Source organism: Streptomyces sp. NPDC047130 (genome assembly GCF_040643475.1).
In the GTDB taxonomy this organism is placed as follows: Bacteria; Actinomycetota; Actinomycetes; order Streptomycetales; family Streptomycetaceae; genus Streptomyces.
The window spans coordinates 1-57671 of sequence record NZ_JBEYUK010000021.1 but is presented as its reverse complement, the minus strand read 5'-3'; the positions used below and the strand labels follow the sequence as shown (position 1 = coordinate 57671).

Annotated in this window: 47 protein-coding genes, 1 rRNA gene and 1 pseudogene (1 of these 49 running past the window's edge); 11 read left to right on the top strand and 38 right to left on the bottom strand. The window is 73.9% G+C overall.

Features of this window, described 5'->3' with window-relative positions:
• Positions 1-625: the 5' portion of a hypothetical protein gene (locus tag ABZ836_RS22955; RefSeq protein WP_356137955.1), read on the bottom strand. The gene continues 290 nt to the left of window position 1, outside the view; the window shows 625 of its 915 coding nt (coding positions 1-625); the start codon lies at positions 623-625; the stop codon falls past the left edge of the window.
• A 493-nt stretch (positions 626-1118) separates the two neighbouring features.
• Between ABZ836_RS22955 and ABZ836_RS22950 the strand changes: the two genes are divergently transcribed.
• Positions 1119-1742: a DUF6230 family protein gene (locus ABZ836_RS22950; protein WP_356137956.1), complete on the top strand. Its 624-nt coding sequence runs from the start codon at positions 1119-1121 to the stop codon at positions 1740-1742.
• A 106-nt stretch (positions 1743-1848) separates the two neighbouring features.
• Positions 1849-2355 carry a DUF6114 domain-containing protein gene (locus ABZ836_RS22945; protein WP_361144909.1) on the top strand — a complete coding sequence of 169 codons (507 nt, stop codon included), beginning with the start codon at positions 1849-1851 and terminating at the stop codon, positions 2353-2355.
• 280 nt (positions 2356-2635) lie between these two features.
• On the opposite strand, the gene dnaE is transcribed toward ABZ836_RS22945, so the two are convergent.
• The 8 genes from dnaE to ABZ836_RS22905 all read right to left on the bottom strand — a co-directional run bounded on the left by dnaE (position 2636) and on the right by ABZ836_RS22905 (position 14575).
• Entirely contained in the window at positions 2636-6142 is a 3507-nt protein-coding gene (gene dnaE, locus ABZ836_RS22940; protein ID WP_361144906.1) for a DNA polymerase III subunit alpha, read from the bottom strand.
• Between the two features lie 241 nt (positions 6143-6383).
• The gene (locus ABZ836_RS22935) at positions 6384-7463 is read right to left on the bottom strand and encodes a S1 family peptidase (protein WP_356137961.1); all 1080 of its coding nucleotides are present in this window, start codon (positions 7461-7463) and stop codon (positions 6384-6386) included.
• A 416-nt stretch (positions 7464-7879) separates the two neighbouring features.
• Positions 7880-8785, bottom strand: coding sequence for a S1 family peptidase (locus ABZ836_RS22930; protein WP_356137963.1), 906 nt, complete (start codon positions 8783-8785; stop codon positions 7880-7882).
• A gap of 466 nt (positions 8786-9251) precedes the next feature.
• Complete coding sequence (locus tag ABZ836_RS22925) at positions 9252-9848, bottom strand: ATP/GTP-binding protein (protein WP_356137965.1); 597 nt, start codon at positions 9846-9848, stop codon at positions 9252-9254.
• Positions 9832-10158, bottom strand: a complete 327-nt coding sequence (locus ABZ836_RS22920; RefSeq protein WP_356137967.1) for a DUF742 domain-containing protein — start codon at positions 10156-10158, stop codon at positions 9832-9834. Before ABZ836_RS22920 ends, ABZ836_RS22925 begins: the two co-directional genes overlap by 17 nt.
• A gap of 14 nt (positions 10159-10172) precedes the next feature.
• Complete coding sequence (locus ABZ836_RS22915) at positions 10173-10619, bottom strand: roadblock/LC7 domain-containing protein (protein WP_356137969.1); 447 nt, start codon at positions 10617-10619, stop codon at positions 10173-10175.
• Entirely contained in the window at positions 10616-13120 is a 2505-nt protein-coding gene (locus tag ABZ836_RS22910) for a nitrate- and nitrite sensing domain-containing protein (RefSeq protein ID WP_361144900.1), read from the bottom strand. Before ABZ836_RS22910 ends, ABZ836_RS22915 begins: the two co-directional genes overlap by 4 nt.
• 210 nt (positions 13121-13330) lie before the next feature.
• Entirely contained in the window at positions 13331-14575 is a 1245-nt protein-coding gene (locus ABZ836_RS22905) for a DUF5685 family protein (protein WP_361144897.1), read from the bottom strand.
• Between the two features lie 329 nt (positions 14576-14904).
• Here ABZ836_RS22905 and sepF point away from each other — a divergent pair, with 329 nt between their 5' ends.
• Complete coding sequence (gene sepF, locus ABZ836_RS22900; RefSeq protein ID WP_356137974.1) at positions 14905-15345, top strand: cell division protein SepF; 441 nt, start codon at positions 14905-14907, stop codon at positions 15343-15345.
• A 132-nt stretch (positions 15346-15477) separates the two neighbouring features.
• Here the strand turns inward: sepF and ABZ836_RS22895 are convergent, their stop codons facing one another.
• On the bottom strand, positions 15478-17190 hold the full coding sequence (locus ABZ836_RS22895; protein WP_356137976.1) for an MFS transporter: 1713 nt from the start codon (positions 17188-17190) through the stop codon (positions 15478-15480).
• A 221-nt stretch (positions 17191-17411) separates the two neighbouring features.
• On the opposite strand from ABZ836_RS22895, the gene ABZ836_RS22890 reads away from it, so the two are divergent.
• Together ABZ836_RS22890 and ABZ836_RS22885 are read left to right on the top strand one after the other, a co-directional pair.
• Positions 17412-18668 carry a hypothetical protein gene (locus ABZ836_RS22890; protein ID WP_356137978.1) on the top strand — a complete coding sequence of 419 codons (1257 nt, stop codon included), beginning with the start codon at positions 17412-17414 and terminating at the stop codon, positions 18666-18668.
• Positions 18669-18903: 235 nt separating this feature from the next.
• Positions 18904-19926, top strand: coding sequence for a phosphatase PAP2 family protein (locus ABZ836_RS22885; RefSeq protein WP_361144893.1), 1023 nt, complete (start codon positions 18904-18906; stop codon positions 19924-19926).
• A 129-nt stretch (positions 19927-20055) separates the two neighbouring features.
• On the opposite strand, the gene ABZ836_RS22880 is transcribed toward ABZ836_RS22885, so the two are convergent.
• Positions 20056-20271: an I78 family peptidase inhibitor gene (locus ABZ836_RS22880; RefSeq protein ID WP_356137982.1), complete on the bottom strand. Its 216-nt coding sequence runs from the start codon at positions 20269-20271 to the stop codon at positions 20056-20058.
• 290 nt (positions 20272-20561) lie between these two features.
• The gene (locus tag ABZ836_RS22875) at positions 20562-21182 is read right to left on the bottom strand and encodes a transglycosylase family protein (protein ID WP_361144890.1); all 621 of its coding nucleotides are present in this window, start codon (positions 21180-21182) and stop codon (positions 20562-20564) included.
• A 259-nt stretch (positions 21183-21441) separates the two neighbouring features.
• On the opposite strand from ABZ836_RS22875, the gene ABZ836_RS22870 reads away from it, so the two are divergent.
• Positions 21442-22251 (top strand): hypothetical protein, encoded by an 810-nt coding sequence (locus tag ABZ836_RS22870; protein WP_356137986.1) that lies wholly within the window; start codon positions 21442-21444, stop codon positions 22249-22251.
• Between the two features lie 286 nt (positions 22252-22537).
• Positions 22538-22903, top strand: coding sequence for a hypothetical protein (locus ABZ836_RS22865; RefSeq protein WP_361144887.1), 366 nt, complete (start codon positions 22538-22540; stop codon positions 22901-22903).
• A 139-nt stretch (positions 22904-23042) separates the two neighbouring features.
• On the opposite strand, the gene der is transcribed toward ABZ836_RS22865, so the two are convergent.
• From der to ABZ836_RS22795, 14 genes and pseudogenes are all read right to left on the bottom strand, one after another.
• Positions 23043-24515 carry a ribosome biogenesis GTPase Der gene (der, locus tag ABZ836_RS22860; protein WP_356137990.1) on the bottom strand — a complete coding sequence of 491 codons (1473 nt, stop codon included), beginning with the start codon at positions 24513-24515 and terminating at the stop codon, positions 23043-23045.
• A gap of 60 nt (positions 24516-24575) precedes the next feature.
• On the bottom strand, positions 24576-25304 hold the full coding sequence (locus ABZ836_RS22855) for a lysophospholipid acyltransferase family protein (RefSeq protein ID WP_361144884.1): 729 nt from the start codon (positions 25302-25304) through the stop codon (positions 24576-24578).
• Positions 25262-25954, bottom strand: coding sequence for a (d)CMP kinase (cmk, locus tag ABZ836_RS22850; RefSeq protein ID WP_356137992.1), 693 nt, complete (start codon positions 25952-25954; stop codon positions 25262-25264). The genes ABZ836_RS22855 and cmk overlap by 43 nt, the downstream gene beginning before the upstream one ends.
• Before the next feature lie 129 nt (positions 25955-26083).
• Positions 26084-27190 (bottom strand): annotated as a pseudogene (locus ABZ836_RS22845) (prephenate dehydrogenase); the annotation flags it as partial.
• Between the two features lie 100 nt (positions 27191-27290).
• Entirely contained in the window at positions 27291-28328 is a 1038-nt protein-coding gene (locus ABZ836_RS22840; protein WP_361144881.1) for an ADP-ribosylglycohydrolase family protein, read from the bottom strand.
• 63 nt (positions 28329-28391) lie between these two features.
• Positions 28392-29453 (bottom strand): pseudouridine synthase, encoded by a 1062-nt coding sequence (locus tag ABZ836_RS22835; protein ID WP_356137996.1) that lies wholly within the window; start codon positions 29451-29453, stop codon positions 28392-28394.
• Positions 29453-30127: an SMC-Scp complex subunit ScpB gene (scpB, locus tag ABZ836_RS22830; RefSeq protein ID WP_356137998.1), complete on the bottom strand. Its 675-nt coding sequence runs from the start codon at positions 30125-30127 to the stop codon at positions 29453-29455. The genes ABZ836_RS22835 and scpB overlap by 1 nt, the downstream gene beginning before the upstream one ends.
• The gene (locus ABZ836_RS22825) at positions 30124-31356 is read right to left on the bottom strand and encodes a ScpA family protein (protein WP_361144877.1); all 1233 of its coding nucleotides are present in this window, start codon (positions 31354-31356) and stop codon (positions 30124-30126) included. The genes scpB and ABZ836_RS22825 overlap by 4 nt, the downstream gene beginning before the upstream one ends.
• 18 nt (positions 31357-31374) lie before the next feature.
• A complete protein-coding gene (locus ABZ836_RS22820; protein ID WP_356138001.1) occupies positions 31375-31935 on the bottom strand; it encodes a hypothetical protein in 561 nt (186 codons plus the stop codon).
• Positions 31920-33095 (bottom strand): ParA family protein, encoded by a 1176-nt coding sequence (locus ABZ836_RS22815; RefSeq protein ID WP_356138003.1) that lies wholly within the window; start codon positions 33093-33095, stop codon positions 31920-31922. Before ABZ836_RS22815 ends, ABZ836_RS22820 begins: the two co-directional genes overlap by 16 nt.
• 388 nt (positions 33096-33483) lie before the next feature.
• A complete protein-coding gene (gene ald, locus ABZ836_RS22810; protein ID WP_356138031.1) occupies positions 33484-34596 on the bottom strand; it encodes an alanine dehydrogenase in 1113 nt (370 codons plus the stop codon).
• A 312-nt stretch (positions 34597-34908) separates the two neighbouring features.
• Positions 34909-36957, bottom strand: a complete 2049-nt coding sequence (locus ABZ836_RS22805) for a tetratricopeptide repeat protein (RefSeq protein ID WP_361144872.1) — start codon at positions 36955-36957, stop codon at positions 34909-34911.
• Positions 36958-37223: 266 nt separating this feature from the next.
• Positions 37224-37859, bottom strand: a complete 636-nt coding sequence (locus ABZ836_RS22800; RefSeq protein ID WP_356138005.1) for an NUDIX hydrolase — start codon at positions 37857-37859, stop codon at positions 37224-37226.
• A 140-nt stretch (positions 37860-37999) separates the two neighbouring features.
• Entirely contained in the window at positions 38000-39679 is a 1680-nt protein-coding gene (locus ABZ836_RS22795; RefSeq protein WP_356138007.1) for a CTP synthase, read from the bottom strand.
• A 486-nt stretch (positions 39680-40165) separates the two neighbouring features.
• Here ABZ836_RS22795 and ABZ836_RS22790 point away from each other — a divergent pair, with 486 nt between their 5' ends.
• Both ABZ836_RS22790 and ABZ836_RS22785 read left to right on the top strand, forming a co-directional pair.
• The gene (locus ABZ836_RS22790; RefSeq protein ID WP_356138009.1) at positions 40166-41992 is read left to right on the top strand and encodes a glycoside hydrolase family 15 protein; all 1827 of its coding nucleotides are present in this window, start codon (positions 40166-40168) and stop codon (positions 41990-41992) included.
• A 267-nt stretch (positions 41993-42259) separates the two neighbouring features.
• The gene (locus ABZ836_RS22785) at positions 42260-43414 is read left to right on the top strand and encodes an MFS transporter (RefSeq protein ID WP_361144997.1); all 1155 of its coding nucleotides are present in this window, start codon (positions 42260-42262) and stop codon (positions 43412-43414) included.
• Positions 43415-43439: 25 nt separating this feature from the next.
• On the opposite strand, the gene ABZ836_RS22780 is transcribed toward ABZ836_RS22785, so the two are convergent.
• From ABZ836_RS22780 to ABZ836_RS22755, 6 genes are all read right to left on the bottom strand, one after another.
• Positions 43440-43976: an SMI1/KNR4 family protein gene (locus tag ABZ836_RS22780; protein WP_361144869.1), complete on the bottom strand. Its 537-nt coding sequence runs from the start codon at positions 43974-43976 to the stop codon at positions 43440-43442.
• 45 nt (positions 43977-44021) lie between these two features.
• The gene (locus ABZ836_RS22775) at positions 44022-45170 is read right to left on the bottom strand and encodes a glycosyltransferase family 4 protein (RefSeq protein ID WP_361144866.1); all 1149 of its coding nucleotides are present in this window, start codon (positions 45168-45170) and stop codon (positions 44022-44024) included.
• Positions 45171-45383: 213 nt separating this feature from the next.
• A complete protein-coding gene (gene recN / locus ABZ836_RS22770) occupies positions 45384-47111 on the bottom strand; it encodes a DNA repair protein RecN (RefSeq protein WP_361144994.1) in 1728 nt (575 codons plus the stop codon).
• 90 nt (positions 47112-47201) lie between these two features.
• Entirely contained in the window at positions 47202-48119 is a 918-nt protein-coding gene (locus ABZ836_RS22765) for an NAD kinase (RefSeq protein WP_356138015.1), read from the bottom strand.
• Positions 48116-48931: a TlyA family RNA methyltransferase gene (locus ABZ836_RS22760; protein WP_361144863.1), complete on the bottom strand. Its 816-nt coding sequence runs from the start codon at positions 48929-48931 to the stop codon at positions 48116-48118. The genes ABZ836_RS22765 and ABZ836_RS22760 overlap by 4 nt, the downstream gene beginning before the upstream one ends.
• 7 nt (positions 48932-48938) lie before the next feature.
• Entirely contained in the window at positions 48939-49190 is a 252-nt protein-coding gene (locus tag ABZ836_RS22755) for a hypothetical protein (protein ID WP_356138019.1), read from the bottom strand.
• Positions 49191-49232: 42 nt separating this feature from the next.
• Here ABZ836_RS22755 and ABZ836_RS22750 point away from each other — a divergent pair, with 42 nt between their 5' ends.
• On the top strand, positions 49233-49580 hold the full coding sequence (locus ABZ836_RS22750; RefSeq protein WP_356138021.1) for a sterol-binding protein: 348 nt from the start codon (positions 49233-49235) through the stop codon (positions 49578-49580).
• 37 nt (positions 49581-49617) lie between these two features.
• On the opposite strand, the gene ABZ836_RS22745 is transcribed toward ABZ836_RS22750, so the two are convergent.
• The 4 genes from ABZ836_RS22745 to ABZ836_RS22730 form a co-directional block, all read right to left on the bottom strand.
• Positions 49618-50418: an ABC transporter ATP-binding protein gene (locus ABZ836_RS22745; protein ID WP_361144860.1), complete on the bottom strand. Its 801-nt coding sequence runs from the start codon at positions 50416-50418 to the stop codon at positions 49618-49620.
• Between the two features lie 74 nt (positions 50419-50492).
• Entirely contained in the window at positions 50493-51545 is a 1053-nt protein-coding gene (locus ABZ836_RS22740) for an iron chelate uptake ABC transporter family permease subunit (RefSeq protein WP_356138025.1), read from the bottom strand.
• Positions 51542-52597: an iron chelate uptake ABC transporter family permease subunit gene (locus tag ABZ836_RS22735; protein WP_361144857.1), complete on the bottom strand. Its 1056-nt coding sequence runs from the start codon at positions 52595-52597 to the stop codon at positions 51542-51544. The genes ABZ836_RS22740 and ABZ836_RS22735 overlap by 4 nt, the downstream gene beginning before the upstream one ends.
• Positions 52598-52742: 145 nt before the next feature.
• Entirely contained in the window at positions 52743-53774 is a 1032-nt protein-coding gene (locus tag ABZ836_RS22730) for an HAD hydrolase-like protein (RefSeq protein ID WP_356138028.1), read from the bottom strand.
• An 81-nt stretch (positions 53775-53855) separates the two neighbouring features.
• On the opposite strand from ABZ836_RS22730, the gene ABZ836_RS22725 reads away from it, so the two are divergent.
• A complete protein-coding gene (locus ABZ836_RS22725) occupies positions 53856-55157 on the top strand; it encodes a DUF1015 domain-containing protein (protein ID WP_356138029.1) in 1302 nt (433 codons plus the stop codon).
• Positions 55158-55242: 85 nt separating this feature from the next.
• Here the strand turns inward: ABZ836_RS22725 and ABZ836_RS22720 are convergent, their stop codons facing one another.
• Both ABZ836_RS22720 and rrf read right to left on the bottom strand, forming a co-directional pair.
• Positions 55243-56157: a hypothetical protein gene (locus tag ABZ836_RS22720; protein ID WP_361144991.1), complete on the bottom strand. Its 915-nt coding sequence runs from the start codon at positions 56155-56157 to the stop codon at positions 55243-55245.
• Positions 56158-57580: 1423 nt separating this feature from the next.
• Positions 57581-57671 (bottom strand): 5S ribosomal RNA (gene rrf / locus ABZ836_RS22715); the annotation flags it as partial.

The window sequence follows — 57671 nt, the reverse complement described above, 5'->3', positions numbered from 1 at the left end:
CCTGCAGGACGATCGGCTTGCTGTCGGTGCCGACGTAGCACTTGGAGCCGAGCAGCGGGTGCTCGATCTTCAGCTTGATCGGCAGTTCGAAGATCGGCAGCTGGCTGCCGACCGCGAGCGGCGTGAAGTTCTTGATGTCGCCGGCCGGTTCGACCTTCACGTTGGCGCTGGTGACCCCGGGCCAGAAGTTCGACAGACCGGGCAGCGGGGCCTCGGTGGACGGGGCCTCCAGGAGGCCGTCGGTGGCCGCGGTGGTGTCGTAGATGTTCGGCTGGCTGGTCCCGGTGTCGCCGCGCGGCCCCTCGGCCGACCAGCGGAAACCGAAGTCGATCTCCATCGGGGCGCCCACCGGGACGGTGTAGTCCCCGATGGAGAAGGAACCCGAGCCGATCGTGGTGTGGACGCAGCCGACCTGGCGGTTGTCCGCCTGGGTGAGCAGCGCGGACCCGACGGGGCAGGTCTCCATGCCCGTGTAGGGCTCGGCCAGGGGGGCCTCGGCCGCTCCGGCGGGAGTGGTCTGCAGGGCCAGCAGGGCGGTGAGACCCGCGGCCGCGGTCCCCAGGCTGCGCAGCGTTCTGCGGCCGGGGCGGCGGGATCTGCCGGAGGTCAGGGCGGTTCCGGTCATGTGCACGAGCTCCTCGACTAGGTGGCGAAGGTGGTGCGACAGAGCGGCGCGAGGGCCGGCCCGCTCACCGGCGCCACGGTGTGCGGGACCGGCCGTCGCCGGGAAACCCAATTGCGGTTGTATACCTGCCAGTTGGGGCGGTCAAGGCGCGGGACCGAATTTTGTTACCCGAGGTAATCGCACGTCGGGGGCGCTTTCCGGCCGCCACCTGGCCGGAAGCGCACACTCCGCCACCCGGCTCCGCCGCCCCTCGCCGACGGGTCGCCCGCCTCGCTCCGGACACCTTTCGCGACAGACGCCACGGGATGAACACCCTTTCTCCGCAAGCTGATTGACCGCGTTCGACACTCGCGGGTAACTTGCGGGGATCCCCCCACATCTCCACACATCGCCAGCCATGACGGGAGACCCGGCGATGTTCGACAGGGGGGAGTCCGCGCCAGGATCTGCCCACCCGGTTCGCACCTTCCGCTTTGATCAAGGAGAGCCGTTCATGACAGAGTCCACAACGCCCGTCAAGGGCAGAGTCCGGCTGCGCCGATGGGCCGTGCTCGGCGTGCCGGGGGTGGTGGCCACGGCCGCGCTGACCGTCCTCACCGCCCAGGGGGCGCTCGCCGTCTCCTTCAACATCTCGTCGATGGCCCACACCATCAACGCCGACAAACTGAGCGGCACGGGCCTCGCCCAGTACGGCGGCCGGGACCGCACCAGCCCGAACAACCCGATCGAGAAGGGCGTCTACAAGAACGTCTTCATCACCACCATCAAGGACGCCGAGATCACCAACCTGTGCCAGGGGGTGCAGATCGGTGCGGCGTTCCTGAAGATCACGGCCGGCGCCAAGGGAACACCCGCCAAGGCCACCAACCTGGCCACCGACTCGGACGTGCTGACCGGCAAGAGCGCCTCCTTCAGCGGTCTCGAGATGGGCCGGGACGCCTCGGAGCTCAACAAGAGCTTCTCCACCGGCCCGGCCGGCTCCTTCGGCCTCCAGGCCGACACCATCGAGGTCAAGAACGTGTACCAGCACAACTGGGCCACCACGGCCGGGGCGATGACCCTGCCGGACCTCCGGATCGAGATCACTCGCGACGGCTGCCCGGGCGAGGGCAGCTGACGGAGCGTCCCGGGGGCCCCGGCCGGGCGGAGCCCCGCCCGGCCGGGGCCCTCACCCGTCCCATCGGCATTTCCCCTCCAGGAACAGGCAGAAGGAGCCACCGGCCGTGGCCAGCGACAGCACTCCCGACAGCACTTCCCCGACCGCGCCGGAGACCGCGACCGGCACGCCCCCGGCCGCCGAGGCCGTTCCCGCCCGACCGCCGCGCCGCGTGTCCCGCTTCGCGGCCTGGCGCTGGCGCCGCCCGTTCTGGGGCGGCCTGCTGCTGACCGTCGCCGGGGCGCTGGTCATGGCGACGATGGTGCAGGGCTCGCTCGAGGTCGCCCTCGCCTCGGGCGCCCGTGGCGTGGCGGGCTACATCCTGCCCGCCTTCATGATCGTCTGCGGCGTGCTGATCCTGTTCAACCCCGCCCAGCGGATCTTCTACTCGGTCATCGGGCTGCTCGCCTCCCTGGGCTCCTGGGCGACCTCCAACATGGGCGCGTTCATGATCGGCACCATCCTCGGCGTCGCCGGTTCCACCATGGCCTTCGGCTGGCTGCCGGAGCAGGGGCACCGCAGGCGGCCGGTGCGGGACGCCCTGGGCGGCCGGCGCGAGAAGACGGCGGGCTGACCCCGGGCGGACGGATCCACGACGGCGGCGGGACCGGACTCCCCGCCGCCGTCGCACCCGCACGCCCCGCACGTGGAGACCATGCTCACCCTCAAGGTCCTGGAGTCCTCGCTCCATGTGGTCCTGAGGCCCGGGGCGATGGGCCTCGCGGCCTGTCTGCTGCCCGCCGTGACGGTCCTGTGCGGCCTGCTGCTGTTCGCCCCGCAGCAGCGGATCTTCCACGGACCACCGCCGCCTGACCCGCGGAGCGCCGGTGGGGCCCCGCCCGGGGCCGGCGGCCTCACCCGGCGCTGCCCGGGCTGCTGTGCCACAGTTTGCGGCCGCCGGGCGGGCCGCCGCCGTCCCCCGCGGGCCGGAGGTCCGCCCACGGGTGCATCTCGTATCCCGTGGGCATGCGGATCGTCCGGCCGTTCTCGTCCCGCCCCCCGTTCTGCCGCAGCGCGCTCTGCTCGGCGAGCGTCTCGGAGAGCCGGGCCGCCACCCGCTCCAGCCCTCCCTCGGCCCGCAGCTCGGCCAGCTCGGCGAGGTTCCAGGCGGCCGTGCCCACCACGCTGAGGCTGCGCGCCCCGCGCCGCTGCACGGTGCCGCGCACCAGCAGCAGCCAGGAGTGGAAGACGGTGTGCGCGCAGGCGTCGTGGGAGTCGTCGAAGAAGGCCAGGTCGACCAGGCCGGTGCCGTCGTCCAGCGTCGTGAAGATCACCCGCTTCCCGGAGCGGATCGGCGGGGTCTGGGTGGCCACCTTGGAACCGGCCACCAGCACCGTCTCCCCGTGCCGCGCGGCGCGCAGCCGCTTGGCCGAGGTGACGCCCAGCTCGGCGAGGAACTCGGCGTGGTCGTCCATCAGGTTGCGCGAGGCGTCCATGGAGAGCACGCCCAGCTCGGCGCTGAGCCGCTCCCCGTCGGTCAGGTCGGGCAGGCCCGCCGAGGCGGTGCGCTCGCCGCCGGTCAGCGGGAGCTGCTCGGCGCCGGCCGCGCGGGCGGCGCCCCGGTGCAGCTCGCTGACGTGCAGCCTGAGGTCGCGCCGGTTGGCGCCGAACGCGTCCAGCGCTCCCACCTGGGCCAGCCGGTCGGCCACCGGGCGGCTGGGGCGGGCCCGCTGCCAGAAGTCCAGCAGCGAGGCGTAGGGCTGCTCCCCGGCGATCCGCGCCGCCTCGGCCTCGCTGATGCCGTGCACGTCGCTCAGGGCGAGGCGCAGCCCCCAGACATCCGACTCGCCCTGCTTTCCGTCAGACACCAGTTCGATACGGTGGGTGACGCCGGACCGGTTCACGTCCAGCGGCAACACCGGGACGCCCCGCCGGCGCGCGTCCGCCAGCAGCAGCCGCTTGGGGTACATCCCGGGATCGTGGGTGAGCAGCCCGGCGTAGAAGGCGGCCGGGTGGTGGGCCTTCAGCCAGGCGGACTGGTAGGTCGGCACCGCGAACGCCACCGCGTGCGCCTTGCAGAAGCCGTACGAGCCGAAGGCCTCGATGATCTCCCAGGCGCGCGCGACGGTCTCCGCGTCGTACCCGCGGGCCGTCGCGTGCTGGGCGAACCAGGTCCGGATCCGCCCCTGCGACTCGGGGTCGGACAGCCCGCGCCGCACCCGGTCGGCCTCGCCCCGGCCGCAGCCGGTCATGACGTTCACGATCTCGATCAGCTGCTCGTGGAAGACCACCACGCCGTAGGTCTCCCGCAGCGCCGGCTCCAGGTCGGGGTGCGGGTAGCGGGCGGGACTGCGCCCGTGCCGGGCCTCGATGAACGGCCGCACCATGTCGGCGGCGACCGGCCCCGGCCGGAACAGCGAGATGTCCACCACCAGGTCGTGGAAGGTCTCCGGCTGGAGCCGTCCCACCAGGTCGCGCTGGCCGGGCGACTCGATCTGGAAGCAGCCCAGCGTCTCGGCCGACTTGATCAGCCGGTACGTCTGCGGGTCGCCCTCCGGCACCGCGTCCAGGTCGACGCGCTCGCCGGAGGCCCGTTCCACCTCGGCCACCGCGTGCGCCATCGCCGACTGCATCCGCACGCCGAGCACGTCCAGCTTGAGCAGGCCGAGGTCCTCGACGTCGTCCTTGTCGAACTGGGCCATCGGGAAGCCCTCGCCGCTGGTGGGCACCACCGGGGTGCGGCCCAGCAGCGTGGCGTCGGACAGCAGGACGCCGCACGGGTGCATGGCGACGCCGCGGGGCAGCCCGTCCAGCGCCTCGACCAGCTCCCACATCCTGCCGTACCTCTCCTTCTCCGCCGCCAGTTCCCGCAGCTCCGGCAGCTCGTCCAGCGCGGCGCGGGCGTCCCGGGCCCGGATGTGCGGGAAGGACTTGGCGATCCGGTCGATCTCCGCCGGATCCATGGCGAGGGCCGCCCCGACGTCACGGATGGCGTGCCGCACCCGGTAGGTCTCGGGCATGGCGACGGTGGCCACCCGCTCGCCGCCGAACCGGTCGAAGATCTTCCGGTAGACCTCGAGCCGGCGGGCGGACTCGACGTCGACGTCGATGTCCGGCAGCACCGCGCGCCGCTTGGACAGGAACCGCTCCATCAGCAGCCCGTGCTCGACCGGGTCGGCGTGCGCGATGCCCAGCAGGTGGTTGACCAGGGATCCCGCGCCGGAGCCCCGCGCGGTGACCCGGATGCCCATCTCGCGCACGTCGTCGACGACCTGGGCGACGGTGAGGAAGTAGGTGGCGAAGCCGTGGTGGGCGATGATGTCCAGCTCGTGGTGCATCCGCTCCCAGTAGTCCCGGCGGCGGTCGTAGCCGCGCAGCACCATCCCGGCCGCCGCGCGGGAGGCCAGCACCCGCTGCGCGGTGCGCCGCTCCGCACCGACCAGGTACGGCTCGGGGAAGTGGACGGTGCCGATGCCCAGGTCCTCCTCCGGGTCGACCCGGCATTCCTCGGCGGTGGCTCGGGTGTGCTCGAGCAGGCGCTCGGCGGAACGCGGACCGAGCCCGGCGGCCTCGGCGATCCGCCCGGCGGCCTCCCGCATGGCCTCGGCGTCCTTGAGCCAGGCCTCGCCGGAGTCCAGCACCTCGGCCGGGTCGACGGGGACCAGGCGCCGGGCGGAGTCCAGCACGTCGGCGACCGGGCCCATGCCGGGGTCGGCGTAGCGGACGGCGTTGGTCAGCACCGGGCGGACCCCCTGCTCGGCGGCGAGCAGCAGGGTGCGGGCGGCCAGCCGGAGCGAGCCGGGGCCGGTGCCCTGGCGGCCGTGCCAGACGGTCTCCAGCCGCAGCGCGTCCCCGTGGCGCTCGCGCCAGGCGGCGAGCAGCCGCACGGCCTGGTCGGGGCGTCCGGCGGCCAGGGCCCGGCCCACGTCGGAGTCCGGGCCCAGCAGCACGGTCACCCCGTCGGCGTCCGGCGCGTCGGCGGGCAGCAGGGGGACACCGCCGCCCGCGTGGGCGGCGGTGATCAGGGCGCAGACGCCCGCCCAGCCGCGGGCGCCGTCGCGGGCCAGGAAGGTCACCCGGGGGGCGGACTCGTCGACGAAGGCACCGCCCCGCACCGGCGTACGGCGCCGCCGCGCGGACCGGTCCCCCGGGCCGTCACCGGCCGCGGGCGACACGGAGGGCGTGGGGGACACGGAGGCCGCGGGGGGCGTCACCGCGAGATCCACGCCGAACAGCGGGCGCACGCCCTCCCGCGCGCAGGCCTTCGCGAACCGCACCGCTCCGGCGACGGTGTCCCGGTCGGTGAGGCCCAGCGCGTCCAGGCCGCGCTGCGCGGCCCGCTCCGCCAGCCGCTCGGGATGCGAGGCGCCGTGGCGCACCGAGAAGCCCGAGACGGTGTGCAGATGCGGGAAACCCGGCATGCACACCTCCCGCACCGTGGACTCGTCGAGCCACCTCGAACATCAGTTCCAAGCTACCCCCTCTCCACCATAGACCACGTTCGAATACATGTGCGACACCTGGCTCACCCGCCTCCACCCGCCCCGACGTGCGCGAACGTCACCCGGGCACCCGCCCCGCCCCGCCCCGCCCCGGACACGGCGAGGGCCCCGCCCTCCGGATCGCTCCGGAGGGCGGGGCCCTCGATCACCGGTGGCGGCGTCAGCCGATCGACGCGCCGTAGGCGGAGAGCGCCTCGGTGACCGGCTGGAAGAAGGTCGTGCCGCCGGAGGCGCAGTCACCGCTGCCGCCGGAGGTCAGACCGAGCGCGGTGCCGCCCGAGAAGAGCGAGCCGCCGCTGTCGCCCGGCTCGGCGCAGACGTTCGTCTGGATCAGACCGGAGACGATGTCGCCCCCGCCGTAGTTCACCGTGGCGTTCAGGCCGGTCACCGAGCCGGAGTGGAGGCCGGTGGTCGAGCCGCTGCGGGTGACCGACTGGCCGACGGTGGCGTCGCCGGCCCGGGTGATCGCCTGGGTGGAGCCGTTGTACAGGTTGACCGTGCTCGGGTGGGCGACGGAGGCGGTGTACTTCACCAGGCCGTAGTCGTTGCCCGGGAAGCTGGAGCCGGCGGTGGAGCCGATCACCGTGCCGCCCGCCGACCAGGCGGCGACGGACTCGGTGCAGTGCCCGGCGGTGAGGAAGTGCGCCACGCCGCCCACGGTCACGTTGAAGCCCAGCGAACAGCGGCCGCCACCGCCGGTGATGGCGTCGCCACCCGTCACGAAGCGGGTGAACTCACCTTCGGTGCGCCGGAGTTCGGCCGTCCCACCGAGGTCCGCGACGATCACGGACAGCGCGTCCCACTCGGCCGCGGAGACCGTGCGGTCCGCGGTCACGACGAGCTTGTTGGTCTTCGGGTCGGCCACCCAGGAGGTGCCGGCGATGTCCGCGTCGCTCTTCAGCGCGGCCGCGGCCCGCTCCAGCTCGGCGACGGAGTTCTCCACGATCCGGGCGCTCGCCCCGGCGGCCCGGGCGGTCCTGGCGGCCGCTTCGTCGACCACGTTGACGACCAGGCGCTTCGCCGTGGCGTCGTAGTACATCCCGGCGTCCTCGGCGCCCAGCTTCCGGTCGAGCGTCGAGGCGAGGTTTCCGGCCGCCGCGACGGTCAGCGTCCGGGGGCCGGGTGCGGCCTCGGTCTCACTGGCGTTCGCAGTCTGGAAGCCGGCGGTCGCCGCGATCAGTGCGGCGATACCCGCACCGGCAACGGCGGGACGGCGCATGGGTGCGCGTCGGTGCTTCAACTGACGTCCTCCTGTGGGGGGTCGGCGCGAAGGGATCGTGAAGATCCCCAAGTGCCGGAAGGCATGCGGAAGTACGGGGTCACCGCCAGAAGCGGCAGCCGTCCTTCCGGTTGAACGGAGTCCAGTGTTCCGATGCCGGAAGGTCGCGCACAAGGTCGACTTCCAGACGCGGACACGTCAATTTCACGGTGTCCCAATTGCCTCGGAGCGCCCCCGGACGCACCCTCCGTTCGCAGTGCGAACGGCGAAGAATCCCAACCAGCCCCTCCTGGGCCGTGCCAGACCGTGGCCGGAAATCACCCCTTGCCCGCGGGCCGGTGAACACCTCCGGCACCTCTCCGGCACACACGGCAGGAGCCCCCGCACGCCAGGCGTGCGGGGGCTCCCGTGAGGAGAGGTGCGAGAGGACCGGCGGATCAGAAGACGCGGACCCCGTAGGCGTTCAGGGCCTCGACGACCGGCTGGAAGAACGTGGTGCCGCCGGTGGTGCAGTTGCCGCTGCCGCCCGAGGTGAGGCCGTAGGCCACACCGCCGGTCGAGTACAGCGGGCCGCCGGAGTCACCGGGCTCGGCGCAGACCGTGGTCTGGATCATGCCGTAGACGACGTCCCCGCCGCCGTAGTTCACCGTGGCGTTCAGCGCCGTGACGCGACCGCTGCGGGTGCCGGTGGTCGAGCCGGACCGCGTGACGGTGGTGCCGACGCTGGGCGTGGCCGCGCTCCGGATGTCCACGCTGCCCGCGGTGCCCGACTTGGTCACCGAGGAGTTCGTGTACCGGACGAGACCGTAGTCGTTGTTCGGGAAGCTGGTGCCCGCGGTGGAGCCCAGGACCGTGGTGCGGCCCGAGTTCGAGTACCAGGTACCGGCGCCCTCGGTGCAGTGACCGGCGGTCAGGAAGAAGTAGTTGCCGGCGCTGTCCTGGACGTTGAAGCCGAGGGAACAGCGGCCCGACGACGAGTAGATGGCGTCGCCGCCGCCGATGTACTTCTGGAACTTGCCCTCGGTCCGCTTGATGGTCAACGCGTCGGCCCGGTCGCCGGCCTCCGCCTTGATCTTCTTGATCTCCGCCTGGGACACCGTGCTGTCGACGGTGACCACCACCCGGTTGGTCTTGGCGTCGACGGCCCAGGCGGTGCCCGCGACGTCCGCCTCCAGAACGGCGTCGCTCGCCGCGGTGAGTTCACCGGAGCTGAAGGTCGTCACTTCGTCGGCGCTGGCGGTGGGCACCGCGATCGCGGCGGCGGCCACCAGGCCGGTGGCCACGGCGAGCAGACGGGTTCGTCTCGTCACGCCGTTGCTGGGGGTGGTGCGCTTGATCCTCACTGGTCGTTCCTCCACTTGGGAAGTCGGGGGCCCGCTTGGGGGATACGGGCCCGTGAGGCGCAGCCGGGGACATGGGCGACCGGGATTGCCGGACACGCCGTGCCCCTGACAAGCGCTGCAGGGAGTATTCGGCGGCGCGACCGAACGGCGCAAGGGTGCCTTTCGGCCGCCCGGTGAGGACCACGTCGCCAAGCGCATTCCCCACCCGCCGGCACCGCAGACACCCAGCTCAGCGAAACCCCGCGTATGCAGCAACAGGTGTTCGCCTGTTCCCCCTCATCACCTGAGGTGTCCCATTCGCCCGTGGCCGGTACCCGACACTCCGCTTTCCGCGTCCTCCCTCCGGAGGCGGCTCGCGGCGGTCTCCCCGAGGCACGGAACGGCCGCCGCCCCGCACCTCGGGGACGGCGGCCGTACCGGTCCGACCGCGGCTCGCACCAGGGCCGCGGAACGCACCGCTCCCGGCTCACACCAGGGCCGCGGAACGCTCCCGTCCGCCGGTGCGCTCCCGGATGACCCGGTCCATCAGCACCACCAGGACGTCCCGCACCGACCGGCGGTCCCGGGCGTCGCAGTCGACCACCGGCACGTCGTCGTCCAGCCCCAACGCCTCGCGCACCTCATCCAGTTCGAACCGGCGGGCGCCCGGGAAGTGGTTCACCGCGAGGACGAACGGGGCACGCTGGGCCTCGAAGTAGTCCAGCGCCGGGAAGCAGTCCTCGATCCGCCGGGTGTCGACCAGCACCACCGTGCCGAGCGCCCCCTCCACCAGGTCGTCCCAGAGGAAGGAGAACCGGTCCTGTCCCGGCGTCCCGAACAGGTAGAGCGAAATGGCCGGGTTGAGCGTGATCCGCCCGAAATCGAGCGCCACGGTGGTGGTGGTCTTGGACTCCACCCCGTCCAGCGAGTCGACCCCCACCGACACCTGGGTGATCGCCGCCTCGGTGTCCAGCGGCTCGATCTCGGAGATGGCCCCGATGAACGTGGTCTTGCCGACGCCGAGTCCTCCGCTCACCACGATCTTGACGGCCAGCGGAACCATCTTCTCAGAGCGCCCGGACATGGTCCCTGATCCTTTCCAGCGTGTGGAGCGACAGCTCCGCGGGTTGGCGGCAGGCGAGGTGCCCGGTGGCGACGAGGTCGGAGATCAGCACCCTGGCGACCCCCAGCGGAACGCCCACCCGGTGGGCCACCTCGGCGACCGTCGTCGGGCTCTCGCACACCGCGGCCACCCTCTTGCGTTCGAACGTCAGCGTCTCGTCCGGCGGACGGACCGCCACCACCAGGGTTTCCAGCCTCAGATCGCTCTGCAGCGGTTCCACCCGGCCGCCGGTGATGATGAACGGCCTGACGAAGCTGTTGTCCTCCTCCATCGTCCGACCACCGCTCACCGGGGCAGCGACTGGCGCAGATCGGCGATCAGGGCCGGCGTGAGCAGGTCGCCCGCGCGTTCCGCGAGCACCGCCATCTCGTAGCCGACCAGGCCGAGTTCACCGCTGCTGTCGGCGAGGACCCCGAGACAGCTGCCGTCCCGGATCGCCGAGACCAGCAGGAAGCCCCGCCCCATCTCGATCATGATCAGCTTGACTCCGTCGAACCCGTACCGGCGTGACGCGCTGCGCGCCAGGCTGGACAGTCCGGACACGATGGCCGCCAGGTGGTCGGCCTCGGTCCGCCCGAGCCCGTCGGAGACCGCGATCAGCAGGCCGTCCGAGGAGACCGCGACCGCGTCCCGCACCCCGTCGGTGTTGCGGACGAAGCCGGCGAGCAGCCAGTTGAAGGTCTGCGAGTCCTTCTCGGCGGGAGCCGCGTTCTGGGTGGGAACCGTGGTCACTTCGCCTCACCCCTGTCCGTCACGGCATCCTGCGGGCCCCGGACGTCGGCACCTGTGCCGCGCTCCATGTCCCTCTCCCTCTCCTTCTCCATCTGCACGCTGATCCCGCCCCGCAGATGTGCGCTGCGCAGGGAGGAGAGCATCCCGGATACCTGCTCCGGGGTGCGCTCCCGCTCCGGCGCCGGGGGCAGCGGCCGGGCTCCGGCGCGGGCGGTCTCGTCGACCGCCGCGCCGATGGCGCTGCGCCGGGGGCGCTTGACCAGACCGTTGCGGGTGCGGGCGGCGTCGGCGCCGCGGGCCGGTTCGGCCCGCCGTTCGCCCTGGCCGCCGGCCGGTGGTGCCGCGATCTGCGGACGCGCGTGCCGGGGCGTGCGGGCCGGGGCGGGGGGCGCCGGCCGGCCGTCGGCGCTCACCGGCACCAGGCCGGGGCCGGGGCCGGGCGGGGCCGCCGCCAGGCCGTGGCCGGGCGGCGCCGTCGCGGCGCGGGGCGCCGGGAGCACCGCCTTCTGGTCGAGCCGGCCGTTGACCAGCACGTCGTCGTCCGGCGTTCCGGCCAGGGTCTTGGGGTCGGCCAGCAGGGTGGCGGGCAGCAGCACCCGGGCCACCACCCCCGCGGTCGGCGCCTCGCCCACCCGCACCTCGATCCCGCACTTGCGGGCCAGCGCGCCGACCACGAAGTGGCCGAGGAAGCGGCCCGGATCGGCCATGAAGCTGGCCCGACCGGAGAGCCGGACGTTGGCCTCGGCGAGCGCCTGGGCGTCCATGCCGAGCCCGTGGTCGACGATGGCGATCAGGTAGCCGGCGCTGGTGCGCCGCCCCTCGATCTCGACCTCCGACTCCGGCGGCGAGAAGTGCAGCGCGTTCTCGACCAGTTCGGCGAGCAGGTGGGCGATCTCGGCCACCATCGAGCCGGACACCCCGACCGGCTCGATCCGGCGCAGCACCACCCGCCGGTACTCCTCGACCTCGGAGAGCGCGGCGCGCAGCACGTCGGTGACGGGCAGCGGCGTGGACCAGGGGCGGGGGCTGGACTCGCCGGCCAGCACCAGCAGGCTCTCCGCGTTGCGGCGCATGCGGGTGGCCAGGTGGTCGAGCTCGAAGAGGTTCGCCAGGGTCGCCGGGTCGGCGTCCTCGTGCTCCAGCTTGTTGATGAAGCTCAGCTGGCGGCGGACCAGGTTCTGGTTGCGGCGGCCCAGGCTGACCAGCGACTCGGTGGCGTTGCGGCGCAGCACGGCCTGCTCGGTGGCGAGGTCGAAGGCGGCGCGCTGGACGCGGTCGAAGGCCTCGGCCATCTCCAGCACCTCGGCGCCGGCCTTCTCCGGCACGCGCAGCGGCTCCGGCGGTTCGGGGGCCTCCCGCAGCGGGCTGTTCTGGATGGCGGCGACCGCCAGCGGCAGTCGCTTCCCGGCCACCTCACGGGCCTGCTGGGCGAGGTCGGCGAGCGGGCCGGAGACCGTGCGGACGCAGTCCAGGGCCAGGGCGCCGAGCGCGGCGACGGTGGCGAGCGCCAGCAGTCCGAAGAGGATCAGGTCCTCGCCGGCGTCGCCCTCCAGTTCGGAGGCCCGGCTCTCCACGTCGTGGCCCAGCGAGATCTGCACCTCGCGCAGTCCGTCGATGGTGGAGGTGGCGCTGCTCCACCAGGCGGCCGGCGGGATCTGCGCGGCGTCGAGCAGTCCGCCTCCCCGGACCGCCTTCCGCTCGTACCACTGGGTGCGCCGGGCGTCGGGGGTGCTCATCGCGGCGTCGAGACGGCGCTCCTGGGCGGAGGTGGCCACCGTGGGGAAGGCGGACAGCGAGGCCAGCCGGCCGGCCCGGGTCTCCAGGAAGCGTCCGTGGTCGTCGCCGCGGAACTGCCCGGCGGTCACCGCCCCGAGCAGCAGCGCCCGTTCCTGGCCGGTGAACTCCTTGGCCTCGCCCAGGAATCCCAGGGCCCGGCCGGCGTCGTAGAGGGTCGGGTCGCGGACCTCGTCGAGGCCGAGGTCGAGCCCGTCGAGGGTGGCGATGGTGGCGGTGAAGTAGTCGAACACCTCCGCCACCTGGACGCTCCGGCGGTCCGCCTTCGCCCGCACGCCGCCGAGCGCGTCCAGGCGGCCCAGCGCCTCGCGGACCGAGGCGGCGCGTCCTTCGTCCGTGTGCCCCCTCAGCGCCCGGTCGAGGACGGCCCGCGCCGTGTCGGTGGCCTCCCGCTGCGCGGGCAGCCGGACCTGGAACTGCCGGACGCCGCCCAGATGCCCGGCGGTGAGGCTGCGTTCCTTCTGCAGTTCGTGGACCAGCCCCTGCAGGGTGATCTCCAGGCGGGCGTTGTCCGCCGTGGCGGAGGCGGTGCGGAAGGTCGCGATCTGCTCGGCCGCGGCGGCGCCGAGCAGGGCCAGCAGGACGGCGAGGGCCAGGGTCAGGACCCGGAGGAGCCTGGTGCGAAGGGAGCGGGGGGCCTTCCGGCCCGTCCCGCCACGGGCGGCGCGCAGGCGCGCGGCGGCCGATGTCGGTGTGACTGCGTCCACTGAGGTGCCTTAAGGGGGAGGCGAGTTGGTCGGAGGAAGAGAAATGGTTCTGCCTCCGACCCAACGAAACCAGTGGCCCTGGGTTACCGGACGGACCGGGTTTTTATCCCATGGTGGACGGCGTTCCCGGGAAACCGCAGGTCGACGTGGAGCCCGCGTCGTCACGGGGATGACGCAGCGTCATCCCGGCGCCACGTGCCGCCGGGACGGTCAGCAGTCGCAGCCGCAGCAGCAGCCGTCCCCGCCGCCGTCTCCCCCGCCGCAGTTGCAGCAGTTGCAGCACTCGCAGCAGCCGCAGTCGCACTGGCTGCACCAGCCCTCGCGCCGCTGCCGCGACCACGGGCCCTCGAACTCGTCGGCGCAGCAGAGCTGACAGGTGCAGAAGAGTCCGAGGGCCGCGGCGCAGCCCGCGAAGAAGCCGCGCCCCTGGCGGCGCGGCGGTTCCCCGCCGGCCGGGCTGCCGGGTCCGTGGGGACCCTGCGGGCCGGGCGGCGCGTACGGACCCTGCGGCGCCCCGGGGGCGCCGGTCGGGTTCGGCCCGTAGGGCCCCTGGGGCGGCCCGTACGCCTCGGCCGGCCCGCCCGTGGCGTGCCCGCAGGAGGCCGAACCGAAGGCGCGGTCGACGGAGCGTCCCAGTTCGTGCGCCAGCAGGCGGTGGACCAGCCGGCCGTCGGTGAACCCGGCGTCCTTCAGGGCCAGCCGCACGCCGTGGACCGCGTCGTCGGCGAGGCGGCGGGCGTCCTCGCGCGAGGTGCCGGTGGCGGTGAGGGGGTTCCAGGCGCCGGAGGCGGCGTCGGCCGCCTGGTCCTCGACGGCGTCCAGCAGGTGGGCCAGGCGGCCGAAGAGCCGGCCGGCCTCGGCCAGCGGAGCCGCGTTGGCGGGGCGGCCGGCCAGCACCGCGGTGTGCGCGAACGCGGCGGCGGTGGCCGTCTCGGTGGGTTCGGTGACGGCGAGGATCGGGGTGCCCGGCCCGGCCAGGCGCTCCAGCCCGGCCTGCCGGTCCACGGCGTCCAGCAGCACGGCGGCGTCGAAGCCCACCGTGGAGGCGGTGCGGGTGCCGGCGGTGCTCCAGCCGGCGGCGACCCGGCGGGCGGCGAGGGCGACCGGGCGGCGGGCCAGCAGCCCGTCGCCGTCGGCCATGTGGTCCCGCATCTTGGCGGAGGCGAGCACCAGCGAGACCGCGGCGGCGAGCCGGGCGCCCTCCCCGCTCGCCACGGACGCCGTGCGCATCCCGCGCAGCGGGCAGGGTCCCGCGGTGCGGCGGCCCTGCGCGGCGCGTGGCGCCTGAGCCTCCGTCAGCACGGATATCAGCAGGCCGTCGTAGTTGGTCACGATCCGGGCGAACTGGCCGTGGTCCCCCCTCAGGGCCAGGCAGAGCCCGCACAGGTGGGCCATCCACTCCGCGGCGAGCCGCTCGCCGAGCCGGTGACGGCAGGGCCTGACCATTCCGAACATCGTGACTCCCCCTCAGACCTCCGCGCCCCGTGGCGCGGTGCTCCCGCCCTCCCCTGTATCTACGGGCGACTTCGGAGATCGTAATGGGGTAGGTGGTTCACCCGGAGGCACCACAACTCACTCGTTCGCCGCGAAGAATATTATTTCACTCCCAATCAGCAATCGTGTAGGACAAGTCCCTTGGGATACACGGAGTCTGTACGTATCCACCGCGCACCGGTACCGTCACAAACCCCCTGCGCGGTGTCCGTCCACTTGGCACGATGTCCGACTCATGGACGACCATAGGGAAGCGGAAGCGAGAGAGACCGCAGCGAGAGGAGGCGTCCATGGGATCGGTGCGCAAGGCGAGTGCCTGGCTTGGCCTCGTCGACGACAGCGATGACGAGCGCTACTACGAAGACGACGACTACGCCGAGGGCCCGGAGTCCGAGGACGCCTGGGTCACCGACCCGCGGGTGAAGATCGCCGCCGAGCCGGCCGTCGACAAGGCCCGCAGAATCGGCACCGTCACCCCCGACAGCTTCCGGGACGCCCGCGCCATCGGCGAGCTCTTCCGGGACGGAGTCCCGGTCGTCATGAACCTCACGGCGATGGACGCCGCCGACGCCAAGCGCGTGGTGGACTTCGCGGCCGGCCTGATCTTCGGCCTCCGCGGCTCCATCGAGCGCGTCGCCAACCGCGTCTTCCTGCTCACCCCGGCCAACACCGAGATCGTCAGCGGCGAGGCCGCCCCCGGCGCCCGCGACGCCTTCTTCAACCAGAGCTGAGGCAGGGTCCGCTCACCGGCGCCGTCGGCCGGTGGGCGCCCTGCCCGCAGCGCCCCGCCTCCGGCGTCCTGCCCGTAACCGGAATGCCCCCGGCGCCCGGCCCTGCCGCCTCACGGCGCCCGCCGCGCGCCCTCAGGCGGAGACCCGCGACCTGCGCGTCGACGACGACTTCTTCTCCCGGGGCGCCGGCACCGAGTCCGCCTTCTCCCCCGGCTCGGACCCCGGCTCGACCTCCGGCCTCTCCCCCGTTCCGCCGGCCCTCCGGCCGTGGGGCTCCTCCTGGCCCAGCGGCTCCTCGCGCATGTCCCGCGGCAGCCGCAGTGCCGCCACCGCGCCCAGCAGCAGCAGCCCGGCGCTGACCACCAGCGTCACGTGCAGTCCGTGCACGAAGGCGTCCCGCGCGGCGAGGCGGAGGGTCTCCCCCACGGCGCCGCCGAGTCCCTCGGCCACCTGGTACGCCTCGCCCAGGGAGTGGCCCGCCGCCGACGTGGCGTGTTCCGGGACACCCGGCACCGAGGCGACGCCCGGCCCGTAGGCCGCGTTCATCACGCTGCCCAGCAGCGCGATCCCGAGGCCCGCGCCGAGCTGGTAGGAGGTCTCGCCGATGGCCGCCGCCCCTCCGGCCTCACGCTCCGGCGCCTCGCTCAGCATCGACTCGTAGGACCCGAAGAGCGTGGTCTCCAGGCCGAGCCCCAGCAGCACGAATCCGCAGAGCAGCAGGGTGGGGTTGTCGTGCGAGCCCATCGGCAGCAGGATCAGCACCGCCGCGGCGGTGAGCGCGAACCCCGAGGCCACCATGACCCGCGGCCCCAGCGCGCGCAGCAGCCGTGCCCCGGCGAGGCCCGCCGCCATGGCGGCCACCGTGAGCGGCAGCATCCGCAGACCGGTCTCCAGCGGGGACAGCCCCAGCACCAGCTGGAGGTACTGCGCCGCGATCAGCTCCAGTCCCACCAGCGCCAGCATGGCCAGCACGATGCAGCCGATGGACGTGCCGAAGGCGGGCCGCGCGAACAGCCGCATGTCGATCAACGGGTGCGCGCGCCGCTTCTGCCGCCGGACGAAGAGCGTCAGCAGCAGCACACCGACGACGAACGGGCCCCAGGTCGGCGGCGACGCAGGGGCGACGCCGCTGCCCAGCTGCTTGAGGCCGTACACGGCACCGAAGAGTCCGGCCGCCGCCGTGAGGGCGCCGACGACGTCCCAGGGCCCCTCGCGCTCGCCGCGCGACTCGGGCAGCAGCATCCGTCCGACCGGCAGCGCGACCAGCATCAGGGGGATGTTGATGAGGAAGACCGCGCCCCACCAGTACCGCTCGAGCAGGAACCCTCCGAGCAGCGGGCCGACCGCCGCGCCCACCGCGGCGACCGCGCTCCAGACGCCGATGGCCAGCGCGCGCTCCCGCCGGTCGGGGAAGACCTGGCGGAGCACCGACAGGGTGGCCGGCATGATCATGGCGCCGCCCACGCCGAGCAGCGCCCGCGCCGCGATCAGCACCTGGGCGCTGTCCGCGCAGGCCGCGACGGCGGAGGCCACGCCGAAGAGGGCGTACCCGAGCAGCAGGACGCGGCGGCGGCCCACCCGGTCGCCCAGGGTGCCGAAGAGGATCAGCAGCGAGGCGCAGACCAGCGGATAGACGTCGACGGTCCACAGCAGTTCGGTGGCGCTCGGCCTCAGGTCCTCGGTGACGGCGGGCACCGCCACGTGGAGCACGGTGGCGTCCACGGCGACCAGCAGCAGGCTGACGCAGAGGACCACGAGGACGACCCAGCGGTTGGCGCCGGCCCCGGTCTCCCGGCGGACGCGGCGCCCCGTGGCGTCCGCGCCGGACGCGGTCGTCCCGGACATGTGCGTACCTCCCAGAATTGCTCGTGTCCGGCGGCCCTGAGGGCCGCTCGACCGGCCCGCTCGACGAAGACGAGTGGTTCGCCAGCGTACGCGAGTTCGTGCCGGTGAAACGTGGTGGAGCTCTCACCTCGGCGCAGGCCCGATGTGGCGTACGCCACTGCCGTGGGCACGACAGGGCGAAGGCTCGGACGGCGTCGCCGCCGCGGCCGATAATCGGGCCCGTGACCCCTCTCGACACGCGCGCCGCGCGTCGGCCGACGGCGCCGGGCCGTGCCGGACCCCTCACCACCGCCCTGCGCCGGGCCTGGCCCGCCCTGGCCGGGTACGCCGCCGTCCGCCTGCTGGGTCTGATCGGACTGGCCGTCTGGGCCGCCGCGCGGGACACCGACCCCCTGGTGCGGCTCACCGCCCGCTGGGACTCGCTCTGGTACGCGCGGATCGCGGAGTCGGGCTACGGGTACACGGTGCGCCTGCCGGACGGGGACGTGCACTCCGATCTCGCCTTCTTCCCGCTGCTGCCGTGGCTCGAGCGGGGCGTGGCCGCCGTGTCCCCGCTGTCCCACGGCGAGGCCGGGTTCCTGGTCGGCCTGGTCGCCTCGGTGGCCGCGGCCTGGGGGATCTTCGCCGTCACGGACCTGGTGCTGGGCCGCCGGGCCGGGGTGTGCGCGGCGGTGCTGTGGGGCGCGCTGCCGGTGGGGATCGTCCAGTCGATGGCGTACAGCGAGTCGCTGTTCACCGCGCTCGCCGCCTGGTCGCTGTACGCGGTGCTGACCGGGCGCTGGCCGCAGGCGGGGGCGCTGGCGCTGTGCGCGGGGCTGACGCGGCCGGTCGGGCTGGCGGTGGCCGCGGCGGTCTGGGCCGGCGCGGTTGCCTCCTTCGTGCGGCAGCGGAGCGCGGCAGCCGCGGACGGCGCACCGGCCGGGCCGCACGACCTTCACGCCGCGCACGCCGGGCTCGCGTCACCCCTCAGGGGCGTGGACGTCTGGCCGCGCGCCGTCGGAATGCTGCTCGCGCCCCTCGGAGCGGCCGGCTACGTCCTCTGGGTCGGCCACCGCACCGGGCAGGGCCTCTTCGGCTACCTGGACGTCCAGGCCGGCTGGCGCAACGGCTTCGACGGCGGGGCCGCCTTCGCGCGCTTCGTGGCCGGGCTGTTCGACTCGTTCCCCGGCGCCCTGGCGGGCACGGCGCTGATCGTGGGGGTGGCGCTGGTCGTCCTGCTGTTCGTCGCCGGCGTGCGCGCCCGGCTGCCGCTGCCGCTGCTGGTGTACGGCGGCCTGGTGGCGCTGCTGGCGCTGTGCGCGTCCAGCTACTTCGGTTCCAAGCCGCGCCTGCTGATGCCGGCCTTCCCGCTGCTGCTCCCGCTCGCCGCGGCCGCCGCGCGGGCCCGTCCGGCGGTCGCCTCCGGCCTCCTGGCGCTCGCGGCGGCCGGCTCGGCGGTCTACGGGGGGTTGTGGCTGACCGGCAGCGGTCCGCCGTGACTCACGGGCGTTCCCGTCCCCCTCGTGCGGCACGGTGGACGCCGGGCGGATTCACCGGGTGAACCCCCTCTCTTTCCCCGGAAATGACGCCCAATTCCCCGGACGATGAGCACGGAACAACCGTCCGGTGAATTCCCGGACAAGAGGTCGTGTGAGAGGAACCCCACATCACATGGTCATCACAAAGCCCTTGATCCGTTCGGGTCGCGCCCTCACTCGCTGTAACGTCGATTAGGTGCGTACCGAACGAAGCCTCACCCGTCTGGACCGGGTGTTCGCGCGGCTGGACCGGGAGCCCGAGCGGCCGGTCCAACTCGGCATGCCCCGAATGAGCCGCCACCGGGCCGCACTCGTCGTCGCCTGCCTGGCCGGCTACGCGGCCATCGTCTGGGCGGTGATCACCACCTCGTGGCTGGTCCGCCTCGACTGGCAGGTCATGTTCTTCCGCCCGTACCAGCAGTGGCCGGAGATCCACGCCTGGCTGGACTACTACGTCGTCCTCGGCCAGCGCGGCCCCACGGCGGTGATGGTGGCGGCCTGGCTGGGCTGGCGCTCCTGGCGCCAGCACACGCTCAGACCGCTGATCACCCTCGCCATCTCCCTGCTGCTGCTGAACCTCAGCGTCGGCGCCGCCAAGATCGGCATGGGCCGGCTGGGCCCGCACTACGCCACCACCATCGGCTCCAACGAGATGTGGCTCGGCGGGGACATATTCCCGAGCGGTCACACCGCCAACGCGGTCGTGACCTGGGGCATACTCGCCTACCTCGCCTCCAGCCCCCGCGCCCGGCGCTGGCTGTCGGCGCTCTCCGCGGTGATGTCCCTCGGCGTCGGCCTGACCACCGTCTACCTGGGCACCCACTGGCTGAGCGACGTGCTGCTGGGCTGGGTGGCCGGTGTGCTGATCCTGCTGGCGCTGCCCTGGTTCGAGCCGCTGGGCGCCCGCGCCGAGCGGTGGCTCCTGGACCTGCGCGACACCGTGCGGACCCGCCTGGCCCGCCGATTCGGCAAGGAGGAGGAGGCGTCCGCCTCCCCGGTGACCGGCCCGTCCGGCAGCCTGACCACCCTGGTCCGCCGCCCCGCCGCGGTCGGCGGAGACCCCGGGCACACCGCCCGCGGACCGGTGCTGCTGCCCTCCGGCCCGCACGGGACCCGCGCGGAACGGGGCCCCGGCACCACACCGTCCGGCAGCCGCCGTCCGTCCCACCCCGACGCCCCGGGCCGCTCCAAGCCCTCCTCCAGCCGCCCGGTGGCCTGAGGGCCCGGCCGGCGAAGCCCCACGTCGGCGGGGTCCCGGGCCCGCGCGCGAGCCCTCGGACGCACACGAGGCCCCCGCTGGACGCACACGAGGCCCCCGCTCCCCGTGGAGCGGGGCCTCGGCCGTCCCTCACCCCTTCCAGCAGCGGACCACCCGCCCCCCGTCGACCTCGAAGTTCAGCCGGCCGACGCGGTACTCCAGCGTGATGATCGCGCCCGGCGCCAGCCGGCGGACCGTGGTCCAGCCGCGCTCGCCGGCCAGCCGTTCGGCCTCGTCGGCGTCCATGCCGACATAGGCGTCGGGGGCGTCCTGGGGCTCCTCGCCCGGAGCGGGAATCGATGACATGAACGCCACGCTAGGCGCTCGCCGCCCCAGGGGAAAGCCCGCCGCGAACATCCCCCGCGCGCCTCTCCTGTCACACTTCTGTCACGGATCCGCCATCGGCCGTCGGCCTCGGCAGGTCACCCGATCGGGGGATCCCGGAGAGTTTCCCGGTCGGCGCCGAATGATATCCGCCGGCCTCCCGCCGGAGATCCTCCCGCACCGCGCTCATTGTTTTCCGGACACCCGGCGGAATTGCCCCGTCGAATTACGCCGACGCTGCCTGAATTCGGCCGGAAAATACCGGGGCCGGTTCACGCCTCTTCCAGCGGGGGCCCGAAGAGCTCACCGGCGTCCTTGCGCGCCGCGCCCGCCGGGAGCTTCAGGAACGTCCCGGCGATCAGCCTTCCGGGCTCGTCGCCGAGCAGCGAGCGGTTGAGCCGGTACAGCGTCCGCCAGCCGCCGGAGACCTGGTACGTGCGGGCCACGGCCGCCAGCGTGTCGCCGCGGGCGACCACGTGCCACCGGCCCTCGAGCCCGTACCGGGCGGAGCAGACCGGCCAGGCGCCCCAGCCCTGCGAGGCGAGCACCTTCTGGGCGACGAGGATCTGCTCGCGCTTGGTCGCCAGGTCGGCGCGGGCCGCGTAGGCGCGGCCGCCGAAGGCCACCCAGGTGGACTGCTTGAACTGGAGACCGCCGTAGAAGCCGTTGCCGGTGTTGATGTGCCACCTGCCGCTGCTCTCGCACTCGGCGACGCACTCCCAGGGCCAGCGGTCCGGCGGGCAGGGCCTCGGGGCCCGGGCCGGCGGGCCGGGAGCCGTCTCGGGGGCGGAGGGCGGCGTACACGAGGCGAGGAGGGCCAGGACGGCCAGACAGGCCGCCGAGGCGGCCGTTCCGGCGGTCCGCGACCGCCTCTTGATCGACACACGGGGCACCGGCCCAGGCTAGGGGGGCTCCCGGCGCCGTCGCCCGCGCCGCGCCCCGACCGCGCGCGCCCCTCACCCGACCGGCGTACCCGCCGCCGCGTCGGCCGTGGTCCGCGCCGCACACGGCCCGGCGGGGCGGCCGGAGCGCCCCGGATTCGGATTCCCGTTCGCCGTCGGCCGTTACCCGCACCCCGCGCGGCCCGTTGTCCAGAGCGGGCCGTCCGGCCCGTTGTCCGTCCACCCATGTCCTTCCCGAGGGAGCCCACCCGTGCCGCGCATGCTCGAAGTCAGCGACGACGTACGCGCCGAGATCGGTGACGATGAGGCCGACCGGCTGCTTGCCGGAGACAACGCCCCCGGCAGTTACGACTGCACCTCCTGCCGTACCCCCGGCGACACGGACCAGGAGCACACCAGCACCGTCCTCTTCGTCGGGGACGAGACGGCGGTCCTCGCCTTCGCCCACGCCGGCTGCCTGCCCTCCCAGGTGGTGCGGGTGACCGACGAGCAGCTCCAGGGCGCCGTCCGCCAGGCCGGCGGCGAGCAGCAGCCCCAGCAGGCCGCGCCCGTCGGGTCCGACGCCGGGGTCCAGCGGTCCGCGCCCGAGCAGGCCGTGCTGGGCGTCACCAGCGGCCTGGTGCTGATCAACGGCGAACTGCACGCGGCCATCGTCGTCGAGCCCACCTCGGCCATCGCCCGCCCCGGGAACACCGGCCCCGGCGACGAGTTCCTGCCGCTCCTGGTCGAGCAGGGCTTCCAGCCGGTGGCCGACCTGAACCAGCCCCCGCCGGTGCTGGCGGGCTGGTCGGTGCTGCTCGCCATGGGCCAGCTCCACGCCGTGCTCCAGCCGGGCGGGGGCGGCGGCGCCCCGGTGGCCTGGTGGCAGGCGCACCGCCCGCTGCAGGCCACCGACGGCTGGCGCACGGCGGCCAACAAGAACCAGCAGGTCCTGATGTTCGCCGCCCCGGTCGGCTCGATCGGCCGTCAGCCCCGTGAGGACCTGCTGCGCGGAGCCCTGGACCGCGCCGCGGCCAACGGCGTCCTGGTCGGCGCGGCGCTGCCTCTCGCCGGCATCTGAGGCCTTCCGCGGCGCTGTCGTACGCCCGGGCGTGGCCCCGCCCGGCGTGCGCGGAGCGCACGGAGCCCCGGTGCGCACGCGCTCACCCCCATTTCACTCCCCCGGGTGACCCGCGAATTCCCGGCGCAGCCCGCATCCGTTGGGCTCCGGGGTCGTTTGTGGTTATGTGCACGCTTACGAGGTATCCCGCCGTCAGCCCTTCCCGTCCATCCCGTCCGCCCGCCCGGCCCATGCCGCGCACAGCCCGTCGTCGACACCGATCTACGACGCCCTGTACGCGGAGTACGTGAGGTCCTTCCGTACCCTTCCGGGCGACCGCAGCGGCGAGGAGCGCCTCGCGTTCGGCGGTCCGTGGCGGTACGGACACGGGACGAGCGGTGGTTTCACCGTCGGCTGGCAGTCCGGCTCCCACGGCGCGCGGCACACCGCGGAACCGTCGGCGCCCTCGCCCTGGCAGCGGGTCGGCAGGCTGGCCCCCGGTGGCGCGCGTCCCGAGCCGCTGCCGTCCGGGGAGGCGGACTCGGCCCGGAACGCGGCGGATCCCGCAGTCCCCTCCACGGACGTGTGGCAGGCCGCCCCGCACGGCGGGCGGACCGGACGCCACGGAGCTCCCCAGGCGGCCCTGCCCCCGGCCCCCCGCGCGGCCGAGTGAGCGCCGGACCGGCCCCCGCGGACACGAGAAGGGCGGCTCCCCCTGGTGGGGAGCCGCCCTTCCGGCGTTCAGGAAGCCGTGCCGGTCACTTCTCCGTGCCGGTCACTTCCCCCGTGCCCATCTACTTCGTCCGTGCCCGTCACTTCTTCGTGCCGCGCTTCTCGCGGACCCGGACGGAGATGTGGATGGGCGTGCCCTCGAAGCCGAACTCCTCGCGCAGCCGGCGCTCGATGAAGCGGCGGTAGCCGGCCTCGATGAAGCCGGAGGCGAAGAGCACGAACCGCGGCGGCTTGGTGCCCGCCTGGGTGCCGAAGAGGATGCGCGGCTGCTTGCCGCCCCGGACCGGGTGCGGGTGGGAGGCGACCAGTTCGCCGAGGAAGGCGTTGAGGCGCCCGGTGGGCACCCGGGTCTCCCAGCCGGCCAGCGCGGTCTCGACGGCGGGGACCAGCTTCTCCATGTGGCGGCCGGTGCGGGCGGAGACGTTGACCCGCGGGGCCCAGGCGACCTGGCCGAGCTCGGTCTCGATCTCGCGCTCGAGGTAGTAGCGGCGCTCCTCGTCGAGGGTGTCCCACTTGTTGAAGGCGAGCACCAGGGCGCGGCCGGCCTCGACCGCCATGGTGACGATGCGCTGGTCCTGCACGGAGATGTTCTCGGAGGCGTCGATCAGGACGACCGCGACCTCGGCCTTCTCGACGGCGGCGGCGGTGCGCAGCGAGGCGTAGTAGTCGGCGCCCTGCTGGAGGTGGACGCGCTTGCGGATGCCCGCCGTGTCGACGAACTTCCAGGTCTTGCCGCCCAGCTCGATGATCTCGTCGACCGGGTCGCGGGTGGTGCCGGCCAGTTCGTTGACGACGACGCGCTCCTCGCCGGCCACCTTGTTGAGCAGGGAGGACTTGCCGACGTTGGGGCGGCCGATGAGGGCGATCCGGCGGGGGCCGCCGACGGCGAGGCCGAAGGACTGCTGGGGCGCCTCGGGGAGGGCCTCGAGGACGGCGTCGAGCATGTCGCCGGTGCCGCGGCCGTGCAGGGCGGAGACCGGGTGGGGCTCGCCCAGGCCGAGGCTCCACAGGTAGGCGGCGTCGGCCTCGGCGCTGGGGCCGTCGACCTTGTTGGCGCACAGCACCACGGGCTTGCCGGCCTTGCGGAGGAGGCGGACCACGGCCTCGTCGGTGTCGGTGGCGCCGACCTTGGCGTCGACCACGAAGACCACCGCGTCGGCGGCCTCGATGGCGTACTCGGCCTGGGCGGCGACGGAGGCGTCGATGCCGAGGACGTCCTGCTCCCAGCCGCCGGTGTCGACGACCTTGAAGCGGCGCCCCGCCCACTCGGCCTCGTAGGTGACGCGGTCGCGGGTGACGCCGGGGCGGTCCTCGACGACGGCTTCGCGGCGGCCGATGATGCGGTTCACCAGGGTGGACTTGCCGACGTTGGGGCGGCCGACGACGGCGAGGACGGGGAGCGGGCCGTGTCCGGCCGCGTCGATCGCGCCCTCGACCTCCTCGGCGTCGAAGCCCTCCTCGGCGGCGAGCTCCATGAACGCCGCGTACTCGGCGTCGCCAAGCGCCCCGTGCTCGTGCTCGGCCGAGCCGTCGGGCTGGATCTGGTCGTTCATGAAGTCGGTACCTCGTTGCTCATCGAATGGTCGGTGGCGCCCCCTCGGGGGCGGGCGCCACTACTCAAGTGTGACCCGGCGTCCGGTCAGACGCCTGGCCTTTTCCAGGTGCGCGGCGAGCCGTTCCTGGATGCGTGCGGTCGCCTCGTCGAGTGCCGTGCGGGTGCGCCGCCCCGTGCCGTCGCCCGCCTGGAACGGGTCGCCGAAGACGACGTCGACGCGGTGGCGCAGCGGGGGCAGCCCGGATATGAGGCGTCCGCGCTTCTCGGCGCTGCCCAGCACGGCGACCGGCACGATCGGGGCGCCGCTGCGGACCGCGAAGTAGGCGAGGCCGGCCCGCAGCGAGGCGAAGTCGCCCTCGCCGCGGGTGCCCTCGGGGAAGATGCCCAGCACGCCGCCGTCGGCCAGGACGCCCAGCGCGTCGGTGACCGCGGCGCGGTCGGTGCCGTGCCGGTCCACGGACAGCTGTCCGATGCCCCGCAGGAAGGGGTCCAGCGGGCCGACGAACGCCTCCTTCTTGATCAGGAAGTGCGTCGGCCGCGGGGAGACGCCCATGACCATGGGGCCGTCGAGCAGGTGGCTGTGGTTGACCGCCAGGATGGCCGGCCCGGTGGGCGGCACCTTGCCGGCGCCCAGCACGCGCGGGCGCCACAGGCCGTACATCAGGCCGACGCCGATGCGGCGGCCGACATCGGCGCCGCGGGCCGAGGGCCCGCCGCTCGGGCCGGCCTTGCCGGCGGCCTGGGTCACTTCGCCGCCCGCTTCTCCTCGACCAGGGTGACCACGCACTCCACGACCTGGGTGAGGGTGAGTTCGGTGGTGTCCACCTCGACCGCGTCGTCGGCCTTGGCCAGCGGGGAGGTCTTGCGGCCGGAGTCGGCGGCGTCCCGCTTGAGCAGGGCCTCGCGGGTGGCGGCGACGTCGGAGCCCTTGATCTCGCCGCTGCGGCGGGCCGCGCGGGCCTCCGGGGAGGCGGTGAGGAAGATCTTCAGGTCGGCGTCCGGCAGCACGGTGGTGCCGATGTCGCGGCCCTCGACGACGATGCCCTGCTCGGCCGAGGCGGCGATGGAGCGCTGCAGCTCGGTGATCCGGGTGCGCACCTCGGGCACGGCGGAGACCGCCGACACCCGGGAGGTGACCTCCTGGGTGCGGATCGGGCCGGCGACGTCGGTGCCGTCGACGTGGATGGTCGGGTTCAGCGGGTCGGTGCCCGAGACGATCTCCGGCTTGGACGCGGCGGCGGCGATCGCGGCCGGGTCGTCGACGTCGATGTCGTTGGTCACCATCCACCAGGTGATCGCCCGGTACTGGGCGCCGGTGTCCAGGTAGCTGAGGCCGAGCTGGGCGGCGACGGCCTTGGACGTGCTCGACTTGCCCGTGCCGGAGGGGCCGTCGATGGCGACGATCACTGCCGGTGCGGTCCGGGCGGCGCTTTCCACGGTGGAGGACACCTTCCTGATGGCTGCGGGGGCGGGGCGCGAACGCGCCCCGGACAAGGTTACTGGCTTATCGGGCTCACCCTTACGGGTGACCAGCCCCGTGGCCCGCCGCGGGTTCCCCGCGGGCGGTCAGGACCGGACGGCCCAGCCGCGCTCGCGGAGCGCCTGGGCGAGCGGGGAGGCGCCCTGGGGCTCGACCATCAGCTGTACGTGGCCCGCCTGCTGGCCGGTGGCGTGCTCGATCCGGACGTCCTCGATGTTGACGCCGGCCCGTTCGGCGTCGGCGAAGATCCGGGCGAGCTGGCCGGGCTGGTCGGTGATGAGGACCACGACGGCCTCGTAGGCGCGCGGTGCGCTGCCGTGCTTGCCGGGGACCCGGACGCGGCCGGCGTTGCCGCGCCGGAGCACGTCCTCGACGCCGCCCGCGCCGTCCTTGCGGGCGGTCTCGTCCTCGGACTGCAGGGCGCGCAGGGCGCGGACGGTGGCGTCGAGGTCCGCGGAGAACTCGGCGAGCAGGTCGGCGACCGGGCCGGGGTTGGCGGAGAGGATGTCGATCCACATCCGCGGGTCCGAGCCGGCGATCCGGGTCACGTCCCGGATGCCGGGCCCGCACAGCCGTACGGCGGCCTCGTCGGCGTGCTCGAGGCGGGCGGCGACCATGCTGGCCACCAGGTGCGGCATGTGGGAGACGAGGGCGACGGCCCGGTCGTGGGCGTCGGCGTCCATCACGATCGGCACGGCACGGCAGAACGACACGAGCTCCAGGGCGAGGTTGAGCGCCTCGGTGTCGGTGTCGCGGGTGGGGGTGAGCACCCAGGGGCGGCCCTCGAAGAGGTCGCCGGTGGCGGCGAGCGGGCCGGACTTCTCCTTGCCGGACATCGGGTGGGTGCCGAGGTAGGCGGCGAGGTCGAGGTCCGTGCCCCGCAGCGACGCCTCCAGTTCGCGGCGGGGTCCGCCCTTGACGCTGGCGACGTCGATGTAGGCGCGGCCGAGGCCGCGGCGCATGGCGTCGGCGAGGGCGCCGGCCACATGGGCGGGCGGCACGGCGACGACGACCAGGTCGACGGGTCCCTCGGGCGGGGCCTCGGTGCCCGCGCCCAGGGAGGCGGCGGTGCGGGCGCGGTCGGGGTCGTGGTCGTCCAGGTGGACGGTGACGCCGCGGGAGGTCAGCGAGAGTGCCGCGGACGTTCCGATCAGGCCTGCGCCGATCACCAGGGCGGTCCTCACGGTGGTGCTCCTCGCTGTGCCGGTTGCTTCCCGACCACCCTATCCAGCCCTCGCGCGTCCCCGCCCCACCGCCCGCTGCGCGAGACGCCCCCGCGCGGGCCCCGGAACGTCACGCGTCCCAGAGGGCGCCGAGGGCGAGGAGTTCGTCGCGGTACTCGATCCGTTCCGCCCACCGCGCGGGCCACGCGTCCGCCCCGAGGTGCGCCCCCGCGAACGCCCCCGCCAGGCAGGCGATGGAGTCGGAGTCCCCCGCCGTGCACGCGGCCCTCCGCAGGGCGGTGACCGGCTCGTCGGGGAAGAGGAGGAAGCACAGCAGCGCCGTGGCGAGCGCCTCCTCCGCGATCCACCCCTCCCCCGTGGCCAGGCAGGGGTCGGCCTCCGGCGACACGGTGCGCACGGCCTCCTGGAGCACCTCCAGGATCGCCAGGCACTCGTCCCAGCCCCGCCGGACGAAGTGCACGGGGTCGGGGTCCTGCGACCGCGTCCACAGGTCTCCGAGCCACCGCTCGTGGTAGACGTCGCGGTTGTCCAGCGCGTAGGACCGCAGCAGTCCCACCAGCGCCGTGGGGTCCGCCCCCTGGGCCAGCAGCCGCACGGCGTGCGCCGTGAGGTCGGAGGCGGCGAGCGCGGTGGGGTGGCCGTGGGTGAGGGCCGACTGGAGCTGGGCGGCGCCGGCCCGCTCCTCGTCCGTCAGGCCGGGGATCAGTCCCAGCGGCGCGACCCGCATGTTGGCTCCGCACCCCTTGGAGCCGACCTGGCTGGCGTCCTGCCAGGCCCGGTCCTCGACCGAGAGCAGGTGGCAGGCGGTGACGCAGGTGCGGCCGGGCGCCCGGTTGTTCTCCGGCGAACGGTTCCACTCCACGAACTCCTCGCGGACCGGCCGCTCCATCCGCCGGGGCCCGAGCCGCCCGCGCTCCATGGCCGTCCGCAGCCCCCGCCCGAGGGCCAGGGTCATCTGGGTGTCGTCGGTGACGATCGCCCGCTCCGGGAGCTCCATCTCCCGCCACGGCCCGTGGTCCTCCAGGATCCGCGGCACGCTGCTGAACTCGGTCGGGAAGCCGAGCGCGTCACCGAGCGCCAGGCCGATCAGCGATCCGGTCGCGGCCCTCTTGGCGGTGGTCGTGAACGTGGTCGCGGTCGTGGTCATGAAACGAACCCCCTCATTGTGTCAAATTGACGATAAGGGGGTTCGTCCCGGAGCACAACCTCTTTAGAGGTCGACCTCCTTCATCAGCATGCCGACCTCGGTGTTGGACAGCCGCCGCAGCCAGCCGGACTTCTGGTCGCCCAGCTTGATCGGGCCGAAGGCGGTCCGCACCAGGCTCTCGACGGGGAAGCCGGCCTCGGCCAGCATCCGCCGCACGATGTGCTTGCGACCCTCGTGCAGGGTGACCTCGACCATGTAGTGCTTGCCGGTCTGCTCGACCACGCGGAAGTGGTCGGCGCGGGCGTAGCCGTCCTCGAGCTGGATGCCGTCCTTGAGCTGCTTGCCCAGGTCGCGCGGGATGGGCCCGATGATGTGCGCGAGGTAGACCTTCTTCACGCCGTACTTCGGGTGGGTCAGCCGGTGGGCGAGCTCGCCGTGGTTGGTGAGCAGGATGACGCCCTCGGTCTCGGTGTCCAGCCGCCCGACGTGGAAGAGCCGGGTGTCGCGGTTGGTCACGTAGTCGCCGAGGCACTGGCGGCCCTCGGGGTCCTCCATGGTGGAGACCACGCCGGCCGGCTTGTTCAGCGAGAAGAACTGGTAGGACTGCGTGGCCACGGTCAGGCCGTCGACCTTGATCTCGTCCTTCTCGGGGTCGACCCGCAGGCCCTGCTCCAGGACGATCTCGCCGTTGACCTCGACCCGCGCCTGCTCGATGAGCTCCTCGCAGGCACGCCGCGAGCCGTAGCCGGCCCGGGCCAGGACCTTCTGCAGGCGCTCGCCCTCCTGCTCGGCGCCGGGGAAGGTCTTGGGGAGCTTGATCTCCTTCTTCCCGGCGTACCGTTCCCGGTTGCGCTCCTCGATCCGGGTCTCGTACTCGCGCGAGCGCGCGGGCGCCGGGCGTCCGCCGCGGCCGGAGCCCCCGCCCGGCTTGGCGCCGCGGGCGCCGGAGGCGCCGCCGCGGCCCGCCTTGGGCCCGTCCTTGGTCGCCCCGGGACCCACGTCGTAGCGGCGCTCCTCGGGGCGGGGCTTGCGGGGGCGGCCCTGCCCCTGCTTCTGGTCCCTGTCGTTGCCGGCGCCGCGGTAGTTCCCGCGCCCGCCGCTCTTGCCGCTGCCGCTGCTTCGCATCAAAGTTCCGTCTGGTCGTCTGCGTCGTCTGCTCCCGGCGCATCGGGTGCGTCCGGGTCGAACGACGGAACCCCTTCCTGGCTCTCCGCCTCGATCGTCTCCGCCTCCGGGACGAAGGGCGCGAGCTCGGGGAGCTCGTCCAGACCGCGCAGGCCCATCCGCTCCAGGAAGTAGTTCGTCGTCCTGTACAGGATCGCACCTGTTTCGGGTTCCGCGCCCGCCTCCTCGACCAGACCGCGTTGGAGGAGGGTGCGCATCACGCCGTCGCAGTTCACTCCGCGCACCGCGGAGACCCGGGAACGGCTGACCGGCTGGCGGTAGGCGACGACGGCGAGGGTCTCCAGGGCGGCCTGGGTGAGCCGGGCGGTGCGGCCCTCCAGGACGAGCGCCTCCACGGCGGCGGAGTACTCGGGCCGGGTGTAGAAGCGCCAGCCCCCGGCGATCTTCCGCAGCTCGAAGCCGCGCCCCTGCACGGCGTACTCGTCGGCCAGCTCGCGCAGGGCGTCGGCGATCGCGCGACGGGGGCGCCGGAGCACCTTGGCGAGGTGCTCCTCGGCCGCCGGCTCGTCGACGACCATCAGCACGGCTTCCAGGGCGGGCTTGAGGTCGAGCGCCGCGAGGGCGTCGTCCTGCGGGCCGGCGGCCGCCTCCTCGGGGGTTCCGACGGTGGTCATGAGCGCTCCTCCTCGGTGGTGTCGCCGGCCGGGCGGTCGAACTCGTCGGTGACGACCGGCCGGTGGCCGTCCTCGTCGCCGGTCCAGCGGACCAGCAGCTCACCCAGGGCGGTCTCCTGCTCCAGGGCGACCGCCTTCTCCCGGTAGAGCTCCAGCAGGGCCAGGAACCGGGCGACGACGGTGAGGGTGTCGTCGGTGTCCTCGACCAGCGTCCGGAAGGTGGCCTCGCCCAGCTCGCGGAGGCGGCCCATCACCACGGCCGCCTGTTCGCGCACGCTGACCAGCGGGGCGTGGATGTGGTCGACGTACACCTGCGGCGGAGGCTTCGGCTGCATGGCCTTCACCGCCAGCCTGGCGAAGCCCTCGGGTCCGATGCTGAGGACCACGTCCGGCAGCAGCTCGGCGTGGTGCGGCTCCAGGCCGACGGTACGGGGGTGGCGGCGGGCCTCGTCCTCCAGGCGGGCGCTGAAGATGTCGGCGACCTGCTTGTACGCGCGGTACTGGAGCAGGCGGGCGAAGAGCAGGTCCCGTGCCTCGAGCAGGGCGAGGTCGGCCTCGTCCTCCACCTCGGCGGCGGGCAGCAGCCGGGCCGCCTTGAGGTCGAGCAGGGTGGCGGCGACGACCAGGAACTCGGTCGTCCGGTCCAGGTCCCAGTCGTCGCCGCGGGCCCGGACGTGCGCCATGAACTCGTCGGTCACCCGCGAGAGGGCGACCTCGGTGACGTCCAGCTTGTGCTTGGAGATCAGCTGGAGCAGCAGGTCGAACGGCCCCTCGAAGTTGGTGAGGTGCACGGTGAACGTGTCCGGGTCCTCGGTCCGTCCCCCTGCGCCGTCCCGTGCCGCCTCCCCCGCGACGGGGGCCTGGGCGGCCTCGGGGGCGGGGGCCTGGGCGGTGGGGAGGAGGAGGGCCACGGGTTCCGCCCGGGGCGTTCCGGCGGCCTTCCCGGCGGGCCTGCGCGGCGCAGCTTCCGCCGGAGCCGGGGCCGGAACCGGGGCCGGGGCTGATGCGGGAGGCGGAACCGGGGCCGGAGCTGATGCCGGGGCCGGAGCCGATGCCGATGCCGCGGCGGACGCGGGTACGGGCCCGGGCCGGGGCGTGGGAACGGGCGGCGCGGGGGCCGGCGGAGGCTCGGGCGCGTCCTCCTGGGCAGGCTCCGGGGCGGCCGGGGCCTGCGGCAGGCCGGGGCCGCGGCCGAGGGGGCGCCTGCGGGAGGGGACGTTCGAGGTCATGGCCGTGGCAGGCTACCTCTACCGCCCGCGCAGCCGCCGCACCAGGATGCTCGCGTCCCCCCGGGACTCCAGATCGGCCAGGACGACCGCGACCGCCTCGCGGACGATGCGTCCGCGGTCCACGGCCAGTCCGTGCTCCCCGCGCAGGACCAGCCGGGCGTGCTCGAGGTCCATGAGTTCCTCGGCCGAGACGTACACGGTGATCTTCTCGTCGTGCCGCTCACGGCCGCTGGGCCGCCGTGCGGGGCGCCCCCGGCGCCGGGGGGTGACGCCCGTGGCCGCGGCGGCGGCGCCCTCCGCGCCGCCGGCCCTGCTGTGGGTCTCGCCCTGGTCCCCGGTCACCGCGTCCGCCACGGCGTGCTCGGCGGCCTGTGCGTCACCGGCCTGGGCGGGGACGGAGGGCGGCAGCCCCTCGACCCCGTCCCGCGCGGCGAGGTCGTCCTCGACGGCCGGCGCGGGGACCCGCGCCTCCGCCCGCTCGGCGGTGGCCTGGCGGCGCGGGGAGGAGGACTGGAGGCCGGAGCCCCCGGTGGTGCGGAACAGCTCGTCGGCTCCGGGCAGACTCACTCGGCGTGACACCGGGCGAGCACCTCCCTGGCGAGCTGGCGGTAGGCGGCGGCGCCGACGGAGTTGGAGGCGTACGTGGTGATCGGCTCGCCGGCCACGGTGGTCTCCGGGAAGCGGACGGTCCGTCCGATGACCGTGTGGTACACGTGGTCGTCGAACGCCTCGACCACCCGGGCCAGCACCTCGCGGCTGTGCACCGTGCGGGAGTCGTACATCGTGGCGAGGATGCCGTCGAGCTCCAGCTCCGGGTTCAGCCGCTCCTGGACCTTCTCGATCGTCTCGGTCAGCAGCGCCACACCGCGCAGCGCGAAGAACTCGCACTCCAGCGGCACGATCACCTTGTGGGCGGCCGTCAGCGCGTTCACCGTCAGCAGGCCCAGCGAGGGCTGACAGTCGATCACGATGTAGTCGTAGTCCGACATCAGCGGCTTGAGCGCGCGCTGCAGGGTCGACTCGCGGGCGACCTCGGAGACCAGCTGCACCTCGGCGGCGGAGAGGTCGATGTTGCTCGGCAGCAGGTCCATGTTGGGGACCGCCGTCTTGAGCAGCACCTCGTCGGCCGCCATGCCCCGCTCCATGAGCAGGTTGTAGACGGTGAGGTCGAGCTCCATCGGGTTGACGCCCAGACCGACCGAGAGCGCGCCCTGCGGGTCGAAGTCGACCAGCAGGACCCGCCGGCCGTACTCGGCCAGCGCGGCGCCCAGGTTGATGGTCGACGTCGTCTTGCCGACGCCGCCCTTCTGGTTGCACATCGCGATGATCTTCGCGGGGCCGTGGTCGGTCAGCGGCCCGGGGATCGGGAAGTAGGGCAGCGGGCGCCCGGTCGGGCCGATGCGCTCGCGCCGCTGACGCGCGGCGTCGGGCGCGAGGGTGGCCGCGTACTCGGGGTCCGGCTCGTATTCGGCGTCGGGGTCGTAGAAGTGACCGTCGGGCAGTTCGTCGTATTCGGCGAAGTGGTGGTGGGGCGCGCCACTTGCGTCGCCGGCCATGGCGTTCACGTGATGGGCATCCATGCTCTGGTGTGCTGTCGGAGCCAGGTGGGGGTGCTGGCTCTGGTGGGCTGCGAAGGTACGGACCGCGACGGAGCCGACAGCCTCGATTCCGGCGGGTCCGGTGTCCCCCGCAGGCGTTCCTGGTTGACCACCCCCGGGAGTAAATGTCGACTCATTCACAAGTCGTCTTACCTCCTTGGTGACCAGGAAACTTCTAGACAGGTCAGCGTGGCACCATGCCGACGATGGGCGACTCTATGGCGTGTCGACCGTTCGCAGCAACACAATCCGCCGGACCCGGCCTGCCGTGTCCCTTCCGGACACGCCCGTTGTCAAGGGCGTACGCGCGTCGCACCGCGCGATTCACCCGGGCGCACAACGACCGAAATCCGACGTCCGGTTGACATGTGGACCGGCTCGACCGCCGCTGGGCAGGGGCGGGATGCGCGAACGGCCGGACCTGGTAGCCCAAGGTCCGGCCGGTTTCGCGGTGTTGACGTCCGGGTTGACGGTCGTGACGGCCGTCTCGTCATGTCGGAATGTCGACTCGGCCGTGTTTACGGCCGGTTCAGCCGAGCACGCTCTCCAGAGCGACGTGCTCCATGCCGTGCGCCTCCGCGACCTCGCGGTACACGACCTGGCCGTCGTGGACGTTGAGGCCCTTGGCGAGCGCCGGGTCGCGGCGCAGCGCCTCGACCCAGCCGCGGTTGGCGAGCTGGACGACGTACGGGAGCGTCGCGTTGGTCAGCGCGTAGGTGGAGGTGTTCGGGACCGCGCCGGGCATGTTGGCGACGCAGTAGAAGACCGACTCGTGGACCTTGAAGGTCGGCTCGGCGTGGGTGGTGGGACGGGAGTCCTCGAAGCAGCCGCCCTGGTCGATCGCGATGTCGACAAGGACACTTCCCGGCTTCATGCGGGAGACCAGCTCGTTGGTGACCAGCTTCGGGGCCTTGGCGCCGGGGATCAGCACCGCGCCGACGACCAGGTCGGCCTCGAGCAGCGCCTTCTCGATCTCGAAGGAGTTGGAGACGACGGTCTGCACCTTGGTGCCGAAGACCTTGTCGGCCTCGCGGAGCTTGTTGATGTTCAGGTCGAGCAGCGTGACCTGGAAGCCCATGCCGACGGCGATCTGGGTGGCGTTCCAGCCGGAGACGCCGCCGCCGAGCACGACCGCCTTGGACGGGGCGACGCCGGGGACACCGCCGGGCAGGACGCCGCGGCCGCCGTTTGCGCGCATCAGCTGGTAGGCGCCGACCTGCGGGGCCAGCCGGCCGGCGACCTCGGACATCGGGGCGAGCAGCGGCAGCGCGCGGTTCACCTCGACGGTCTCGTAGGCGATGGCGGTGGTGCCGGAGGCGACCAGCGCCTCGGTGCCCGGGCGGTCGGCGGCCAGGTGCAGGTAGGTGAAGAGGACCTGGTCCTTGCGGAGGCGGTGGTACTCCTCCGCGATCGGCTCCTTGACCTTGAGGATCATGTCCGCGGCGGCCCAGACCTCGTCGGCGGTCCCGAGGATCCGGGCGCCGGCCGCGGTGTACTCCTCGTCGGTGATCGACGAGCCGAGGCCCGCGTTCCGCTCGACGACGACCTCGTGGCCGTTGCGCACCAGCTCGTGGACACCCGCGGGGGTGATGGCCACGCGGAACTCGTTGTTCTTGACCTCGCGGGGGATGCCGACCTTCACGTCGATCACGGTCCTTGCAGTCGGGGGGCGGGGGAACGCACGCGGCGGCGCTGTGGCGCCGGGGCATGCGGGGATATACCGGTCGCTTGTGGGCACACCGGGACACACGCCGGAGAACCGGCGACATCGCCAGTCTAATGAAGGATTTCCCGCTGTCTAGCCTTGTAAAGCAAGTGATACCTGCGGGATACGCCACGGATTTCTTAGGAACGGTGCGGGGTGCGGGGTGACGTTCCGGGACGATCCGCTCCGTAGTGCCACCAGCCCCGCCGTCGGGCGTCGGGAGAGGTGACCCGGGCGGGCCCCGGGGCGTCATCCACGTTCTTCGGGTACCCCTGCGAGCTCGTCACCCAGCATCCGCCCGGCACTCTCCCGGTGGAGCCGGGCCGCCGTGGGGTCGCCGAGGCGTTCGAGGGTGTCGGCGAGCCTGAGGTGCAGGCCCGCCTCCAGCCGCTCGTCCCCGGCCCGGCGGGCCCGGGCGACGGCCTCCCGGCAGGTGCGCAGCGACTCCTCGAACCGCCCGGTGTACTCCTGGGCGCGGGCGAGTTCGCCGAGCGCGCGGGCGCAGGCGGCGACGTCGCCGCCGCGCCGGTGTTCGGTGACGGCGGCGCGCCAGTGCCGCAGCGCCTCCTCGTGGCGGCCGGCGCAGGCGTGGGCGGAGGCGATCCGGCCGTAGAGCCGGGCGGCGTCGGCCCGCTGGTCGCGGGCGAGGCGTTCGGCGAGGGCCCTGCCGTACCAGTCGGCGGCGCGGTCCAGGTCGCCGAGTTCCTGGTGGGCCCCGCCCAGGGATTCCATGGCCCGGCCCACGGCGTACGGGTCGCGGCCCTCCCGGCCGGCGTCCAGGGCGGCCCGGTAGCGGGTCAGCGCCTCGGCGGTGCGTCCGGTGCGGGCGTCGAGGTCGGCGAGGTTGAGCAGGGCGGCGGCCTTCTCGCGGGGCAGGGAGCGCCGTTCCGCGACGTCCAGCACGAGCCGGTGGACGGCGTACAGGTCGCAGGTGGCGTCCTCGGTGCCGACGTGGGCGACCAGGGCCCGTACGAGCTGGGACATCAGCCGCCGGGCCAGGGTGTCCAGCTCCCCGTCGGCGACGGCGAGAGCGGCGGCCGTCAGGAGGGCCTCGCGGCGCTCGTCGAGCCAGGTGGCGGCCTCCTCGGGCCCGGCGAAGCGCAGGGCGCGCGGCAGCGCCTGCCGACGGGCCAGGGCGGCCTCGCCGGTCTCGGCGGCGAGCCGGCAGGCGTGGAGCATCCGTACCGTGCGCTCCAGTGCCCGGGCCCTGGCCAGCCGCAGCTCGGCGGGCCGGTCGAGCCGGGCGGCGAGCGCGGTCAGCAGGGGGTGCAGGCAGCCGGGGACCTCGTAGAGCAGCCCGGTGGCGGGGACCTGGTGCAGCAGGGCCAGCCGGTGGAAGGTGTCCAGGGTCTCGGTCGCGGCCTGCGGCGAGCAGCCGGCGAGGGCGGAGGCGGTGTGCGGGTCGACCAGTCCGGCGGGGGCGAGGGAGAGCAGGCGCAGCATCCGGGCGGCGGCCGCGGGCAGGCCGTCGTGGACCAGGCCGAGCACGCGGTCCAGCGGTCCGGCGGCCGGGTCGGCGCGCAGTTGGGCTACCAGGTCGGCGACGGCCACCTTGGGCCGGTCGGCGAGCCAGCCGCCGGCCAGCAGCAGGGTGGCCGGCTCCCCGTGGCACTCCTCGGCGAGCTGCTGGGCGGCGCAGGGGTCGACGGTGACCCGGACGGGGCCGGTGCGGCGGGTCAGCAGGTCGACGGCGGAGTGGGTGTCCAGTCCGCCCAGGACGCAGGGACGCACGTCGGGGATGCCGGTCAGGGGGCCGCGGGAGACAGCGACGACCAGGCAGTCCGGGGTGTCGGGGACGAGTTCGTCGACCTGTTCGGCGTCGGCGGCGTCGTCGAGGAGCAGCACGACCCGGCGTGAGGCGAGGGCGGCGCGCAGCGTGGCGGTGAGCTCGTCCTCGTCCGCGCCGGGCGCGGCCGGTGCGGGGAGCTGGCCGAGCAGTCCGCGGGCGGCCCGTCCGGTGGGCACCGGCGTTCCGCCGGGTTCGGTGAGCCGGGCGCGCAGCACGCCGTCGGGGTAGCGGTCGGCGACCTGCCGGACGAGTTCCTCGGCGAGTGCGGTGCGGCCGGAGCCGGGGCGTCCGGCGATCAGCAGGACGCGGGCGCGGGGGGCCTTGCGTCCGGCGATGGTGTTCAGTCCGGCGCGTTCGATGTCGGCGAGCAGTTCCTTGAGCTCGCGGGTCCGCCCCAGGAACCGCGAGGGCGGGGCCGGTGGGCAGGGGGCGGACGCGGCGGTCTCGCCGGAGGGCCTCCGCGCCGCGTCCGGCGTCCGGCTGCCGGTGTCCACCGCCTGGTCCGTCACGGGCCACACTCCCGTCCTGCACGCACGCGCCACCCCGTCCGCGGGGCCTTGCACGAGCGTAGTTCACAGGACGTCGGCGGCACGGGGGACCACACCCCCGCGGTCCCCCGACCGGACGCGGAGGGCGGCCCCTTTCGGCCCCGGCCGGAGCCTCTGACGTGGGCCGGACGAGGCCGGACGGGGCCGGCGGGACCCTGGCAGGCCTCACCGGACCCGGGCGACCGCCGCGCGGGTCACGCCGCGAGGACCCGGGCGACCACCACGGGTCACGCCTCGAAGGGCCGGGCGGGCCAGGGCGCCTCGGCGGGCCGCAGCGTGTCCGTTCCGTCGCCGGCCCGGGCCGCGACCAGCGACAGCACGCCGACGACCAGGCAGTTGTTGTGCAGCTCGCCCGCCAGCACGCCGCGCACCAGGTCCGCGACCGGGACCCGGGCCAGCTCCATGTCGGACTCCTCGTCCTCGACCTCGAACCGGTCGCCCTCGACGTCGGAGAGTCCGCGCGCGAGGAAGATCCGCACCGCCTCGTCGCAGCCGCCCGGCGTGGTGTAGACGTCCGCGAGGACCCGCCATTCCTCGGCCTTGACGTGCGCCTCCTCGTACAGCTCGCGCTGTGCGGCGTGCAGCGGGTTCTCGCCGGGCACGTCCAGCAGGCCGGCCGGGATCTCCCACAGCTTCTGGCGGACGGGGTGCCGGTACTGGCGCAGCACCACCACGCGGTCCTGGTCGTCCAGGGCGAGGACGGCCACCGAGCCGGGGTGCACCTGGTAGTCACGGCTCACGACCGTCCCGCCGGGCATCACCACGTCGTCGGTCCGCACGGAGGTCTTCTTGCCCGTGAACGGGGTGCTCGACGAGCGGATCTCCCACTCCTCGGGTGCGTCCTTGATCACCGGGTCGGTCATCGGGGCGGTCCTCTCCACAAAACTGCTGAACACGGGGAAGCTGAACACGGGGAACTCGTCACGGGAACGACGGGGCCGGGGCGCGCGTCCCGCAGGGCGCGTACCCCGGCCACCGTATCGTCACCCGGTCAGCGGGACGGTCACCGGGCGTAGGCGCCGGTCCCCTGCTGACGGTCGACCGCGGCCTTCACCAGGCCGGCGAACAGCGGGTGCGGGCGGGTCGGGCGGGAGCGCAGCTCCGGGTGGGCCTGGGTGGCCACCAGGTAGGGGTGGACCTCCCGCGGGTACTCCACGTACTCGACCAGCTTGCCGTCCGGGGAGGTGCCGGAGAAGACGATGCCGGCCTTCTTCTCGAGCTCCGCGCGGTAGGCGTTGTTCACCTCGTAGCGGTGGCGGTGGCGCTCCTCGACGTACTCCTTCTCGTCGTACACCTCGCGCACCACGGAGCCCTCGGCCAGCTTGGCCGGGTACATGCCGAGCCGCATGGTGCCGCCCATGTCGCCCTCGCCGGAGACGATGTCCATCTGCTCGGCCATGGTGGAGATCACCGGGTGGGCGGTCGCCGGGTCGAACTCGGTGGAGTTGGCGTCGGGGATGCCGGCCAGGTTGCGGGCCGCCTCGATCACGATGCACTGCAGGCCCAGGCAGAGGCCGAGCAGCGGGACGCGGTTCTCGCGGGCGTACTGGATCGCGCCGACCTTGCCGGAGACGCCGCGGTCGCCGAAGCCGCCGGGGATGCAGATGCCGTCGACGTCGCCGAGCTGCTGGGCGGCACCGGCCGGGGTCTTGCAGTCGTCGGAGGTGACCCACTTGATCTTGACGCGGGCCTTGTTGGCGAAACCGCCGGCGCGCAGCGCCTCGGTCACCGACAGGTAGGCGTCGGGCAGGTCGATGTACTTGCCGACCAGGGCCAGGGTGATCTCGTGGTCGGGGTTGTGGACGCGGTCCAGCAGGTCGTCCCAGGTGGTCCAGTCGACGTCGCGGAACGGCAGGTCCAGCTTGCGGACCGCGTAGGCGTCGAGGCCCTCGCCGTGGATCGTCTTGGGGATGTCGTAGATGGACCGGGCGTCCGGGCAGGCCACCACGGCGTCCTCGTCGACGTCGCACATCAGCGAGATCTTGCGCTTGATGGCGGTGGGGACCTCGCGGTCGCAGCGCAGCACGATGGCGTCCGGCTGGAGGCCGATGTTGCGCAGGGCGGCCACCGAGTGCTGGGTGGGCTTGGTCTTCAGCTCGCCGGAGGGGCCGATGTAGGGCAGCAGCGAGATGTGCACCACGAAGACGTTGTCGCGGCCGACCTCGTGGCGGACCTGGCGGACCGTCTCCAGGAAGGGAAGCGACTCGATGTCGCCGACCGTGCCGCCGACCTCGGTGATCACCACGTCGACCTCGTCCGTCGCCATGCGGCGGATGCGGTGCTTGATCTCGTTGGTGATGTGCGGGATGACCTGGACGGTGTCGCCCAGGTACTCGCCCCGGCGCTCCTTGGCGATGACCGTGGAGTAGACCTGGCCGGTGGTGACGTTGGCCGAGCCGTCGAGGTCGCGGTCGAGGAAGCGCTCGTAGTGGCCGATGTCCAGGTCGGTCTCGGCGCCGTCGTTGGTGACGAACACCTCACCGTGCTGGAACGGGTTCATCGTGCCCGGGTCGACGTTCAGGTAGGGGTCCAGCTTCTGCATGACGACACGCAGACCGCGGGCCTTCAGCAGCATGCCGAGGCTGGAAGCCGTCAGGCCCTTCCCGAGCGAGGAGGCGACACCCCCGGTGACGAAGATGTGCTTGGTCGTCGTGGCGTTGCTGTTTCGAAAAGCAGCGGGCATGGCCAAAGGGGGGCTCCCGTGGTGGCGGTGTCTGGGGATGAGCGGCTTGCCGACCCGGTTTCGCCGGGGGGGCCGTCGCTGCGGTGCCGGGGTTTTTCTCCCACCGGTCCACGGGCTACCAGGGTATCAGCGCGTGGGAGCTACGGCGTCCGCGCACCGGAGCCGCCGCTGTGACCTGCGTCTTTCCCCGGTCACCGGGCGCCCACCCGTTCGGATCACTCTTGTTGCCGTGAGCGTCGCGCGCATCATCATCCCGCGTCGTATCCTGCTCGGACACTCGCTGAGCGCCCGGCCGGGCAGGACGGCACACCCAAGCCGGTGTCACAGGCCGTGTCCCGGTTACCCCGGACAACACAACCGTGGGCATACGGGAGCGTCAGCCCATACCGAGCGAACAACCGTCTTTTCCGCTTCACCCCCTTTGACTTGACCGCAAGAGAGCGACCGTCCCGCTGGGACGATGTGGCCGTTCGACTGGAGTTGCACGTGGCCGGGCGTATCGAGGACTACGCACTCATCGGAGACATGCAGACCGCCGCACTGGTCTGCCGGGACGGCACGGTGGACTGGCTGTGCCTTCCCCGCTTCGACTCTCAGGCCATCTTCGCCGGCCTGCTGGGCACCGAGGATCACGGCTTCTGGCGCGTCGGGCCCGCCCACGCGCCGGACGCCGAAGCGCCCGACGCCACCCGCCGCCGCTACCGGGGCGACTCGCTCGTCCTGGAGTCGGAGTGGGACACCCCGGGCGGCACGGTCCGGGTGACCGATTTCATGCCGCCGCGCGACGGCGCCCCGCAGGTGATCCGGATCGTGGAGGGCGTCTCGGGCGAGGTCCCGATGCGATCCGCGCTGCGCATGCGGTTCTCCTACGGCCGGATCGTCCCGTGGGTGCACCGCCGCAACGGCCGGCTGGTCGGCATCGCCGGCCCGGACTCCGTCTGGTACGACACCGCCGTGCTGAGCGGCGACGACGAGGACCTGACGACCTACGGCGAGGACCTGACGACCTACACCGACTTCACCGTCCGCGAGGGCGAGCGCATGGCGTTCACGCTGTCCTGGCAGCCCTCGCACAAGGAGCCGCCGCCGCTGCCGGAGCCGGAGCAGTCGCTGACGGCGACGGACGACTTCTGGCGGGAGTGGGTGGCCCTGTGCACGTACCACGGCCCCTACCGGGAGGCCGTGATCCGCTCGCTGATCACGCTCAAGGCGCTCACCTACGCGCCGACCGGCGGCATCGTCGCCGCGCCGACCACCTCGTTGCCGGAGGAGATCGGCGGCGTCCGCAACTGGGACTACCGCTACACCTGGCTGCGGGACGCGGCGATCACCCTGTCCTCGCTGCTGCGCACCGGGTACCGCGAGGAGGCCCGCGCCTGGCGCGAGTGGCTGCTGCGGGCGGTCGCGGGCGACCCGGAGAACCTGCAGATCATGTACGGCATCGCCGGTGAGCGCGAACTCGGCGAGGCGGAGCTGGACTGGCTGCCCGGCTACGAGGACTCCGCCCCGGTCCGGGTCGGCAACGGCGCCGCGCACCAGCTCCAGCTCGACGTCTACGGCGAGACCATCGAGGCGCTGCACCTGGCGCACATGACGGGCCTGTCCCGCAACGACTACGCCTCCCAGCTCCAGCTGAAGCTGATCTCCTACCTGGAGAACCACTGGAACCAGCCGGACGAGGGCATCTGGGAGGTGCGCGGCCCGCGCCGCCACTTCGTGCACTCCAAGGTCATGGCGTGGGTGGCCGTGGACCGCACCATCAAGCTGGTCGAGTCCGGCGACGCCGAGGGGCCGCTGGAGCGGTGGCGGGAGCTGCGGGACGACATCCACCGGGACGTGTGCGAGAAGGGCTACGACCCCGAGCGCAACACCTTCACCCAGTCCTACGGCTCGCGGGAGCTGGACGCGTCGCTGCTGCTGATCCCGCAGGTCGGGTTCCTGCCGCCGGACGACAAGCGGGTCATCGGCACCATCGAGGCGATCCAGCGGGAGCTGTCCACACCGGACGGCTTCATCCTGCGGTACCCGACGCACCCGGGCGACGAGAACGTCGACGGCCTCGCCGGTGACGAGGGGGCGTTCCTCGCCTGCTCGTTCTGGATGGCGGACGACCTGGCGATGATCGGCCGGGTCGACGAGGCGCGGCGGCTCTTCGAGCGGCTGCTCTCGCTCCGCAACGACCTCGGTCTGCTGGCCGAGGAGTGGGACTCCAAGCGGCAGCGCCAGGTCGGCAACTTCCCGCAGGCCTTCAGCCACGTCCCCCTGATCGACACCGCCCTGCGCCTCACCGCCTCGGGGGCGTACGGGGGCTGATCCGCTGTTGCCCGCGGGGCCCTGCCGCGCCCCGGTCACCGCGCCCCGGTCGTCCTCGCGACGGCCCGGGCGCGCCGGGGCCGCCGTCGGGCCCGGCGCGACGGCGCGGAATGCGGAATCCGGTTGCGGCGGTGCCGCCGCGCCCGATGGGGTACTGCCATGGACGGTGCCGCGGAGCAGGACCGCACGAGGAGCACGACGGACGACCGGGCCGCCTCCGGGCCGCCGGCCGCCGCCTGGCGGCGGCGGGCGGTGCTCGCGGCCCTGATGCTGGCGGCCTTCACCTTCAACACGGCGGAGAGCCTGCCGATCGGTCTCCTGGACCGCATCTCCGGCAGCCTCGGGGTGTCCCTGTCGGCCGTCGGCCTGCTCGTCACCGGCTACGGCCTGACCGTGGCCGTGGCCTCCGTTCCGCTCGCCCACGCCGTCCGGGCGGTCCCCCGGCGCCACGTCCTGACCGGGCTGCTGGCCGCGCTGGTCGTGTCCAGCCTGGCCGCCGCGCTGGCCACCTCCTACACGCCGCTGCTCCTGGCACGCCTGCTGACGGCACTCGCCCAGGCCCTGTTCTGGGCCGTGATGGGGCCGGTCGCGGTGGGCCTGTTCAGGCCCGAGGTGCGCGGCCGCGTCGTGGGCGCGCTGTCGGTCGCCGGTTCGCTCGCCCTCGTGCTCGGCGTCCCCGCCGGCACCTGGCTGGGCCGGCGGAGCGACTGGCAGGTGCCCGTCGCCGTGCTGGCGGTCCTCGGGCTCCTGTGTCTCGTCACGATCGCCACCCTGCTGCCGACCTCGCGTCCGGAGGAGGAGAGGGCCGCCTACGGATCCGAGCCCGACGTCCGCCGTTTCGCCACCGTGCTGGCCGCCGGAGCGCTGTCCTCCACCGGGGCGTTCACGGGCTTCACCTACGTCGTGGAGTTCCTCGGCGAGGTGAGCGGGTTCCCGCCCGACACGGTCGCCACCCTGTTCGTCGCCTTCGGCGTCGCCTGCCTGGCCGGGGTGAGCGTCACCGGGCTGTTCCTGGACCGCTTCCCCCGGGCCACGCTGGTCACCGCCGTCGCCGCGCAGACCGCCGGCATGCTCGGCCTGTACGCGGCCGGCGCCCACCCCCTCGCGGCGGTGCTGTTCCTGGTCCTCATGGGCGGTGCGGTCGGTCCGGTGTTCATGACGACGCAGAACGCGATGCTGCGCTGCGCGCCGGGCCGGACGGACATCGCCCTCGCCGCGAACTCCGGCGCCTACAACGTCGGCATCGCCTCGGGCGCCGCGCTGGGCGGCCTGATCCTGCCGCTCGCGGGGGTGCGGGGCACCTTCCTGGCGGGCGGACTGCTGACGGCCGGGGGCTGCGCGGTGCTCCTCGCCGAGCGACTGCTGCCGCGCGGGCGGAGGGCCGCCCCGCGGCGGCCGTACGGGCCGCGGGCCGCCGGCTAGGGGCAGGGCCGGCCCCCGTGGCCGTTCAGCGGCAGAGGTCGTACACCGTGTCCTCGAGGCCGGGTATGCCCTTGCCGGCGTCGGCGAGGATCTCCTCCACCGTCCTCGGCCGCGCGTCGGGGGCGAACTCCTCCGCCACCGCGGTCATCGCCGGGTCGGGCCGGACCACCCACTCCTCGTCCGCCGCGGTCCAGGCCCGGTGGGCGACGTCCATCGGCCCCACGCCGCGGGCCAGCAGCCACAGGAAGTCGCCGAGGTCCGTCGCGAGGTGCACCGTCTCCCCCTCCGAGCCCAGGTACACCACGGGCTGGCCGGTGAGCGGCCGTCCCTCCCGCACCAGCCACAGGCCGACCAGCCCGCCCGTGCCCTCCTGCGCGAAGATCCGGAACGTGTCGCCGTCCACCTCGTCGTTGCCGGTCCAGGCGCGGAACCACTCCGTGGTCTCCCCCGCGGGCAGGAACGCGTCGTACGGCTCGTAGTCAATGCCGCTGCCGCCGTCGTGGTCGAAGCGCACACGGCTCACGGCCTCGAGGGCGGAGGGGAAGGTCCGGTCGTCGGTCATGTTCCGACGGTAGCCCGGGGGTCCGACAACCGGTCCGGGCGCCGGTCAGGCGAACGGCAGGGGCTGGGTGAGCTCGTCGTAGACGCTGAGCACCTGGGCGACCGTCTCGTCCTCGGTCGGCCACGTGCCGGCCTGCCGGAGCCCGCGCCGCAGCAGGTCCTCCCGCCGTACCGGATCGGCGAGCAGCGCGGAGACCGTGCGGGCGAGACCGGCGGCGTCGCCCGCGGGGGCCAGTTCCGCGCCGTCGCCGACGAGTTCGGCCATGCCGGGGACGTCCGCCGCGACCAGCGGCACCCCGGAGTGCAGCGCCTCCTGGGCGAACAGCGAGCGCCCCTCCGCGCAGTCGGGCACCACCGCCACGTCGGCCGCCGTGAGCAGTGCCCCGACGTCGTCGCGCCGTCCCAACAGCCGTACCGGCAGCCCTTCGTGCTCCGTGCGCCGCTGCAACTCGCCGCGCAGCGCCCCCTCTCCGGCGACGACCACCAGCGGCGGGTTCTCCTCCTCCCGCCACCGCCGCGCGGCGTCCAGCAGCAGCCGGTGCCCGCGCCCCTCCTCCAGCGCGGCCACCGTCAGGATCAACGGCCGCCCTAGGGCGCCGAGTTCGGCCCGCAGTTTGGCCCGCCGGTCACGCTCGGCGTCGGTGTCGGCACGGGCCCCGGCGACCGGCAGCAGCCTCGGCAGGCCCACCGCCGAGAGCCGGGCGTCCCGCGCCCCGCGCCGCCGGGCCCGGTCGACCAGGTCGGAGGAGACCCCCAGCACCACGGAGGCGGCCCGTCCCACCCGGCGCTCCAGCGCCTTCAGCAGCCGTGCCCGCGCCGCCCCTTCGGCCCGCGGCGTGTTGTGCCAGGTGACCACCAGCGGCGTGCGCCGCCCGCCCAGCGCCAGCACCGTGCGGAACGAGGCGTGCAGTCCGTGCGCGTGGACCACGTCGGCGTCGGCGCAGGCGACCCGCAGGGCCGCCACCGACGCCGGGTCGCTGCTGCGCGGCACCGGCACGTGCCGGGCGCCGACCGCCGCGAAGCCGTGGGTGTGTTCCGTGTCGCCGGGGGCGCAGACCGTCACCCGCACGCCCCGGGCGACCAGACCGGCGGTCAGCGACCGCACATGGGTGCTCCCGGCCGCGCTGCCGCCGGTCACCTGGACGGCGCGCAGCGGCCTGAGGCCGGTCGGGGAGGGGGTTCTGGCGAAGGTCACGGGCGCCTGGGCTCCTGGTCGGGCGGCGTGCGGGGCAGGTGCGGAAGCGGTGCGGACGTGGGGCGGTCGCCGTCGGGAGCGGCGGGCGGCGGCGGTCCCGGAAGGGTCCGTCGCCGCCGCCCGCCCTGCCGACGGCGCTCGTTCGTCCGCCGCCCAGGATGCCAGAGCGCGGGCGGCCCGCAGACCCGCTCCCGCCCTCCAGGGCCCTTCGGCCTAGAGCTCGGCGCGCGCGGCGGCCGCCGTCCCGAGGAGTTCCTCCGCGTGCGCCCGGGCGGTCTCGGAGTCCTCCTGACCGGCCATCATCCGCGACAGCTCACGGATCCGGTCCTCTCCTTCGAGCACCTTGACGCCCGAACGGGTGACCGATCCGTCGTTGGTCTTCTCGACCAGGAGCTGCCGGTCGGCGAACGCCGCCACCTGCGGCAGATGGGTGACGACCACGACCTGCGCGGTCCGCGCGAGCCGGGCGAGCCGCCGCCCGATCTCGACCGCGGCCTTGCCGCCGACGCCCGCGTCGACCTCGTCGAACAGGTAGGTGGGGACCGGGTCGGTGCCCGCGAAGACCACCTCGACGGCGAGCATCACCCGGGACAGCTCGCCGCCGGACGCGCCCTTGGCGATCGGCCGCGCCGGCGCGCCGGGGTGCGGGGCGAGCAGCAGCTCGACCTCGTCCGCACCGGTCGCCCCGTAGGCCACCGTGCGTCCGCCGGCCTCGATGCCGTCGGGGTCCTCGGTCTGCCGGACGGAGAACGACACCCGGGCGTGCGGCATGGCCAGGGAGGCCAGTTCCTCGGTGACCGCGGCGGCGAACCGCTCGGCGGCCTCCGTGCGCGCCTCGGTCAGCCGCTCGGCGAGGGAGCCCAGTTCGGCACGGAGCGCGTCGCGTTCGGCGGTGAGTTCACCGACCCGGTCGTCGTCGCCCTCCAGCTCGGTGAGCCGGGCGGCGGCCTGCTCGGCCCAGGCCAGCACGGCGTCGATGTCCTCGCCGTACTTCCGGGTGAGCTGGGTCAGCGCGGCCCGGCGCTCCTCCACGGCCGCGAGCCGGCGCGGGTCGGCGTCCAGGTCTCCGGCGTACCCGGCGAGTTCGCCGGAGACGTCGGCGAGCAGGATGCCGATCTCCCCGACCCGGTCGGCGAGCGCGGCCAGCGCCGGGTCGTGCGAGCGGACCGCCTCCAGGGCGCGCTGGGCGCCCGAGACGAGGGATCCGGCGTCGACGCCCTCGGGGTCCTCCGGGTCGCCGGCCAGAGCGGTGTGCGCGGCGGTGGCGGCCTGCGCCAGCGCCTCGGCGTGCCCGAGCCGCTGCGCCTCGGCGGCCAGCTCGGTGTCCTCGCCCTGCCGGGGCTCGACGGCGTTGATCTCCTCCAGGCCGTACCGGAGCAGGTCCGCCTCCTGCGCCCGCTCGCGGGCCCGGGTGGTGATCTCCTCCAGCTCGGCGGAGACCGCCCGCAGCCGCCGGTAGGTGTCCGTGTACTTCTCCAGCGGTCCGGAGACGGCGGCGCCCGCGTACCGGTCGAGCGCCTGCCGCTGGCGGTTCTGCTTCAGCAGGCCCTGCTGGTCGGTCTGCCCGTGCACCGCGACGAGTTCGTCGGCCAGCTCGGCGAGGAGCCCGACGGGCACGCCCCGGCCGCCGAGGTGGGCCCGGGAACGGCCCTCGGCGGAGATCGTGCGGCTGATCAGCAGGGCGCCCTCGTCGAGCTCGGCGCCGGCCTCCTCGGCACGGGTGACGGCGGGCGCGTCGGCGGGAAGGGCGATCCGGCCCTCGACCACCGCGTTCTTCGCCCCGATCCGCACCAGCGCGGGATCGGCGCGACCGCCGAGCAGCAGACCGAGGCTGGTGACCACCATCGTCTTGCCCGCACCCGTCTCACCCGTGACCGCGGTGAAACCGGGGGACAGCTCGACGACCGCGTCGTCGATGACTCCGAGCGACCGTATCCGCATCTCCTCCAACACGCACCCGACCTTACGAGGTCCGAGGCCATGATCGCGACGCGCCCCCGCCCGGGCGTGCCGCCCGGAGGCGGCTCCGGGTCAGTGCGGGGCGCCCCGCCAGCCGGCGACGGGGAGGGCGAACTTCGCCACCAGCCGGTCGGTGAACGACGCGTGGTGCAGCCGCGCCAGCCGCACCGGCACCGCGCCCCGCCGGACCTCCACCCGTGCCCCGGGCGGCAGTTCGACCGTGCGCCGGCCGTCGCACCACAGCACCCCCGGCGGGATGTGCGGCAGCACCTCCACCACCAGCACCGAGTCCGGCGAGGTCACCAGCGGCTTGGCGAACAGGGCGTGCGCGCTGATCGGCACCATCAGCAGCGCCTCGACCTCGGGCCACACCACGGGCCCGCCGGCCGAGAACGCGTACGCCGTCGACCCGGTGGGCGTGGCGCAGATGATCCCGTCGCAGCCGAACCCGGTCACCGGCCGCCCGTCGATCTCCAGCACGACCTCGAGGAGCTTCTCCGCGGAGACCTTCTGCACGGCGGCCTCGTTGAGCGCCCAGTCGGAGTGGACGAGGCTGCCGTTGCGGTGCACCTCCACGTCGACCGTCATCCGCTCCTCGACCTCGTAGTCACGGGCGACCACCCGCTCCACCACCTGGTCGAGGGCGTCGCGCTCCGCCTCGGCGAGGAACCCGACCCGGCCCAGGTTGACGCCGAGCATCGGCACGCCGGAGGCGCGGGCGAACTCCGCTCCGCGCAGCAGGGTGCCGTCGCCGCCGAGGACGACCAGCAGTTCGCACCCGTCCAGGCACTCGGGCGTGGCCTCGGCGACCAGCTGGACGCTGTCCGGCAGCGGCAGGTCGTGCGCCTCGGACTCCAGCACCCGCACGCCGAGCCCGGCGTCCAGCAGCCCCGCCACCACCAGCTCGGCGCTGCGGACGGCCGCCGGCCGCCCGGTGTGGGCCAGCAGGAAGACCGTGCGGTCCCGCCCGTCAGTTCTGCATGCGCTCAACGCGGCCCCTCCGCCACTGCCCGTTCGACGTCGGCCGGGTCCAGGGCGGGCGCCCCGGCACGCAGCCACAGGAAGTACTCGACGTTCCCCGACGGTCCGGGCAGCGGGCTCGCGGTGACGCCGAGGACCCCGAGTCCCAGCTCGCCCGCCCGCCGCGCGACCTCCCGCACCGCCTCCGCGCGCAGCTCCGGGCTGCGCACCACACCACCGCTGCCGAGCCGCTCCTTGCCCACCTCGAACTGCGGCTTCACCATCAGCACCAGGTCCGCGTCCGGTGCCGAGCACCGCGCCAGCGCGGGCAGCACCAGCCCCAGCGGGATGAACGACAGGTCGCCGACGACCAGGTCGACCGGCACGTCGTCGATCTGCTCGAGCGTCAGCTCCCGCACATTCGTACGGTCCTTCACCGTCACGCGCTCGTCGCTCTGCAGCGACCAGGCGAGCTGCCCGTAGCCGACGTCCACGGCGACCACGTGCGCGGCGCCGGCGCGCAGCAGCACGTCGGTGAACCCGCCGGTGGAGGCGCCCGCGTCCAGCGCCCGCCGCCCCTCGACCCTCAGCCCCTTCGGCACGAACGCCGCCAGGGCGCCGGCCAGCTTGTGGCCGCCGCGCGAGACGTACTCGGGGTCGCTGTCGTCCTGCGCCACCACGATCGCGGCCGCGGTCTCCACCTGGGTGGCGGGCTTGGTCGCCACGGCCTTGCCGACGGTGACCCGTCCGGCGGCGATCAGCTGGCTCGCGTGCTCCCGCGAACGGGCCAGCTTCCGGCGCACCAGTTCGGCGTCGAGACGGCGGCGTGCCACTCCTGCCACGTTCGGTTCAGCTCCTGTTGTCGTGCGGCATTGACGCGATGGGGTCGTCCAGCGCGGTGAGCGCCTCGCGGAGCGCCCCGTGTACATCCTCGTACACCTCGAGGTGACCGTCGGCGGCGAGGTGGTCGACGTCGGCGAGCCGCTCCAGCGCGGCGTCGACGCGGGCGTCGCCGGTGGGGGTGCGGGGGACCCCGAGCGGGGCCGGCGCGGCCGGGTCCTCGTCCTCGTCCGGCGGCGGTTCGGGTGGTGTCTCGCTCATGGCACGACGCTACCTCGTGCCACGGGGGTACCGTCTGTCGCGATGGCCACGATCGAGGAGTGCCGTACGGCACTGGAGGAGCTGGCGGGGCGTCTCGCGTCCGCGCCGGGCAGGGTGCGGGAGGCGGCGGCCGTGGAGCGCACCCTGAGCTGCCACGTCACCGACCTGGACGTCACGTTCACCGGGCGGCTGACCGGAGGGCGGCTGGTGCTCGACGGCACGGTCCCGGGCGTGCCGCCCGAGCCGGCCCGGATCCGTCTCTCCGCGACCGGCGACGACCTCCTCGCGCTCGTCTCCGGCGCGCTCCCCTTCCCCCACGCCTGGGCCACCGGCCGCCTCACCCTCCAAGCCCCCCTCCGCGACCTCCTCCACCTCCGCACCCTCCTCTGACCCGCGTAGCCGTGCCCGACGCGGCGTACCGCGGAAGCTAAAGCGTGGTGGCGCGGGCCTGGCGGGCCGCCGGGACGACCAGCGGCGTGCCCGTCTCCGGGTCCGCGATCACCTGGCACCGGATCCCGAACACCCGCTCCACCAGCTCCGCGGTGACGACGTCCCCCGGCGCCCCCTCCGCGACGACCTCCCCGTCCCGCAGGGCGATCAGGTGCGTGGCGTACCGCGCCGCGTGGTTGAGGTCGTGCAGCACCGCGACCAGCGTCCGCCCGTGCTCCTCGTGCAGCTCCGCGCACAGGTCCAGCACGTCGAGCTGGTGCTGGATGTCCAGGTAGGTGGTCGGCTCGTCGAGCAGCAGCAGCGGCGTCTCCTGGGCGAGGGCCATCGCGATCCACACCCGCTGCCGCTGCCCGCCGGACAGCTCGTCCACGTACCGGTCGGCCAGTTCGGCCACTCCGGTGCGTTCCATGGACTCCTGGACGACCCGCTCGTCCTGCGGCGACCACTGCCGCAGCAGCCCCTGGTGCGGGTACCGCCCGCGGGCGACCAGGTCGGCGACCGTGATGCCGTCGGGGGCGACCGAGGACTGCGGCAGCAGCCCCAGCGTGCGCGCCACCTTCTTCGCGGGCAGCGACTGGATGACCTCCCCGTCCAGCAGCACCCGCCCCTCGCTGGGCCGCAGCATCCGCGACAGCGCCCGCAGCAGCGTCGACTTGCCGCAGGCGTTGGGGCCGACGATCACGGTGAACGAGTTGTCGGGTATCTCCACCGACAGCTCGCGCGCGATGACGCGCTGCTCGTAGGCGAGGGTGACGTTCTGGGCCGACAGTCGGTTCACGGGCGCCGGTACTCCTCTTCGACTTCCACTTCGGGTGCGACTCGTCGACTCTTCGACGGGGTGTGTCCCGGCGCTCATATCCGCCCGGCCTTCCGCTCGGTGACCAGCAGCCACAGCAGGTAGACGCCGCCCAGCGCGCCGGTGACCACGCCGACGGGCAGCTGGTCGGACCCGAAGGCCCGCTGGGACAGCAGGTCGGCGACGATGAGCAGGGCGGCGCCCATGACCATGGACGGCACCAGGTTCGGCCCCGGCGACCGGGTGAGCCGCCGGGCCAGCTGCGGCGCGGTGAGCGCCACGAAGGCCACCGGCCCCGCCGCCGCCGTGGCCGCCGACGTCAGCAGCACCGCGCAGCCCAGCAGCACCAGCCGGAGCCGCTCGACGCGCACCCCCAGCGCGTAGGAGGCGTCGTCGCCCATCTCGGTCATCCTGAGGCCCCGCTCGTTGGCCAGCACCAGCGGGACCAGCACCACGCACAGCGCCAGCAGCGGCCACACCTGCGTCCAGTCCCGGCCGTTGAGCGACCCGGTCATCCAGACCACGGCCCGTGCGGCGTCGACCATGTCGGCCTTGGTGATCAGGTAGCTGTTGACCGCGGTCATCACCGCGCTGACGCCGATGCCGACCAGGACGAGCCGGTAGCCGTGCACGCCGCGCTTCCAGGCGAGCAGGTAGATCGCCGTGCCGGTGACCAGGCCGCCCACCAGCGCGCCGAGTGTGACGGCGGTGGCACTGCCGGAGAACAGCACGATCATGGTGAGCGCTCCGGCCGTCGCGCCCTGGCCGAGGCCGAGGATGTCGGGACTGCCGAGCGGGTTGCGGGAGACCGCCTGGAACAGCGCGCCGCCCAGCCCGAGCGCGGCGCCGACCAGCAGCCCCACCAGGACCCGCGGCAGCCGCAGTTCCTGGACGATGAGCTCGTCGGCCGGGTGGCCGGAGCCGAACAGCACGGACAGGACGTCGGCGAAGGACATCGGGAAGTCGCCGGTGCCGATCAGCACCACCGCCGAGGCGAGGGCGAGCAGCGAAAGCAGCAGCACCACGACCACGGCACGGACCCGTATCCGCAGCGAGACGCGCCCACCGATCCGCAGCACGGGCCGCGGGGAGCTCTTGAGGGTTGTCACAGCTGCGCCGTCCTCCGCCGTCGGACCAGGAAGATGAAGAGCGGCCCGCCGATGACCGCGGTGACGATGCCGACCTGGAGCTCCGAGGGCCGCACCACGATCCGGCCGATCACGTCCGCGCCCAGCAGCAGCACCGGCGACAGCACGGTGGCGTACGGCAGGATCCAGCGCAGGTCCGGCCCGGTGAAGGAGCGCACCACGTGCGGCACCATCAGGCCGACGAAGACGATGGGCCCGCAGGCCGCGGTGGCCGCCCCGCACAGCAGGGTCGCCGCCAGCATGGACAGGGCCCGCGTCCGGTTGAGGTGGGCGCCGAGCGCCCGGGCGGTGTCGTCGCCCATCTCCATGGCGTTCAGCGGCCGCGCCAGGGCCAGTGCCAGCAGCGTGCCGACGGCGATGAACGGCAGCACCTGCCCGATGCTCTGCCAGGACGCGGTGCCCAGCGATCCGACCGTCCAGAACCGCATCCGGCCGAGCGCCGCCTCGTCCAGGATCATCAGCGCCTGCAGGTAGCCCTGGAGCGCGGCGGCGATCGCCATGCCGGCCAGCGCCAGCCGCACCGGCGTCGCCCCGCGGCTGCCGCCGAGGAACCAGACCAGCGCGCCGACCAGCATCGCGCCGGCGAAGGCGAACCACACGTAGCCGGCGAGGGAGGTGACACCGAAGAAGGTGATGGCGGTGACGACCGCGGCCGAGGCCCCGGCGTTGATGCCGAGCAGGCCCGGGTCGGCGAGCGGGTTGCGGGTCAGCGCCTGCAGCACCGCGCCGGCCAGACCGAGCGCGGCTCCGGCGAGCAGGCCCAGCACGGTCCGCGACAGCCGCTCGCCGACGACGACGTCGCCGTAGGTGCCGGTGTCGGCGAACAGGCCGTGCCAGACCTGGCCCATGGACAGCTGCTTGGCGCCGACCGCGATGCTCGCCGCGGCCACGAGGACCAGCAGCACGAGGGCGGCCACCAGGCCGACGGCCTTCATGGCGGAGCGCCGCCGCTGCCGCGAAGGCCCGGCGGGCGGCGCCGCGGCGCGCTGCTGGGTGGGAGTGTCTGTGAACACCCGGTTAGGTTAACCTAACCAACCGTGGGGCTCGACGCCCCGTTCATCCGCGCAGGCCCCACGGTTCGCCCGCAGGCCCGGCGGTTCGCCCGCAGGCCCCGCGGTTCCCGCAGGCCCGGCGGCCTCGGGCCCCGCGCCCGGCCGGTCACCTCCCCAGCCGGGCCAGCGCCTTCCCCGCGTCGAGCGCGCAGACGCCCTCCCCCGCCGCCGTCCAGGCCGCGGCGCAGAGCGCCCGCACGGCGTCCAGCGGCTCGCCGTCGCCGCTCAGCGTCAGCTCCCCCCGCTCCGCGACGGCCTGCCAGCCGCCGCACCGGAACCCGTCCCCGTCCGCCGTCACCTCCGGCTGCGGCGCGAGCAGTCCCCGCAGGTCGGCGTCGACGTAGGTGGGCCGGTGCTCCGGCGGCGCGGCCAGCAGCAGGGCGACGTCGGTGACCCCGGTCAGCACCAGCAGCGAGTCCACGTCCCCGTTGAAGGCGCCCTCGATGTCGGTGTCGAGCCGGTCCCCGACGACCAAGGGCCGCCGCGCGCCGGTGCGCAGGACGGTCTCCCGGTGCATCGGCGGCAGCGGCTTGCCCGCCACCCGCGGCTCGGCCCCGGTCGCCATCCGCACCACCGCGACCGCCGCGCCGTTGCCGGGCGCGATGCCCCGCGCGGTGGGCACGGTCAGGTCCGTGTTGGAGGCGAACCAGGGCAGCCCGCGCGCGATAGCGTAGCAGGCCTCCGCGAACCGGCCCCAGGTGAGGTCGGGTCCGCCGTACCCCTGGACCACGGCGGCCGGGTCGTCGTCCGCCGACTCGACCGGCACCAGCCCGCGCTCCCGCAGCGCGACCCGCAGCCCTTCACCGCCGACGACCAGCACCCGCGCCCCGGGCGGCAGCGCCTCGGCCACCAGCCGGGACACCGCCTGCGCCGAGGTGATCACCTCACCGGCCTGAGTCGGCATCCCCAGTTCCGTCAGGTGCCCGGCCACCGTGTCGGGCGTGCGCAGCGCGTTGTTGGTGACGTACGCGAGCCGCATCCCGGCGTCCCTGGCCGCGGCCAGGGAGTCCACCGCGTGCACGATGGCCTCGCCGCCGGCGTACACCACGCCGTCCAGGTCCAGCAGGGCCGTGTCGTAGGCCTCGCGCAGCACCTGGCCGCCGCTGCCCTCCGGCCGCGTCCTGACGGTCCGCGTCATGTTCCCGCTCCTTCCGCACCACTGGGGATCCGCTCTTCCCCCGATGATCCCTCACGTCAGGTGCGCACATACGATGCACCAATGAGCACAGCAGGTCACCACGGGGAGCAGGGACGGCACGGACTCGAACTCGGCCCGTTCCGCGGCCTGCGCTACGCCGCCGACCGGGTCCGCGACCTGGCCGCCGTCACCTCGCCGCCGTACGACGTGGTGGTCCGCCCCGACGGACTGCACCACCTGGAGGCGCTGGATCCGCACAACATCGTCCGGCTGATCCTCCCGCAGGCCCTCGACCCGGAGGAGCGCAACGCCCGCGCCGCGGCGACCCTGCGTCGCTGGCTGGACGACGGCGTCCTGACCGTCGAGGACCGGCCCGCCCTCTACGTCTACGAACAGCGGGGCGTGGACGGCCTGCTGCAGCGCGGCCTGATCGGAGCGCTCCGCCTGTCCGACCCGGAGGAGGGCGTGGTCCTCCCCCACGAGGACGTGATGCCGCACGTGGTCGCCGACCGCGCGGCCCTGATGCGGGCGACCTCCGCCAACCTCGAACCGCTCCTGCTCAGTTACCGCGGCGACGGAGACGGCGAGGCCCGTGGGGCCGCGGCGGTCGTCGAGGCGGCGGCGGGCCGGGAGCCCCTGCTGTCGACCGTCACCGAGGACGGCGTCGCCCACCGCCTCTGGGCGGTCACCGACCCCGCCGAGCAGGCCGCGGCCCGGCGGGACCTCAGCCGCCGCACGGCCCTCATCGCCGACGGCCACCACCGCTGGGCCACCTACCTGCGGCTGCGGGACTCCCACCTGCCCGACCCCGGTCCCTGGGACTCCGGCCTGGTGCTGCTGGTCGACAGCACCCGCTATCCGCTGCGGGTCCGGGCCATCCACCGCCTCCTCCGCCGTCTTCCGGTGCCCGAGGCCCTGTCCGCCCTGAGCGGCCTCTTCCGGGTCCGTCGCCTCGACGCCGCCCTGCCCGAGGCACTCGGGCACCTGGCCCAGGCAGCCGGCGAGGGCAACGCCTTCCTCCTCGCCGGGGACGGCGCCTTCCACCTGGTGGACCGCCCCGACCCAGCTCTCCTCGCCCGGACCGTCCCGTCCGGCCCGCCCGAGGCCTGGCGGACCCTGGACGCCACCGTCCTGCACCGGGCCCTGCTGGACGACGTCTGGCGCATCCCGGAGGACTCGCCGGACCGGATCACCTACATCCACGACGCCGCGGCCACCGTCCGGCAGGCCGAGCGGGAGGGCGGCACGGCCGTCCTGCTGCACCCGGTGCGCGAGGAGGTCGTACGCGAACTGGCCGAGCAGGGCGTGAAGATGCCCCGCAAGTCCACATCCTTCGGCCCGAAGCCCGCCTCCGGCCTGGTCCTGCGCCTGGTCGGGGAATGAGGCGACCCCGGACATGAGAAAGGGCGGGGCCACCGGCCCCGCCCTTTCCTGTCGCTCACGCGCCACTACGGCACGCGGTCGTCCGTCAGACCTCGTCGCCGTCCTTGACGGTCCCGTCGTCCTTCGTCCCGCGCTCGCCCGGTGCCGCCAGGGGCTCGGCGCCGTCCTCGGCCGCCGTGTCCTCGACCTCGTCGGCCTCGACCTCGTCGTCGATCCCGTCCTCGATCCCGTCCTCGATCCCGTCCTCGTCGGCCCGGGTGTCCTGGTCGGCCTCGGTGGCGGTCTCGATCACCGGCTCACCGTCGTCGACGGCGTCCTCGTCCAGCGCGTCGACGAAACCGCCCACGCCGTCGAGCTCCGCCAGCCGGTCGGCGGCGTCCGTGCCGCCGTCGCGGTCGGACTCGAGCGCCTTGGCGAACCAGTCACGCGCCTCGGACTCGCGCCCGGCCTCGAGCAGCGCGTCGGCGTAGGCGTACCGCAGCCGCGCGGTCCAGGGGTGCACCGCGCTGGAGGCCAGCTCGGGGCTCTGCAGGGTCACGATCGCCGCGTCGAGCTGGTCCATGTCGCGGCGGGCACCCGCCGCGACCAGGCGCATCTCCACCTGACCGGCCTTGTCCAGACGGTGCACCTCGGCGGCGCCGGCCATCTCCAGGGCCTTCTCGGGCCGGCCCAGACCGCGCTCGCAGTCGGCCATCACGGGCCACAGGTCCACGGTGCCGGTCATCCGCCGGGCGGCGCGGAACTCGGCCAGCGCCTCCGAGTACTTCTGGTTGGCGTACGCGGCGAAACCGGCCGCCTCACGCACGGCCGCGACGCGGGAGGCCAGCCGCAGGGCCACCCGGGAGTAGCCGTAGGCGCCCTCGGGGTCCTCGTCGATCAGCCGGGCGACCATCACCAGGTTGCGGGCGACGTCCTCGGCAAGCGTCTTGGGCAGGCTCTGGAGCTCCTGCTTGACGTCCTTGTCCAGCTCGTCACCGGTGACGTCCTCCGGGATGGGCAGCCGCTTGATGGGCTCACGGTCACGCTCGCGCTGGCGCTCCTCACGGAAGCGTCCGCCGCCACCACCACCGCGGCGGTCGTCCCGCCCTCGGTAGCCGCCACGGTCGTCGTCCCGGCGTCCACCCCGGAAGCCGCCACCGGGGCGCCCGCCCCGGTCGTCCCGACGCGGGCCACGGTCGTCACGCCGGTCGAAGCCACCACGGTCACCACCGCGGTCACCACCGCGGTCGTCGCGGCGGTCGTCGCGACGGAAGCCTCCACGGTCGCCGCCCCGGTCGTCACGGCGGTCGAAACCGCCGCGGTCGTCACGGCGGTCGTCACGGCGGTCATCGCGGCGGAAACCGCCACGGTCACCACCGCGATCATCACGGCGGTCGTCACGGCGGAACCCGCCGCGCTCCTCGCGGTCGTCGCGACGCGGACCGCGGTCGTCACGGCGCTCGAGACCGCCACGGGAGCCGCGGTCGTCACGGCCGCGGAAGCCTCCGCGCTCCGGACGCTCACCGCGGCTGTCGTCCCGGCGGAACCCGCCGCGCTCGAAGTCCCGGCGCTCGCCGCCCCGGCCGTCCCGGCGGTCGTCACGGCGGTCGAAGCCACCGCGGTCGTCGCGCCGGTCGTCGCGGCGGAAACCGCCACGGTCACCACCGCGATCATCACGGCGGTCGTCACGACGGTCATCCCGACGGAACGCCGGCCGGTCACCGCCACGCTCGTCACGACGGAACCCGCCACGGTCGTCGGAACGGCGGTCGTCCCGACCCCCGCGGTAACCGCCGCGGTCGAACTCACGACGCTCGCTGCCTCGGTCGTCACGCCGGTCGTCGCGACGGAAACCGCCACGGTCACCACCGCGGTCGTCGCGACGGTCGTCGCGACGGAACCCACCGCGGTCGCCGCCCCGGTCGTCACGGCGGTCGTCCCGGCGGAACGCCGGCCGGTCGCCGCCCTCACGGCGGAAGCCGCCGCGCTCCCCGCCACGGTCATCACGTCGGAAGCCACCACGGTCGTCGCGGCCACCGTCACGACGGAACCCACCGCGGTCGTCACGGCGGTCGCCACCGCGGTCGTCACGGCGGTCGAAGCCGCCACGGTCACCCCGGTCGTCACGGCGGAAACCGCCCCGGTCGCCTCCTCGGTCGTCACGCCGGCCGTAACCGCCACGGTCGCCGCCCTGGCGCGGGCCGCCGCGGTCGCTGCTGCGGTAGCCGCCTCGGTCGCCGCGGTCACCACCGTCCCGGCGGCGTGGCTCGCGCTCGGGGCGCTCGTCGGGAGAGTTGGTGGACATCGGTGACTCCTAGTCTTCGGTACCGCTGATCATCGTCGCGCAGTCGAGTTCCCGCGCTGCGGCAAAACAAAAAGGGGGAAAAACAAAAAAGGACCCTTGGTCCCAGCTGAACGCTGGGACCAAGGGTCCTCCAAAAATTGTTCGGCGGCGTCCTACTCTCCCACAGGGTCCCCCCTGCAGTACCATCGGCGCTGTAAGGCTTAGCTTCCGGGTTCGGAATGTAACCGGGC

Bases quoted from the DNA above. Each gene is read 5' to 3' on its own strand.
- ABZ836_RS22725 (WP_356138029.1), top strand. From the start codon at position 53,856: ATGAGCACAGCAGGTCACCACGGGGAGCAGGGACGGCACGGACTCGAA.
- der (WP_356137990.1), bottom strand. From the start codon at position 24,515: ATGAACGACCAGATCCAGCCCGACGGCTCGGCCGAGCACGAGCACGGG.
- scpB (WP_356137998.1), bottom strand. From the start codon at position 30,127: ATGACCACCGTCGGAACCCCCGAGGAGGCGGCCGCCGGCCCGCAGGAC.
- ABZ836_RS22950 (WP_356137956.1), top strand. From the start codon at position 1,119: ATGACAGAGTCCACAACGCCCGTCAAGGGCAGAGTCCGGCTGCGCCGA.
- ABZ836_RS22755 (WP_356138019.1), bottom strand. From the start codon at position 49,190: ATGAGCGAGACACCACCCGAACCGCCGCCGGACGAGGACGAGGACCCG.
- ABZ836_RS22840 (WP_361144881.1), bottom strand. From the start codon at position 28,328: ATGACCACGACCGCGACCACGTTCACGACCACCGCCAAGAGGGCCGCG.
- ABZ836_RS22920 (WP_356137967.1), bottom strand. From the start codon at position 10,158: ATGGAGGAGGACAACAGCTTCGTCAGGCCGTTCATCATCACCGGCGGC.
- ABZ836_RS22825 (WP_361144877.1), bottom strand. From the start codon at position 31,356: ATGACCTCGAACGTCCCCTCCCGCAGGCGCCCCCTCGGCCGCGGCCCC.
- ABZ836_RS22800 (WP_356138005.1), bottom strand. From the start codon at position 37,859: ATGACCGACCCGGTGATCAAGGACGCACCCGAGGAGTGGGAGATCCGC.
- sepF (WP_356137974.1), top strand. From the start codon at position 14,905: ATGGGATCGGTGCGCAAGGCGAGTGCCTGGCTTGGCCTCGTCGACGAC.
- ABZ836_RS22795 (WP_356138007.1), bottom strand. From the start codon at position 39,679: ATGCCCGCTGCTTTTCGAAACAGCAACGCCACGACGACCAAGCACATC.
- ABZ836_RS22750 (WP_356138021.1), top strand. From the start codon at position 49,233: ATGGCCACGATCGAGGAGTGCCGTACGGCACTGGAGGAGCTGGCGGGG.
- ABZ836_RS22730 (WP_356138028.1), bottom strand. From the start codon at position 53,774: ATGACGCGGACCGTCAGGACGCGGCCGGAGGGCAGCGGCGGCCAGGTG.
- ABZ836_RS22925 (WP_356137965.1), bottom strand. From the start codon at position 9,848: ATGTCCGGGCGCTCTGAGAAGATGGTTCCGCTGGCCGTCAAGATCGTG.
- dnaE (WP_361144906.1), bottom strand. From the start codon at position 6,142: ATGCCGGGTTTCCCGCATCTGCACACCGTCTCGGGCTTCTCGGTGCGC.
- recN (WP_361144994.1), bottom strand. From the start codon at position 47,111: ATGCGGATACGGTCGCTCGGAGTCATCGACGACGCGGTCGTCGAGCTG.
- ABZ836_RS22785 (WP_361144997.1), top strand. From the start codon at position 42,260: ATGCTGGCGGCCTTCACCTTCAACACGGCGGAGAGCCTGCCGATCGGT.
- ABZ836_RS22880 (WP_356137982.1), bottom strand. From the start codon at position 20,271: ATGTCATCGATTCCCGCTCCGGGCGAGGAGCCCCAGGACGCCCCCGAC.
- ABZ836_RS22905 (WP_361144897.1), bottom strand. From the start codon at position 14,575: ATGTTCGGAATGGTCAGGCCCTGCCGTCACCGGCTCGGCGAGCGGCTC.
- ABZ836_RS22835 (WP_356137996.1), bottom strand. From the start codon at position 29,453: ATGCGAAGCAGCGGCAGCGGCAAGAGCGGCGGGCGCGGGAACTACCGC.
- ABZ836_RS22780 (WP_361144869.1), bottom strand. From the start codon at position 43,976: ATGACCGACGACCGGACCTTCCCCTCCGCCCTCGAGGCCGTGAGCCGT.
- ABZ836_RS22895 (WP_356137976.1), bottom strand. From the start codon at position 17,190: ATGTCCGGGACGACCGCGTCCGGCGCGGACGCCACGGGGCGCCGCGTC.